At 42.8% G+C, this 50973-nt stretch carries 48 protein-coding genes and 3 riboswitches; of the genes, 40 read left to right on the forward strand and 8 right to left on the reverse strand.

All coding sequences use genetic code 11. The annotated features are described in order from the left end of the window. Positions 1 to 119 precede the first annotated feature (119 nt). Positions 120 to 1460, forward strand: a complete 1341-nt coding sequence (locus EV207_RS16700) for a nucleobase:cation symporter-2 family protein (protein ID WP_132747290.1) — start codon at positions 120 to 122, stop codon at positions 1458 to 1460. 396 nt (positions 1461 to 1856) lie between these two features. Further along, positions 1857 to 3158 (forward strand): MDR family MFS transporter, encoded by a 1302-nt coding sequence (locus EV207_RS16705; RefSeq protein WP_132747291.1) that lies wholly within the window; start codon positions 1857 to 1859, stop codon positions 3156 to 3158. Positions 3159 to 3786: 628 nt separating this feature from the next. Here the strand turns inward: EV207_RS16705 and EV207_RS16710 are convergent. Continuing rightward, positions 3787 to 4452, reverse strand: coding sequence for a GDSL-type esterase/lipase family protein (locus EV207_RS16710; RefSeq protein ID WP_165886986.1), 666 nt, complete (start codon positions 4450 to 4452; stop codon positions 3787 to 3789). Positions 4453 to 4618: 166 nt separating this feature from the next. Between EV207_RS16710 and proC the strand changes: the two genes are divergently transcribed. Then, on the forward strand, positions 4619 to 5434 hold the full coding sequence (gene proC, locus EV207_RS16715; RefSeq protein WP_132747293.1) for a pyrroline-5-carboxylate reductase: 816 nt from the start codon (positions 4619 to 4621) through the stop codon (positions 5432 to 5434). Here proC and EV207_RS16720 read toward each other — a convergent pair. Both EV207_RS16720 and EV207_RS16725 read right to left on the reverse strand, forming a co-directional pair. Next, positions 5431 to 5880, reverse strand: coding sequence for a hypothetical protein (locus EV207_RS16720; protein ID WP_132747294.1), 450 nt, complete (start codon positions 5878 to 5880; stop codon positions 5431 to 5433). The two genes, proC and EV207_RS16720, sit on opposite strands and share 4 nt — an antisense overlap. Before the next feature lie 264 nt (positions 5881 to 6144). After that, positions 6145 to 6990 carry a CAP domain-containing protein gene (locus tag EV207_RS16725; RefSeq protein ID WP_132747295.1) on the reverse strand — a complete coding sequence of 282 codons (846 nt, stop codon included), beginning with the start codon at positions 6988 to 6990 and terminating at the stop codon, positions 6145 to 6147. Positions 6991 to 7161: 171 nt separating this feature from the next. Between EV207_RS16725 and EV207_RS16730 the strand changes: the two genes are divergently transcribed. Then, positions 7162 to 7524 carry a DUF488 domain-containing protein gene (locus EV207_RS16730; RefSeq protein ID WP_132747296.1) on the forward strand — a complete coding sequence of 121 codons (363 nt, stop codon included), beginning with the start codon at positions 7162 to 7164 and terminating at the stop codon, positions 7522 to 7524. A 21-nt stretch (positions 7525 to 7545) separates the two neighbouring features. Continuing rightward, complete coding sequence (locus EV207_RS16735; protein ID WP_132747297.1) at positions 7546 to 8712, forward strand: TDT family transporter; 1167 nt, start codon at positions 7546 to 7548, stop codon at positions 8710 to 8712. 17 nt (positions 8713 to 8729) lie between these two features. Here EV207_RS16735 and EV207_RS16740 read toward each other — a convergent pair whose 3' ends face one another. From EV207_RS16740 to EV207_RS16750, 3 genes are all read right to left on the reverse strand, one after another. Next, on the reverse strand, positions 8730 to 8984 hold the full coding sequence (locus EV207_RS16740; RefSeq protein ID WP_207902967.1) for an alpha/beta hydrolase family protein: 255 nt from the start codon (positions 8982 to 8984) through the stop codon (positions 8730 to 8732). Between the two features lie 376 nt (positions 8985 to 9360). Then, on the reverse strand, positions 9361 to 9696 hold the full coding sequence (locus tag EV207_RS16745; RefSeq protein ID WP_132747299.1) for a spore coat protein: 336 nt from the start codon (positions 9694 to 9696) through the stop codon (positions 9361 to 9363). Then, positions 9696 to 9974, reverse strand: coding sequence for a hypothetical protein (locus EV207_RS16750; RefSeq protein ID WP_132747300.1), 279 nt, complete (start codon positions 9972 to 9974; stop codon positions 9696 to 9698). Before EV207_RS16750 ends, EV207_RS16745 begins: the two co-directional genes overlap by 1 nt. 213 nt (positions 9975 to 10187) lie before the next feature. Between EV207_RS16750 and EV207_RS16755 the strand changes: the two genes are divergently transcribed. The 10 genes from EV207_RS16755 to EV207_RS16800 all read left to right on the forward strand — a co-directional run bounded on the left by EV207_RS16755 (position 10188) and on the right by EV207_RS16800 (position 19905). Further along, positions 10188 to 12572 carry a 3-hydroxyacyl-CoA dehydrogenase/enoyl-CoA hydratase family protein gene (locus EV207_RS16755; protein WP_132747301.1) on the forward strand — a complete coding sequence of 795 codons (2385 nt, stop codon included), beginning with the start codon at positions 10188 to 10190 and terminating at the stop codon, positions 12570 to 12572. A 17-nt stretch (positions 12573 to 12589) separates the two neighbouring features. Next, positions 12590 to 13762, forward strand: coding sequence for an acetyl-CoA C-acetyltransferase (locus EV207_RS16760; protein WP_132747302.1), 1173 nt, complete (start codon positions 12590 to 12592; stop codon positions 13760 to 13762). Positions 13763 to 13806: 44 nt separating this feature from the next. Further along, a complete protein-coding gene (locus tag EV207_RS16765) occupies positions 13807 to 15591 on the forward strand; it encodes an acyl-CoA dehydrogenase family protein (RefSeq protein ID WP_132747303.1) in 1785 nt (594 codons plus the stop codon). Positions 15592 to 15722: 131 nt separating this feature from the next. Then, a complete protein-coding gene (locus EV207_RS16770) occupies positions 15723 to 16004 on the forward strand; it encodes a hypothetical protein (RefSeq protein WP_132747304.1) in 282 nt (93 codons plus the stop codon). Between the two features lie 88 nt (positions 16005 to 16092). After that, complete coding sequence (locus EV207_RS16775; protein WP_132747305.1) at positions 16093 to 16449, forward strand: arsenate reductase family protein; 357 nt, start codon at positions 16093 to 16095, stop codon at positions 16447 to 16449. A gap of 124 nt (positions 16450 to 16573) precedes the next feature. Then, positions 16574 to 16957, forward strand: coding sequence for a glycine cleavage system protein GcvH (gcvH, locus tag EV207_RS16780; RefSeq protein WP_132747306.1), 384 nt, complete (start codon positions 16574 to 16576; stop codon positions 16955 to 16957). An 88-nt stretch (positions 16958 to 17045) separates the two neighbouring features. Further along, a complete protein-coding gene (locus tag EV207_RS16785) occupies positions 17046 to 17354 on the forward strand; it encodes a thioredoxin family protein (RefSeq protein WP_132747307.1) in 309 nt (102 codons plus the stop codon). A gap of 233 nt (positions 17355 to 17587) precedes the next feature. After that, on the forward strand, positions 17588 to 18346 hold the full coding sequence (gene sigI / locus EV207_RS16790) for an RNA polymerase sigma-I factor (RefSeq protein WP_243647120.1): 759 nt from the start codon (positions 17588 to 17590) through the stop codon (positions 18344 to 18346). A gap of 35 nt (positions 18347 to 18381) precedes the next feature. After that, positions 18382 to 19500 carry an anti-sigma-I factor RsgI family protein gene (locus tag EV207_RS16795; protein WP_424511379.1) on the forward strand — a complete coding sequence of 373 codons (1119 nt, stop codon included), beginning with the start codon at positions 18382 to 18384 and terminating at the stop codon, positions 19498 to 19500. A gap of 48 nt (positions 19501 to 19548) precedes the next feature. Beyond that, on the forward strand, positions 19549 to 19905 hold the full coding sequence (locus EV207_RS16800; RefSeq protein ID WP_132747309.1) for an SCP2 sterol-binding domain-containing protein: 357 nt from the start codon (positions 19549 to 19551) through the stop codon (positions 19903 to 19905). On the opposite strand, the gene EV207_RS16805 is transcribed toward EV207_RS16800, so the two are convergent. Further along, positions 19885 to 20304, reverse strand: coding sequence for a TlpA disulfide reductase family protein (locus EV207_RS16805; RefSeq protein ID WP_132747310.1), 420 nt, complete (start codon positions 20302 to 20304; stop codon positions 19885 to 19887). The two genes, EV207_RS16800 and EV207_RS16805, sit on opposite strands and share 21 nt — an antisense overlap. Positions 20305 to 20423: 119 nt before the next feature. Further along, a riboswitch (SAM riboswitch) is annotated at positions 20424 to 20539 on the forward strand. A 72-nt stretch (positions 20540 to 20611) separates the two neighbouring features. On the opposite strand from EV207_RS16805, the gene EV207_RS16810 reads away from it, so the two are divergent. The 11 genes from EV207_RS16810 (at position 20612) to sufB (ending at position 32053) form a co-directional block, all read left to right on the forward strand. Next, entirely contained in the window at positions 20612 to 21916 is a 1305-nt protein-coding gene (locus EV207_RS16810) for an O-acetylhomoserine aminocarboxypropyltransferase/cysteine synthase family protein (protein WP_132747311.1), read from the forward strand. A gap of 11 nt (positions 21917 to 21927) precedes the next feature. Next, entirely contained in the window at positions 21928 to 22923 is a 996-nt protein-coding gene (locus tag EV207_RS16815) for a homoserine dehydrogenase (protein ID WP_132747312.1), read from the forward strand. Positions 22924 to 23010: 87 nt separating this feature from the next. Beyond that, positions 23011 to 23120, forward strand: a riboswitch (SAM riboswitch). A 100-nt stretch (positions 23121 to 23220) separates the two neighbouring features. Then, a riboswitch (SAM riboswitch) is annotated at positions 23221 to 23326 on the forward strand. Positions 23327 to 23422: 96 nt separating this feature from the next. Next, on the forward strand, positions 23423 to 24463 hold the full coding sequence (locus EV207_RS16820) for a methionine ABC transporter ATP-binding protein (RefSeq protein ID WP_132747313.1): 1041 nt from the start codon (positions 23423 to 23425) through the stop codon (positions 24461 to 24463). Continuing rightward, a complete protein-coding gene (locus EV207_RS16825; protein ID WP_132747314.1) occupies positions 24441 to 25109 on the forward strand; it encodes a methionine ABC transporter permease in 669 nt (222 codons plus the stop codon). The genes EV207_RS16820 and EV207_RS16825 overlap by 23 nt, the downstream gene beginning before the upstream one ends. A 15-nt stretch (positions 25110 to 25124) precedes the next feature. Then, positions 25125 to 25961 carry a MetQ/NlpA family ABC transporter substrate-binding protein gene (locus EV207_RS16830; RefSeq protein ID WP_132747315.1) on the forward strand — a complete coding sequence of 279 codons (837 nt, stop codon included), beginning with the start codon at positions 25125 to 25127 and terminating at the stop codon, positions 25959 to 25961. Between the two features lie 392 nt (positions 25962 to 26353). Next, positions 26354 to 26497, forward strand: a complete 144-nt coding sequence (locus tag EV207_RS23165) for a YuzK family famiily protein (protein ID WP_165886985.1) — start codon at positions 26354 to 26356, stop codon at positions 26495 to 26497. A 240-nt stretch (positions 26498 to 26737) separates the two neighbouring features. Then, on the forward strand, positions 26738 to 27517 hold the full coding sequence (gene sufC / locus EV207_RS16835) for a Fe-S cluster assembly ATPase SufC (RefSeq protein ID WP_132747316.1): 780 nt from the start codon (positions 26738 to 26740) through the stop codon (positions 27515 to 27517). Positions 27518 to 27578: 61 nt separating this feature from the next. Further along, positions 27579 to 28889: a Fe-S cluster assembly protein SufD gene (sufD, locus tag EV207_RS16840; RefSeq protein WP_132747317.1), complete on the forward strand. Its 1311-nt coding sequence runs from the start codon at positions 27579 to 27581 to the stop codon at positions 28887 to 28889. Next, the gene (locus EV207_RS16845) at positions 28889 to 30109 is read left to right on the forward strand and encodes a cysteine desulfurase (protein ID WP_132747318.1); all 1221 of its coding nucleotides are present in this window, start codon (positions 28889 to 28891) and stop codon (positions 30107 to 30109) included. The genes sufD and EV207_RS16845 overlap by 1 nt, the downstream gene beginning before the upstream one ends. After that, the gene (gene sufU, locus EV207_RS16850) at positions 30099 to 30551 is read left to right on the forward strand and encodes a Fe-S cluster assembly sulfur transfer protein SufU (RefSeq protein ID WP_132747319.1); all 453 of its coding nucleotides are present in this window, start codon (positions 30099 to 30101) and stop codon (positions 30549 to 30551) included. The genes EV207_RS16845 and sufU overlap by 11 nt, the downstream gene beginning before the upstream one ends. A gap of 104 nt (positions 30552 to 30655) precedes the next feature. After that, positions 30656 to 32053, forward strand: coding sequence for a Fe-S cluster assembly protein SufB (sufB, locus tag EV207_RS16855; protein WP_132747320.1), 1398 nt, complete (start codon positions 30656 to 30658; stop codon positions 32051 to 32053). Between the two features lie 49 nt (positions 32054 to 32102). Here sufB and EV207_RS16860 read toward each other — a convergent pair whose 3' ends face one another. Beyond that, a complete protein-coding gene (locus tag EV207_RS16860) occupies positions 32103 to 32774 on the reverse strand; it encodes a GntR family transcriptional regulator (protein WP_132747321.1) in 672 nt (223 codons plus the stop codon). A gap of 107 nt (positions 32775 to 32881) precedes the next feature. On the opposite strand from EV207_RS16860, the gene EV207_RS16865 reads away from it, so the two are divergent. From EV207_RS16865 to EV207_RS16930, 14 genes are all read left to right on the forward strand, one after another. Further along, on the forward strand, positions 32882 to 34060 hold the full coding sequence (locus tag EV207_RS16865; protein WP_132747322.1) for a Gfo/Idh/MocA family protein: 1179 nt from the start codon (positions 32882 to 32884) through the stop codon (positions 34058 to 34060). After that, entirely contained in the window at positions 34053 to 35216 is a 1164-nt protein-coding gene (locus EV207_RS16870) for a dihydrodipicolinate synthase family protein (protein WP_132747323.1), read from the forward strand. Before EV207_RS16865 ends, EV207_RS16870 begins: the two co-directional genes overlap by 8 nt. A gap of 1 nt (position 35217) precedes the next feature. Then, complete coding sequence (locus EV207_RS16875) at positions 35218 to 36027, forward strand: sugar phosphate isomerase/epimerase family protein (RefSeq protein ID WP_132747324.1); 810 nt, start codon at positions 35218 to 35220, stop codon at positions 36025 to 36027. Between the two features lie 43 nt (positions 36028 to 36070). Next, entirely contained in the window at positions 36071 to 37069 is a 999-nt protein-coding gene (locus EV207_RS16880; protein ID WP_132747325.1) for a hydroxyacid dehydrogenase, read from the forward strand. 12 nt (positions 37070 to 37081) lie between these two features. Next, positions 37082 to 37864, forward strand: a complete 783-nt coding sequence (locus EV207_RS16885; RefSeq protein WP_132747326.1) for a sugar phosphate isomerase/epimerase family protein — start codon at positions 37082 to 37084, stop codon at positions 37862 to 37864. Between the two features lie 34 nt (positions 37865 to 37898). Next, entirely contained in the window at positions 37899 to 39770 is a 1872-nt protein-coding gene (locus EV207_RS16890) for a DUF2264 domain-containing protein (RefSeq protein WP_165886987.1), read from the forward strand. A gap of 83 nt (positions 39771 to 39853) precedes the next feature. Further along, on the forward strand, positions 39854 to 41443 hold the full coding sequence (locus EV207_RS16895) for an extracellular solute-binding protein (protein WP_132747328.1): 1590 nt from the start codon (positions 39854 to 39856) through the stop codon (positions 41441 to 41443). Positions 41444 to 41534: 91 nt separating this feature from the next. Beyond that, on the forward strand, positions 41535 to 42503 hold the full coding sequence (locus tag EV207_RS16900) for an ABC transporter permease (RefSeq protein ID WP_132747329.1): 969 nt from the start codon (positions 41535 to 41537) through the stop codon (positions 42501 to 42503). Further along, positions 42497 to 43399, forward strand: a complete 903-nt coding sequence (locus EV207_RS16905; protein WP_132747330.1) for a carbohydrate ABC transporter permease — start codon at positions 42497 to 42499, stop codon at positions 43397 to 43399. Before EV207_RS16900 ends, EV207_RS16905 begins: the two co-directional genes overlap by 7 nt. A gap of 44 nt (positions 43400 to 43443) precedes the next feature. Next, the gene (locus EV207_RS16910) at positions 43444 to 45168 is read left to right on the forward strand and encodes an alpha-L-fucosidase (protein WP_132747331.1); all 1725 of its coding nucleotides are present in this window, start codon (positions 43444 to 43446) and stop codon (positions 45166 to 45168) included. Between the two features lie 157 nt (positions 45169 to 45325). Beyond that, complete coding sequence (locus EV207_RS16915) at positions 45326 to 47962, forward strand: polysaccharide lyase 8 family protein (RefSeq protein WP_132747332.1); 2637 nt, start codon at positions 45326 to 45328, stop codon at positions 47960 to 47962. Positions 47963 to 48069: 107 nt separating this feature from the next. Continuing rightward, on the forward strand, positions 48070 to 48591 hold the full coding sequence (locus EV207_RS16920) for a GNAT family N-acetyltransferase (protein ID WP_243647121.1): 522 nt from the start codon (positions 48070 to 48072) through the stop codon (positions 48589 to 48591). A 52-nt stretch (positions 48592 to 48643) separates the two neighbouring features. Further along, a complete protein-coding gene (locus tag EV207_RS16925) occupies positions 48644 to 49279 on the forward strand; it encodes a YesL family protein (RefSeq protein ID WP_132747333.1) in 636 nt (211 codons plus the stop codon). A 146-nt stretch (positions 49280 to 49425) separates the two neighbouring features. After that, positions 49426 to 50787: an aspartate kinase gene (locus tag EV207_RS16930; protein ID WP_132747334.1), complete on the forward strand. Its 1362-nt coding sequence runs from the start codon at positions 49426 to 49428 to the stop codon at positions 50785 to 50787. Positions 50788 to 50973 lie beyond the last annotated feature (186 nt).

Consider the following 50973-nt stretch of genomic DNA (forward strand, 5'->3'; position numbering starts at 1 on the left):
ATCTCTAGAATTTAGGGGGTGGCAAGTTTTTTGCTTAAAAAGCCCTTTATTATAGGATTTTATAACTTATTTCTATATAAAGTTTTGACAATACGAAGATAAGCAAGGAGGGAAATGATATGGAAACTGGCAAACAGCCCGGTAAAGTATTATCACTTGGTTTTCAGCATGTCCTTGCTATGTACGCCGGCGCGGTGATTGTGCCATTAATTATCGGCGGTGCGATGGGATTGAGCGCACAAGAATTAGCTTATTTGGTCTCGATTGATTTGGCAGCCAGTGGACTCGCCACGCTGCTTCAGGTTTGGAAAAATAAATTCTTTGGCATCGGCCTTCCCGTGGTCCTGGGGTGTTCTTTCACTGGAGTCGCTCCAATGATTGCCATAGGAAAAGAGTATGGTTTATCTGGGATATACGGTGCCATTATTGCATCTGGGATAATCATTTTAGTTCTTTCAACATTTTTCAGTAAAATAATTAAGCTTTTTCCTCCAGTTGTTATTGGAACAGTTGTCACTGTTATTGGTGTGACGCTTATTCCTGTCGCTATCAATAATATGGCCGGCGGGCAAGGCGCCTCCGATTTCGGCAGTCCAAAAAACTTAATTTTATCGTTCAGCGTCTTGCTTTTAATTATCTTAATGAACCGCTTCTTTAAGGGATTTATCCGTGCCATTTCGATATTAATTGGACTTATAGCTGGAACGGTTGCCGCATATTTTATGGGAATGATTGACTTGGGATCCGTTCAGGATTCGGCGTGGTATCGGATCATTGAACCGCTGCATTTCAGCACACCCTCATTTCATATTAGTGCGATTATAACCATGACGATTGTTGCCATTGTCAGCCTAATTGAATCAACAGGTGTTTTCTTCGCTCTAAGTGAAATTTGCGATCAGCCGCTCGATGAAAAATCACTTGAACGTGGGTACCGATCAGAAGGATTAGCCGTTATTATTGGCGGATTATTCAATGCTTTTCCCTACACGACTTTTTCCCAAAATGTCGGTCTTATTCAATTGACCAAAGTCAAATCACGCACAGTTATTGCCGTTTGCGGTATCTTCCTTATTGTCTTAGGCTTTATACCAAAAATCAGCACGCTGACAACATTGATCCCAAACGCGGTATTGGGCGGTGCGATGATTGCGATGTTTGGCATGGTTGTGGCCTCGGGTGTCAGGATGCTGAGCAAGGTGGATTTCAACCGGCAAGATAATTTATTAATCATTGCCTGTTCGATTGGACTTGGTTTGGGTGTTACTGTTCAGCCTGATTTATTTGCAAAACTCCCAATCGGCGTTCAAATCATTACAAATAACGGCATTGTTGCCGGGAGCATGACAGCAATCATTTTGAATCTTATTTTCAATACAGGCCGAAAAGTAAAAACTTCAAAAGCTAAATCTAAGGTGCAATCACAGGTTCATATTGAAAAGCAAGTCCAGATCAGATAAAATAGCGGTCTTTAAACAAAAAGAAAAAAATGGCTAAAAAGAGATTGAATGTTTGGGAAGAATGTGATAATTTAGTATTAACAATATGAATTGGAGTTGTGAACTATGGTTATCAGTGTCCATGATGTGGTGTTTGCAGGGTAACAAAATAAAAGTCACATTTAATGTGCTTTATTTTGTGCTGTCTTCCATCATCATGCGGCAGGGTGACCGTGATCCTTCTTAAGACTCATAAATTGAGGTCTATAGATGGGCATGGTGTGTACTGTGCTTATTTATAGGCCTTTTTTGTTTTGATTTTAAAGGTCTCTTTAAAAGCCTTAACCCTTCTTTTCTTTGATGATGAAGACATGTGATGAAAGGCAAGTCAACAAGGAGAATTGGGGTGTAATTGTAATGAAGTGGAGTGACTGGGATACCAACCTTAAAGTTCGTTTATTAGGCGAAGGGGTCATGAACCTCCTTTTTTGGATGTTCTTCCCGTTCATGGCAATATATTTTTCGGATTCATTCGGTAAGGAAATGGCTGGGATGCTGCTGATTGCATCACAGGTTGTAAGTGTTATGGTCGGATTAATTGGCGGCTATTGTGCTGATCATTTTGGCAGAAAGCGGATGATGATCATCGCGAGTATTGGTGAAGCGGTTTGTTTTGTATTCTTTGCATTGTCTAATTCACCCTTTCTCACATCGCCGATGCTAACATTTATCAGCTTTTCGGCATTGGGAATGTTCGGTGCTTTATACTGGCCTGCCAGCCATGCGATGGTTGCCGATGTCGTTCCTGAAAAGCACCGTTCATCAGTATTTGCGGTATTTTATACATCTATCAATATTTCGGTTGTCATTGGGCCGATTCTTGGCGGCATCTTCTTCTTTGATTACCGTTTTCCGTTCTTAATTGTTTGTCTTGGAATAAGTGTCATCTTAACTTTTGTGCTGCAGAAGTTTATTCGCGAGACAGCTCCTGAGAGGGAGAAAAGGGAGAAGCAGGCTGATGAGAAGGATGTGAAATGGACACATTACCTCATCCAACAGCTTGAAGATTACCGCGTTATTGTCAAAGATAAAATCTTTCTCTTGTTCGTTTTGGCAGGCATTCTTGTTGCCCAAACGTTCATGCAGCTTGATTTGCTGATGGCTGTCTACACGACGGAATTTGTACCAAAACAGACGTTGTTTTCCCTTGGGGATTGGTCACTTTCGATCGATGGGAAACAGGCATTCAGCTGGATCATTTCCGAAAATGGTTTATTGGTTGCCCTCTTCACAGTATTTATGAATAGGTGGATGCTGAAGTATCCCGAGAAGCGGGTTTTCATTCTGTCTGCTTTGTTTTATGGGGTGGGCATTATCATCTTCGGTCACACGATCAGCATTTGGGTGATGTTCGCCGCAATGGTCATCTTTACAGCGGCTGAATTAATGGTCGTCGGGATTCAAGAAAGCTTTGTTTCGAAGCTTGCCCCGTCCCATATGAGGGGCCAATATTTCGCCGCTTCAAGCCTGCGTTTTACGATTGGGAGGACGATCGCACCTTTGGCGATTCCGATGACAGTTTGGTTTGGCTATTCAACAACTTTCATTATATTAGGCATACTTGCTGCTCTAAGTGCAGCCCTCTATGGCATCATGTTCAAAATGATCGAACAGCAAAGGACGGCAAAGAAAAAACCGGCTGCTGCCGTAGTAAAATAAGCTATACTAATGGAAAACTCTCGTTCTTGTAAATGAGAGTTTTCTTACATAGTCACAGCAAATGGAAAGAGCGCTGACGAACGTACAAATTGCACTAAAAGCTTCGCTCATTCTTTATAGGACTCAGAATCCGCTATTTGTATAAAAGAGTCCCTTTTTTTGAAGTTAAAGGACTCAGATTCCGTTATATGCTCATATTCCACTCAAATGACCTCTTGAATGACCGAATAACGGAATCACAGTTAATCACAGTCCTATACGCTTATAAAATATAGTGTTTTGTCACAGATAGCGGAATTACGGTCCGATAAAAATCGGTAAAAGTAAAAGTTACGGACAAACATCCAAAAATTACGGGAAAATCAATATTCTTGCGGACGAACATACGATTCTTTCGGATGCTCTTCCGAATTTTACGTGGCCCGGATAAAAAGGCCCGTAACAGAATACTTCCATCCCCGAATAATTGACTTTTATAAAATTAACTCTAAATTCGTCTAAGAATCATCGTTATTATACAAAAAATTGATGATTTATCTGAAAGACACAAAAGATTATGCACGAGGCGAGCATTTTATAGTACGCTAAACAATAGAAAAACCCCCGTTTTTTGCAAAACGAGAGTTTTTTAATTACGTAAATGATCATAACCAAGCTCTGCAGTCACTTTTGCCATGAGATTATAGCCTTCAGCATTCGGGTGGATGTGGTCAGAGGATAATAGGGCATTTTGCCGGCCGGCGAAGGCATGATAAATATCTGCGACAGCGATATGGGGCTCTTGCCCAAAGAGTGTAAGGTGCCGATTAAATCGCTCGATCCAAGGATCAGCAGCCGGGATGTTAGGAAAAGGATTATATAGGTTCAAGAGCCGGATGATATAATTATTATTCTTAGGATTATGAACGGCATGGATCCGATTAATGATGCGGGATATATTCGCCATGCTCGTCTTCAATGCCTTTTCAAGAATGCCGGCATCTTTAGTTATTAAATATTGTTGTCCGGCATCTATCAAATCATTAGCCCCTGCTGTAATTGTAATAATTTTTGACGTGCGAATACTAGCCGTCACTTCCGGCAAATCGAGAATTTGTAAGATCTCACCGCTCGTTGCGCCGATTTTAGCATAAACATTTTGATAGATGGATGTATTTAAAGCTTGTTCCGACAGCTCGCGATAGCGGCCCGTAAACCCTGGTGTGAAGATAGCCGTCCCGACGCCGACTGTGAGCGAATCACCTAGGGCGGTATAGAGAAGCGGCTGCTGCGGGTAGATGTGGCGAATAGCCAATATGTTCACCTCTATCATTTGAAAGGTTATGTGATATTCTATGGCGGCCTAAGCGGCTGAGTGAGGGCGTAATTTAGATTTCGCTTGACAGCGGCAGATAAACTCAGGATAATAAGAAAAATATATTAAGATTCAGAGTTTTTTAGCGATATGGGAGGAACAGGACATGATGAAGCAAGCCACAACATTTATTGGCGCGGGCCATATGGCCGAGGCCATTATCGCCGGGCTGCTCTCCAATGGGTGTTCGAAGGAACAGATTTTTTCCAAGAACCGAAGCAATATGGAGCGTTTGGCATATATGAAACAGACATACGGGATTTGCTGTGACCCGCCAATCGAAGAGATGATCGCCCGTTCCGATATTATCGTGCTGGCCATGAAGCCAAAGGATGTTTCAGGGGCGCTGGAAACGTTAAAACAATACATCCGAGAGGATCAGCTGGTCATTTCAGTTCTTGCGGGCATTTCCTCTGCGGATATTTCAGAAAAGCTAGGCAACAAAGCCCCGATTGTCAGAGCGATGCCTAATACGTCGGCGGCGGTTGGGGAATCTGCAACAAGCATCGCACCGGGAATGTATGCTACTACAGAACATGTTAGCATCGCGGAGGAAATGTTCTCAGTGATTGGGACGACAACAATCGTCGAGGAGAAGGATCTTCATCTTGTTACAGGGCTTGCAGGCAGCGGCCCGGCTTATTTTTACCGCATTATTGAATCATTCGAACAGGCGGCAGTGTCACTCGGGTTGGACAAGCGTGCGGCAAGATCGCTGATCCGTCAGGTGCTGATCGGTGCCGCTGAAATGTTGAAGGATGAAACCGTTGATCCTGCTGAACTGCGGCGGAGGGTAACAAGCCCAGGTGGAACAACGGCAGCGGGCCTAGAGGTGCTTGAAGCCAATCATTTGTCAGAAATGTTATACGACGTTCTGGTTCAGGCAATGAAACGTTCTGAGGAGCTTGGAAAGTCACATTAGTATTTCCAAAGAATTTTCCAATCCCCCTTTTCCATACTTAAGTAGACATCTTGTTCAATTGAAAAGATCCCAAAAACACTGTGAAAGGTTTGTGTGACAGGTACTTTATAGACGCTCTTCAAAACCTTGGCCCCGCCTCCCGGGTGCCAGTTTTTGATGTGCGTGAGTTTTCCTATCTTAAAGGTAAACGTTTTTGTATCAAAATCTTGCATTAAAACATGTGTGCGTTTTTGTATATAGTCTGCTTTTTTGAAGTGTTTTTTCATTTGGCTGTGAAACAGCTCCCATGAACTCCCGAAATCCCCTTTTTTTTCATACTTATAAAAATCCTTCACTGTAGCAATCACTTGATTTTCACGGGAATTTTTAAAATAAATGTAACCGCCGCCTGCCGCACCTGCAAGCAAAATAAAAATGATGACCGTTAAAATTAATTTCCCCTTCATAGCCCGGCCCCCTCATTACCATCCTATGCTTGGGTGGGGCAGGGGTATAACAGACGATTATGGGGTTACTTTTGAAGGCATTTCTTTAATGCTAACATTTGGGCTATTTATTTTCGGTCAGTTGCCTTATATAAATAACCACAAAAATAGACCCCATTGCTCTTTAACATAGCTTTTCCTATCCATTTCAGAGGTTAAAAGCTTCGTAAACTTAAAAAACCCTGGATGAGCTACTAGCCTCCCAGGGTTTCGTTGTTTCATAGTTTATTTTTTGATGAATTCTTGAGTCCAATAGCTTCCGTAAGAACCGCCTTTAACGTAACCAACACCGATGTATGTGTAGTCTTTGTTAAGGATGTTTGCGCGGTGACCTGGGCTCTTCATCCAAGCGTCAACAACGTCTTGTGGCGTTTTTTGGCCGGCAGCGATGTTTTCACCTGCAGCTGTGTAGTCAATGCCATAAGACTTCATCATGTCAAATGGTGAACCGTAAGTCGGTGATTGGTGATCAAAGTAACCTTTGTCACGCATGTCAGCAGACTTGTCACGAGCCATTTTCGCAAGTTCATTATCAACCTTTAGTGGTTGAAGACCGCGATTAGTACGCTCTTTGTTCGTTAACTCGACAACTTTTTGTTCATAAGCGTTAAGCTGGCTGTTTGATTGCTTTGCTTGATCTTGGCTAGGTTGTTTTGCATTGTTTTGGCTCGCTTGATTTGCAGAGTTGTCCTGCTTTTGCGGAGCCGGTGCAGCCTGTTCGCTCTTTTGGGAATCATTATTTTGTGCTTGCTTATCGGCTGAATCTTGCTTTTTAGCTGAGTCCTTTTTAGGCTGTTCAGCCTTGCTAGAATCATTGCCTTGATCCCCTTTGTTGCTGTTATATTTTATATAAATCTTGCTCCCATTTTCCTTGTACTTCTTAATAAGACTATTAATATCTATATTATACCGTTCTGAGAGCTCTTTGATCCCATGGCTTTGGTCGACGTTCACCTGTTGCTTGGCGTCAGAGTTGCACGGTTGTTTGCTAGTTTGTGCATGAGCTTCTGTTGACGCGAATGCTGGTACAGCTAGAAAACCTGTTAGCGCGATGGCTAAGAATTTTTTCATAGTAAAATCTCTCCCTTCACCAAACATGATTCGGGGTTATTTTAAAAAATTAGGGGTTGAAATAAATTTACCTGTCTTACCATTTTTTACATCTATGGGGTTAATAGGGATATGCGTGCAGTTCAACTAAGCCTGTAACTTCGCTATAATAGAGGAAGGAGGAGGTTTTATATGTATCCGCTAAAGAAAAAAAGAGCTTATGATACAGTCGCCAAAAATGATGGCTTCCGAATTTTGGTAGATCGAATCTGGCCAAGAGGCGTTAAGAAGGAGGATGCCAAAATTGATTTTTGGCTAAAGGATGTGGCGCCAAGCACACCTTTAAGAAAGTGGTTTTCTCATGATCCAGAAAAATTTGCTGAATTTAAACGCCGCTATACCGGGGAATTGAATAATGATACCGAAAAACAGGCGGCTGTTCAGGAGATTAAAGACCGGCTCCACGAAAAGACGGTTACATTGATTTATGGAGCTAAAGATGAAACAAATAATCATGTTAATGTGTTGATTGATTATATAGAGGAGAAAAATTAAATATGGGGGTGCGAAAGCGTTTTGCGGTTACTTAAGACCTTTGGCAATTGGCTTTTTTTATTTGTAGGCATGGGGCTTGCCTACAGCTGTATCGGCTGGTTAAAGCCGGTCGTGCTTGCTGATATTATCGCCTTTTTTATCCTATTTACCGTCTTTTATTATTTTCGCAGACTCATGTTTAAACCGGCGCATGCCGCGACAGCTGCCGGAGCTATTGTTATGTCTATGGGTGTCTTTGTCAGCGATGCATTAAAGACATTTCCGGATTATATCGAGTCCCTTGGTAAAGTGACGGTCATGATGATCTTTATCATTTGGTTATTTTTAATTACCGATTATACCGTGACATTGTTCCGCAGGAAATTTTTCGACTGGCACTGGTCCGGATCATTGAACAGCTTTGCTATGGGAACATGGCTTGCCGGTTCATCCGTCTGTTCCATGGGACTGCTCATGTATTTGAAAGACTGGTATTGGGTGGCAGTTATGATTATCACAGTCAATTCCTGTCTATGGGTTATCTTTGCAAGCCTATGCGTTCGCCGCTTTTTTCAGTTGGTAAAGGAGAAGGGCGCAATGATTCATGGGATTGTGCTGCTTTCCACGGTCAGCACACAATCGCTCGTCGTCGATTATTCGATTCTGCTCGGTCGCCGCTTGCCTATGGCGATCTATTACTTATTAATGATTCTTGCTCTTATTTTCTATGTCTGCTACCTCTTTCTTATTGTCCGGCAGCATATTCGATCATCATGGCAGCTCGCCGAGGATTGGAAGAATACCAATTGCATTATCCATGGGGCGCTTTCTATAACGGGCTTGGCAGGTATTTTATCAGGCGTCATTCAGCAGCCGTATATTTACGGGCTGTGGTGGCTGGTATTATGTTTGATTATAGCTGTTGAGACGATTGAAATTGTCAGAGCTGTTCTTCGTGTCAAGGCAAAAGGTTTTCGGGAAGGGCTGGGGCAATATGATGTCTCGCAATGGGCAAGAAATTTTACCATTAGCATGTTTTTAGCCTTTACCCTGAATCTGCCGGCCAAAGAACTGACGGCCTTTTGGCAGAAGAGTTATGAGGTTTTTCTTGATGGATTTAGCATCATCGTCGTCCTGCTGTTTGCCTATGAAGCTGTTTTGCTATTTAGGGCTCGGCTTAAAAAGAGAAGCAGAAGCGCCCTAAATTAATAGGGCGCTTTTCGACTTCATTGACGATACCGATTAAACCAACCAATGATTTCCTCTAGCCTTGTCAAACGATTTTTCGGTTTTCCGCTTCTTGATAACTCATGATTTTCGCCTTTAAAGCGGACAAATTTTGTATCGACACCAAGCCGCGTTAATGCAACGTACCACTGCTCGGCCTGTTCAATTGGACAGCGGTAATCCTCCTCACTGTGGATAATGCATGTCGGCGTTTTGACATTTTTGGCATTTTCTATTTTCGGATAATGCTGCAAACAATAGTCTAACCCCTTCATAATATCGGTACGGTCTTTGTTGCCCCAATCTCCAAAGTTAGCTGCGGTAAATGCTTTGCCGTATCCTTGGCTGCCGCGCCGCCATGAATTTCCAATACAACGGGCATTCTTTCATCCCCCGAGTCAGGTGGGAGCATGACCCAGCCTTCAATATCCCAACCATCGGGTGATGTATCAAGAATTGAAACACTATGAAGGATTATATGTAAGATAGAATGAGTGAGGCTTATTTCGAAGTTTGTAAGGTCGTCCAAACTCTTTTAAGATAAACAATCGCCCTCATTTAATAAAATTAGCTGGTAACACCCCTCAGGTGTTAACCAGCTATTGCTCTTGCTTATTTCCTAACCTAAATTTATTGCATCGTCCCTTGATTAGGGAATTGCTGTGTTTGATACTGTGAAAATTGCTGATAGGTCTGCTGCAATTTTTGGCCGCTTTCAGCTTCAAAACCGTACCAGCCTTTTTTAAACATGAGATTGAAGAGGTCACGCTGACACTGTTCCGTTTCGTTAAAGATTTTCGAAACATCCTGGTAAAGGGCTTGGTGGCTCATCTCATGAAGCGCGACACTGTAAGCGTTTGTCAGATACTTTTCGGTAGTCAGGCAATCATTAATAAAATCCCGGTCATTCATTTCTGGTGTTGTCGGGACTTGTGTTGAAGGGTTTTGTACTTTGTTATTCGGCATTATTGCATGCCTCCTGTTGTTGGATTCGTATTGTTCTGAACATGCTGCTGAATATGATTTAATAGCATTTGGTAATGTGTCTGATGCATTTGACAGGCACTCAGCAATGCTTGTTTTATTTCAGTATCCTGGCATTGGCTTGCAAAAAAATGACTTTTTTTAACAGCATTCAAGTTCCAGGAAAGCATATCCTCTAAATAGAGATGATCTTTCGTACTGACTACAAAAGGCGGCTGCTCCATAACGTTTTGATTTTGCGGCTGTTGCTGTGGATTCATTTTATTTCCTCCTATTGTGAATTTGGCCCTCTTAGTGTTAGTTATTCCTTTTGATGTTATTCTTTTAATTGGCTCTGCAAGTTTAATCAATTAATCGCCAATTTAAATATTGCGAAACTTCCTAAAATGCATTATATTGAATATAGGAAAGAAATTTTTTTGCATCAAAAATGAATGATTATTCATTCAAACTTGCGCTAAGGAGGTTCCTGAATGGTCACGATTCGTAAGGCAGCGGTGCTGGGGTCCGGGGTTATGGGCTCATCTATCGCTGCACATCTAGCAAATGTAGGAATACCGAGCCTGCTATTGGATATTGTTCCTAAGGATTTGACACCTGAAGAACAAGCAAAGGGACTGACATTGGAAGATAAGGCCGTCCGTAACCGGCTCAGTGGGCAGGCTTTAAAGAAATTACTGAGGCAAAAGCCTGCTCCTTTGACCAAAAAAGAAAATGTCCAGCTTATTGAACCCGGGAATTTATCAGACGATCTTGAGCGTCTGTCTGAAGTCGATTGGATTATTGAAGTCGTTGTGGAAAATCTGGATATCAAAAAGCATTTATTTGAACAAGTGGATCAATATAGGAAAAAGGGCACGATTGTCAGCTCGAATACATCCGGCATTTCAGTTAATGCCATGGCGGAAGGCCGATCCGAAGATTTTAGAAAGCATTTTCTCGGTACACACTTCTTTAATCCGCCGCGATACTTAAAATTGCTTGAAGTCATTCCAACCGAAGCAACCGATGATCACGTCACTTCATTTATGAAATCCTTTGGTGAGGAACGGTTAGGCAAAGGTGTCGTCATTACAAAGGATACACCCAACTTTATCGCCAACCGGATCGGCACATACGGTCTTCAAATAACATTGAAAGAAATGCTTAATAGGGGCTACAGCGTTGGAGAAGTGGACTCTATTACCGGTCCATTAATCGGCCGGCCAAAAAGCGCTACCTTCCGTACCTTGGATGTCGTTGGTCTCGATACTTTTGTCCATGTGGCAAATAACGTCCACGATCACGTTGATGATCAGGCAGAAAAAGATGTCTTTATTGTTCCTGATTTAATGAAAAACATGCTTGAACGCGGATGGATCGGCAGTAAATCAGGTCAGGGCTTCTTTCTGAAAAAGGATGGCAGCATTCTCCAGCTTAACCCAAAAACAATGGACTATGAACCGCGCGAAAAACTCAAAGCGCCATCGATCCAAGCCGCCAAACAATTGAAGTCCACTCGCCAAAAAATTAAAGCGCTTGCATATGCTGATGACCGCGCTGGCGAGCTGCTTTGGCCAATCTTTAAGCAGACCCTTCTTTATACCGCAGATAAGGCTTACAACATCGCCGATAGCCTTCATGCCATTGATTTGGCTATGACATGGGGATTTGGCTGGAAGTTCGGTCCGTTTGAAACCTGGGATGCCTTAGGTTTGGAAGAATCCTTGCAAAGGATGAAGGAAGAAGGCGAGAAGATTCCTGAGTGGCTCGAGGAAATGACAGAGAATGGTTTTAGTCACTTTTATAAAGAAGAAGATGGTGTGCGGTCTTATTACCATAAAGGTGAATATGTTAAGGTCCCGTATCATCCAAAAGACATTCACCTAAAGCTGCTTAAAAAGCAAAATAAAGTGATCAAGAAAAATGCCGGGGCAAGTCTGATAGATCTAGGTGACGATGTTGCTGGCCTCGAATTCCATTCACCAAATAATGCGCTCGGCTTAGACACACTGCAAATGATCCAGCAGGCAATGGATGAAGTGGAGAAGAATTACAAAGGGCTTGTCCTTGGCAATCAGGGCAATAACTTCTGTGTCGGCGCTAACATTGCCCTTATGCTGATGGAAGCACAAGATGATAATTTCTTTGAGCTGGATATGGTCGTCCGTCAATTCCATAAGGCGATGCTGCGGATGAAATATGGTACGAAACCAGTTGTTGCAGCACCTTTTGCCATGACATTAGGCGGCGGGGCGGAGGTCGGCCTTGCAACTGATGCGATCCAAGCCTCAATGGAAACGTATTTGGGTCTTGTTGAAGTCGGCGTTGGTCTGATCCCTGGCGGAGGGGGTAACAAAGAGCTTTATTTGCGGCATCTGGAGAATCTCCCTAAGGGTGTCAACGTCGATCTTACCGCTGTCACCAATCGAGTGTTTGAACTTATTGCAACAGCCAAGGTATCCACGTCTGCTGAAGAGGCAAAGGAAAACGGCTATTTGCGAGGTTCTGATAAAATCAGCGTAAATAATGATCATTTGCTTCACGACGCCAAACAAAGAGTCATTGGACTTTATAATCAAGGTTACCAGCCGCCGCTTAGCAAAAAGTTTCCAGTCTCGGGTGAAGCGGGATACGCTGCAATGGTCATGGGTGCTGAATCAATGAAAATGTCAGGCTATGCCTCTGACCATGATTTTAAAATCGCAAAGAAACTGGCCTATGTCCTTGCAGGCGGTCTTGTGCCACAAGGGACAGAGGTCACTGAACAGTACATGTTGGATCTTGAGCGGGAAGCGTTTCTAAGCTTGCTTGGTGAGCCAAAGACACAACAGCGGATGCAGCACATGCTTGTAAAAGGAAAACCGCTAAGAAATTAGGAGGAGGGGAGATAAGCATGAATGATGCAGTAATTGTAGATGGCGCGCGGACGCCTGTCGGGAAAGCAAATAAAGGGAGCTTTGCCCATACTCGCCCTGATGACTTAGGGGCCGCAGCCGTCACTGAAACATTAAAGAGATCAGGTTATGAAGGTCAAGTCGATGATATTATTTTCGGCTGTGCCATTCCTGAGGCCGAACAGGGGTTGAATGTCGCAAGAATGATCGGTGCTTTGAGCGGTCTGCCTGAGGAAACGCCAGCCATTACAATCAATAGATATTGTTCGTCAGGATTACAGGCTATCGCCTACGCTTCTGAACGGATTATGGTCGGCGGTTCTGAGACAATCATTGCGGGCGGAACAGAATCCATGTCACTCGTACCTATGGGTGGCCACGTTCTGAAGCCGAACCGAGTGCTCGTTGAGAAAGCACCTGAGTATTATATGGGAATGGGTCAAACGGCGGAGGAAGTGGCTAATAAATACGGTGTGACAAGAGAAGAGCAAGATCAATTTGCGCTTCGCAGCCATGAGCGTGCGGCAAAGGCCATTGAAGAGGGCAAATTTGACGAAGAAATCGTCCCTGTTGAGGTCGTTAATAGGTGGGTGGATTCGGATAATAAATTGCAAGAAAAGAAGATTGTAGTGAAGAAGGATGAAGGCATAAGAAGAGATACGTCGCTCAGTGCCCTAGGCAAGCTAAAACCCGCTTTTCACAGGAAGGGTTCGGTCACGGCCGGTAACTCCTCACAAACAAGCGATGGCGCCGCATCCGTTCTTGTTATGAATAGTGAAAAGGCAAAAAGCGAGGGATTAAAACCCCTCGCAAAATTCCGTTCCTTTGCAGTAGCGGGCGTCCCGCCGGAAATTATGGGGATCGGCCCCATCGCAGCAGTTCCAAAAGCGTTAAAGCAAGCCGGTTTGTCGCTCAAAGATATCGGTGTGATCGAACTGAATGAGGCTTTTGCATCACAATCCATACAGGTTATCAGGGAGCTTGGACTAAATGAAGAGATTGTCAACATTAACGGCGGTGCCATCGCTTTAGGGCACCCGATGGGCTGTACGGGGACAAAGCTGACCTTGTCATGCATTCATGAGATGAAACGGCGCGGTGCCGAATTTGGTCTTGTAACAATGTGTATCGGCGGCGGAATGGGCGCTGCCGGCATTTTCGAATTATTGTAACAGGTTTTAACACTAGTTTTATATCCAAGAAAGGAGCGATTATTATGGGAAGCACAACCGATAAACTGATTAAAGGCGGAGCATTCGTTATCGATGATCTTGATTTGAATCGAATGTTCGTCCCAGAGGATATTACGGATGAACAGAAAATGATGGCTAAGACAACGGAGGATTATATAAGAAAAGAAGTGTTGCCACATAAGGAAGAATTAGAAAAGCAGGATTTGGAGCTGACTAAGAAGCTGTTGAAGAAAGCCGGAGATCTTGGCCTTCTCGGTGCGGATGTACCCGAAGCATATGGCGGGATCGGGCTTGATAAGATCAGTTCATCCCTCATTACCGAAAAGTTTGCTCCGGCGGGATCATTTTCACTAAGCTACGGAGCACATGTCGGAATTGGCTCTTTGCCGATTGTTTTGTTTGGAACCGAGGAACAAAAGAAAAAGTATTTGCCCGGCCTTGCCACAGGGACAAAATTTGCCGCATATGCACTGACTGAGCCGGGATCTGGTTCTGATGCCCGCGGTGCTAAAGCCACGGCGAAATTAAATGATGAAGGCACACACTATATCTTAAATGGTGAGAAGCAATGGATCACCAACTCCGGTTTTGCCGATGTCTTTGTAGTCTATGCCAAAATCGATGGCGAGCAATTTTCGGCGTTTATCGTTGAGAAAGAGTTTGTCGGGGTGTCAACCGGTGCTGAGGAAAAGAAAATGGGGATTAAAGCATCCTCCACGAGGACACTTATTCTGGAAGATGTTAAAGTGCCAAAAGAGAATTTACTTGGTGAGGCTGGAAGGGGCCATATCATTGCTTTTAATATTTTAAATATTGGCAGGTATAAGCTTGCCGTCGGTGTTGTCGGCGCATGTAAGAGGGGATTGGAGCTTGCTGCCAAGTATGCCAATGAGCGCAAGCAATTTAAACAGCCGATCGCTAAATTTTCTTTGATTCAGAACAAACTGGCCAATATGGCTGTGAGAACATATGCGACGGAAACATCCGTCTACCGGACCGTCGGTTTATTTGCCGATCGGCTTGACACATTTACTGAGGAAGATGAAAGAGATGGCAAAAAGGTGGCTGATGCTATTGCTGAATATGCTATCGAATGTTCGTTAAACAAAGTTTTCGCATCAGAAGCACTGGACTTTGTCGCCGATGAAGCTGTACAAATTCATGGCGGATACGGCTACATGTCTGAATACGAAGTGGAAACGATTTACCGTGACTCCCGGATTAACCGGATCTTTGAAGGGACTAACGAAATCAATCGCTTGATCGTGCCTGGAACACTGCTGAAAAAGGCTATGAAAGGTGAATTGCCTTTGTTGCAAAAAGCCCAGACACTTCAGGAAGAACTCATGATGCTTATGCCTGAGCAGCCAGGTGTTGCTCCCCTTGATAAGGAAAAATATTTGCTCAAAAACGCGAAAAAGATCTTCTTAATGGTTGCTGGACTTGGAGCACAAAAGTTCGGTAAGGATCTGGAAAATGAACAAGAATTGCTTTCAAATGTTGCCGATATTGTGGGGGATATCTATACGATGGAATCCGTGATCGCCCGTGCCGAAAAATCACTGGAAAAAGCAGGGGAAGCAAAATCTGAACATAAATTGCTCATGACGGAAGTCTTTACTCAGGAGGCATTCCAAAATATTGAGAAGCTTGCTAAAGAGTCTTTGGCGGCCATTGAGGAAGGCGACAGCCTGCGCATGATGCTGTCAGCTTTGAAAAAAATGACCCGCTTTGAACCTGCCAATCTTATTGAGAAAAAACGCCGTATTGCAGCAAGTGTCCTTGCTGAAGAACGATACACTGTTTAATTATTAACAACCGCACCTTCAATAACATATTCCGCTATTTGCTCCCCGCCGCTGGGGAGTTTTTTTTTGATAAAAACATATCAGATTTTTTGGTATAATGAATGTGACACCATATAAAGGAGGCGTTGTAATTGGCAAAAATCGTCCAAGAAATAGAAATGGGTGATTACACTATATCTTTGAAAGATCATGGTGATGGAAAATATGAAGCAAGACTTTCCTCGGGGAGATACGGGGGCTTGCTGGAAATAGAAAAGTCAGATTACGGTCTTCGCATCCGTCAGATCGATATTGGCAGCGCTGACGTTTCGCTTGAACATCTTGCACTAATGACAATTTTGGTAGGTGCTGATCAGGAATTGATCAGTGAAATTAACAGGATCAACAAAGCGAGAAATCAATCTTGGAAATAAACGATCCTGCTTTAACCGGCCCAGCGCTTGGGTCCATTTCTTTGGATCGTTTTTTATGGGTCAAACCATTTATGAAAGGGGCGAATGAGTGTTGTTGACTGTTTATAGTTATCCAACATGCGGAACATGCCGAAAGGCAAAAAAATGGCTTGATGAACATGCACTTGCCTATCAAGACATACATATTGTCGAATCACCCCCAACGAAAGCTGATCTCACCGGCCTCTATGAGAAAAGCGGTTTGCCGCTGAAGAAATTTTTTAACACAAGCGGCCGCCGATATCGGGAGCTGGGAATAAGAGATAAAATAAAAACGGCAACGGATGATGAACTTCTCAATTGGTTAGCGTCCGACGGTATGTTGATAAAGCGTCCGATCATTACCGACGGACAGCATGTCACCGTCGGTTTTAACGAAGCTTTATTTACAGAGACTTGGAAATAGCAGATAAGAAAGTTTGGAAAATGTGAAATCTGGCATATTAATTGATACAAACAGCTTGCCCGCAAACGATGTTTTATAATAAGATGAATGAAGATATGAAATTGGTTAAAACGGAGGGAACTGAATGAACACACCAAAAGAATTGCGTTATTCTGAAGAACACGAATGGGTAAAAACCGAAGATGGGAAAGTCTGCATTGGTATTACTGATTTCGCCCAAGATGAATTAGGAGATATCGTCTTCGTTGAACTCCCAGAAGTAGGCGAAGACATTGAAGCAGATGAGCCATTCGGCAGCGTCGAATCGGTTAAAACAGTTTCAGAACTTTATGCACCAATCAGCGGCAAGGTCGTTGAGATTAATGAAGAATTGGAAGATTCGCCGGAGTTTGTCAATGAGTCACCTTATGAAAAGGCCTGGATGATTGTCATTGAAGCAAGCGATGAATCAGAAATTGAAAAACTTATGGACGCGGAAAGCTACGAGAAAATGATCAGCGAAGAATAAGTAAAGCAAAGCTGGAAGCCTGTGGGACAAGCATGACAGGCTTCCTTTTTATATCTATTTTAAGTCAAACAACAGCAGGGTATTAAATATGAAAGAATTAAGTGAACATCATTTTGAAGCAAGTAAGGCGGACCGAGATGCGGCATTGTTTTTCATTAGTCCTTTTTGCGGCACTTGCCAATTAGCGGAAAAAATGCTTAAAGTTGCAGTCATGACAATCAATCCCGACCTCAATGTGTACAAGTGCCGGGTTTCAGAATGGCAAAGGAAAGTTAAGGACTTAAGAATTCATAGTGTGCCATGTCTTGTCATCCTTCAGCATGGAGAAGTGAAGGATATCCTTTATGCATTTGAATCGGTGCCAAAACTATGCAAAGTACTGGGTAATTTTACATAAGTAAGACTATACACATATATTTTCACCATAAAATACCACTTTCGTTACAAATGTTAAGAAACGCAATCCCATTGTTATAGAATTGTATACTAATTAACGGTTAAAGAATGGTATAAAAGAGTACGAGGTGTTTTTTAGCCTCTAACCAAATGCAATGAACAACGTTAATTAAAAAATACGAACTTGATTGGATAATATAGCGTTTTAAAAAGTAGAAAGTGAGAGGTGAAAATGTGAGAGCTACTAGTTTACAACCAATAACAGCAGAGGCAGCACCAGCTTTCACCCTTGAAGGCAAAGTGTATGAGGTACAAAAAGGTGATGAAAGTTTAAGAAACTTTATAATAAATTCCTATCAACCTTTTATAAAAAAAGTAGTTTCCAAGGTTTGCAATCGATTTATTGACCATTCAATGGATGAATACAGCATTGGTCTTGTTGCTTTTAATGAAGCCATGGATCAATATCAAACAGGACAAGGCAGCAAATTTCTAACTTTCGCGGATATGGTTATTCGCAGGCGGATCATTGACTTCATCAGAAAAGAATCCAGGCAAGCGAAGACCATTTATCTTGACCAAACCGAACTTGATGATGAAGGCGGACAGGATGAAAGCTATATTCAGCAAAAGGCAGCCATTCATTTCTATGATGAACAATGTCAAATTGAAGAACGTGTTGAACAAATTGAAACATATGAGCAGCTTTTATTAGATTACGGCATTACGTTTAAGGTCTTAAGCAAAAATTGTCCAAAGCATATTGATGCAAGAGAAAATGCCAAACAGGTGGCTAAAATCTTAGTTGATAATAGCGGTTTAGCCCAGCATTTGACTGAAAAAAGACAGCTGCCAATAAAAGATTTACTGCAATTTGTTTCATGCAGTCGTAAAACCATTGAAAGGAACCGAAAGTATATAATAGCAGTTGCTCTAATCTATATTGGAGGTTTTAGTGCGCTGCAATCTTATATAGAGCCGGAAGCCCTATAAAGAAAGGAGGGAGAAGCCTGAGCCAAGGAATACTCGTGTCCAAAAATGGGCGGCGCGCTGTGTTGTTGACGAAGGACGGAAACTTTAGATCCGTTAGATTAAAGAAGTCCGTCGATGTGATGATAGGACAAACTGTCCTTGATATGCACCTGTCCCAGCAGCCGGTTTTCCGAAATAATTTTTGGCTCCCCGCCTTTGCAGCATGTTTATCAATTGTTTTAATACTTGGATTGCCTGACGGTGCTTACCAAAATCACGCTGTCGCGGCTTATGTCAGTTTTGATATCAATCCCAGCATTGAGGCAAGCGTTGATAACAACATGCATATTGTGCAAGTTAAGCCGATGAATAACGACGCCCGGGAGATATTAAAATCGGGTCATCAATATAAAGGCATGTCTTTAAGAAAATTTACGTCCCTCGTTATTACAAAGTTGAAAAATAACGGTTATTTTGAGGATCATCCGGAAGTTCTTGTTACAACCGCAGTGACAAGTGAAATAAAGGCTGACAGTCAGGCTGCATTTCAGGAGAAAGTCGAAAAAGCAGTGAATGAATTTGAGGATAGACCGGCTTTCCAAAATGGAAAGGGGTCTGTTAACATTGTTAAAACTACTGTGGAAAAGCATAATCAAGCACGAAAAAAGGGCCTTTCTACAGGTAAATATCTGATCTATTTAAATGCATCAGATCGTGATAAGCATTTAACAGTGGACCATGCAAAAAAGCTTTCGATCAAGGAATTACAGCAGCAATATGTTAATAATACGACGAGAAAAAAGACACCCGCCAACCATGACAGACCTGACAAGTCTGACAGAGGCGAGGGAAAAGTTTCCAAACAATCAAATAGTGATCAGGCGAGCCAAAAACACAACGTCCGGAATCATGCTCACAAGGTAAAGACCCATGGCAATGGAAAATCGCCGAAAATTAACAGCCATATCCCACACAATGGAAAAAGCATGGCAAATCAAGGCAATCATTCTAATCATACATTTCAAAAGCCTTCAATCCATTCTGAGAAGAAGAAACACGCCGTCCCCAAGAAAGATAAACCTCATCATGGCGGGAAAATAAAAGAGAGAAATTATAAACAAAAAGATAAACAAGAAAATAAACATGGTTATAAAAAGCCTCCTAAGCCTGAGTAAGGTTAGGGGGCTCCTATATATAATTTTAGTTATTGGAGGTAATGTGATTTGCTTAGATCGCAATCAGAGCGGTTTGTCCAAACATTGGCTGAAAAATCTGCCCTTCAGCCTTTGTATAAAAATAAAGATATCATTTTACAGTTAAAAAGTGAAAAGGAGAGTGTGCTTATGTCGTTTCATAATGGGGTATGCTCCCTAATTTCTGAACCATCTGGCAATATTGATGTTAATATTACCGGGAAATATGACAGTCTGGTATTATTAATTGACGGTTCCGAACGGCTCATGATGCTTGAACAAGAAGGGAATTTAGAAGTTGAAGGAAAACAGTGCAACCTTCTTACTCTAGAGTCCCTATTTATCCTGGCTGGTGAGTCATCATATTTATTTCGTCACATGACTTAAGGCCTCAAGAACATCATAAAATGATGCCTTATCGCCAAACTGGTGTGTGATCCGGTGGTCTTTATCCATGATAATTGTTGTTGGGACACCCGAGCATTCATAAGCATCATAGACCTCTGTGCCGTTATCAATTAAAATCGGAAAGGGAAGATCGTGTTCCTCTGCAAACCGGGGACCGTCCTTCTCCGCATGCTCTCTGCCGGTCACATTAATGGTTAAGAAGCCCAATTCTGATTTGTCCAAAGATTGATAGAACTGGGTCTTTAAAGGCAAGTCTCTTTGACAGTCGGGGCACCATGACACCCAAAACGTTATCATAACAGGCAGTCCCCTAAAATCGGTTAGCTTGACCTCTTGGTGTGATTTAAGATCAAAGAGTTCGAAATTCGGTGCATTCATATTTATTTACTCCTTTCAGTTTGGACTTAATTTTTAGATGATTGAAAAAAGCTATTGACACATTATTTTAGCAATGATAACATTCTTATTAATCATTTTAAATGCTAACTAAATAAATTCTCTTATCCAGAGAGGCGGAGGGACTGGCCCTATGATGCCCGGCAACCTCCAGATGCATTTATGCGTTTGGAAAGGTGCTAATTCCTGCAGGAGGTAAACTCCTGATAGATAAGAGCGGTTAATATAACCCCTCTTATTTAAGAGGGGTTTTTAGTTTTGACAAACAATTCATAAGGAGTGTTGAAAGATGACTGAAACAACAACGCATCATGATTTGGAAACGATTTTGCTTCATGGCGGACAGGAGCCCGATCCTGTTACAGGCTCAAGGGCTGTGCCGATTCACCAAACAACTTCATATGTCTTTAATGATACGGAACATGCCAGACAATTATTTGCATTAGAGGAACCTGGAAATATTTATACGAGAATTATGAACCCAACCACGGATGTACTGGAAAAAAGGATAGCATTATTAGAAGGAGGTGTCGGTGCTCTGGCGACTTCTTCAGGCATGGCGGCTATCAGCTTTTCAATTTTAAATATCGCCAGCGCAGGCGACCATATTGTCGCTGCAACAAACCTTTACGGCGGCACCTACAATCTTTTTGCTGCCACCTTGCCGAAATATGGCATTGATGTGTCATTTGTTGACCCGACGGATCCGGAGAATTTCCGGGGGGCGATCAAGGATAATACCAAAGCGGTATTCGCCGAAATCATTGGTAATCCGAGCCTCCACGTCCTAGATGTTGAAAATGTGGCAGCGGTCGCACATGAATCGGGGATTCCGCTAATCGTTGACAATACTTTTGCCACACCATATGTGGCTAGACCGATTGAATGGGGGGCAGACATTGTTGTTCACTCAGCAACAAAGTGGATCGGGGGACACGGCAATTCAATTGGGGGGCTGATTATTGACAGCGGCAAATTTGATTGGAACAGCGAAAAGTTCCCTGGCTTTACTGAACCTGATGAAACCTATCACGGTCTTCGATACGGCATCGATGTTGGGAATGCCGGTTACATTACAAAAGCCCGTGTACAGCTGCTAAGAGACTTGGGTTCCTGCCTAAGCCCTTTCAATGCTTTTCTGCTCCTGCAAGGACTTGAAACCCTTCATCTCCGTGTTAAAGCGCATGGTGAAAATGCAGAAAAAATCGCAGCTTACCTGGATCATCATCCCGATGTTGCATGGGTTTCCTATCCTGGATTGCAAAGTCATCCGGCTCATAAGCTTGCGGAAAAGTATTTGAAAAATAGCTGCGGCTCCATCGTTAACTTTGGCATTAAAGGCGGCCTCGAAGCTGGAAAAGAATTTATCAATGCCCTATCTCTTTGGTCCCATTTGGCCAATGTAGGTGATGCAAAGTCGCTTGTCATCCACCCGGCTTCAACGACACATCAGCAATTGAATGCTGACGAATTAAAGACCACTGGTGTAACGGAAGATCTGGTCCGTTTGTCAGTTGGGATCGAATCAGCTGAAGATCTGACTCAGGATCTTGACCAAGCGTTAAGACAATCAAAAGAAAAGACATTTGCTTAGGGAGTGGTTAAATGACGATTAATGTTGCTTTGCTGGGATTTGGTACTGTTGGCCAAGGTGTGTATGAGACAGTCCAAACTCATCAGCATGAGCTGTCCCAAAAAATTGGCGAGGAAATCCGTATTGTTTCTATATTAATAAAAAGTCAGGACAAAGACCGGCGCATAGAGGAAAACGTTCAAGTCACAACAAGCTTTGCCGACATCTTCAAACAAAATCGAATTGATATTGTGATAGAGGCTATTGTAGGCTGTGATCCGACATACAATTATGTCAAAGAGGTATTAAGCCAAGCCATACCGGTTGTCACAGCGAACAAGGAGCTGATGGCGAAGAAGGGTTCACATTTGCGAAAAGTGGCTCGTGAGAATAAAACAACGATCGCATTTGAAGCATCTGTTGCCGGGGGCATTCCTATCATTCGTGTGATAAACGAATGCCTCCAAATAAATAGAATTGAAAAGGTTGAAGCGATATTAAATGGAACATCCAATTATATCCTGTCATCAATGAGAGAAAATGGTTTATCCTTTAAGACAGCCCTAGCAGATGCTCAGAAGCTCGGTTACGCTGAAGCAGACCCGGCAAATGATATATTGGGATGGGATGCTTTTTATAAAACAATGATTCTCAGCGATCTCATTTACGGCTCCCAGCCCGATTGGGAACAGGCATATCGCAAAGGGATTGACAATGTTACTGAAAAGGAAATCAAAGCGGCGGAGAACGAAGGCAAAAAGGTTAAATTGATAGCAACCTTGTCTAAGGCAGGCGGCCGAGTGGTCCATGCGGAAGTTAAACCAGTAAAAATTGGTCCTGATCACCCGCTCTATAGTGTTGAAGGAGTGGATAATGCTGTCAGTATCCAAACTGATTTGGCGGAGAACTTAGTTTTCCAGGGGCCGGGTGCCGGGGCCTTGCCGACAGCAAGTTCAATATTGCAAGATGTTATTAAGGCGGCTCTTAGAAACAGAAGTGTGGATTCTAAAGTGGCACAAGTTTTATAATCTAGTGAATTCTCCCTCTTTTCTATTGACAGCAACTTTGTCCCATGATAAGATATAATCTGTCTTAAAAAATTGAATCAATCGTTGCTCTTATCAAGAGAGGTGGAGGGAACGGCCCGATGAAGCCCGGCAACCGCCAACAAATCGTTGGAAAGGTGCCAATTCCTGCAGGGGTATTTTGCCTTGGCAGATAAGAGAGAAGTTAGGTAACCCTACGTCTCTTTATCTGTCATGATAAAGGGATTTTTTTGGTAAAAGCACGATTATCATATTATTGCTCAAATTAAATATTCAAGACTCTTATCAAGAGAGGTGGAGGGACTGGCCCGATGAAACCCGGCAACCGCCAGCAACAGTTGGAAAGGTGCCAATTCCCGCGAGAGCTATGCTTGGCAGATGAGAGGGACTAATAATGAAAAGGCCCTTCTGTACATCTGTGTAGAAGGGCTTAATTTTGGGCAAATAAAGAGATAGAGCTGCACGCCAGAGGAGGGACACCATGATTAAACTGAAGGGTATTAAGAAATTTTATAAAACCAAAACAGGTCTTGTTAACGCTCTTAATGGCATTGACTTAGAGGTTAATAAAGGGGATATTTTTGGTGTTATTGGCTACAGCGGTGCAGGGAAAAGCACATTGATCAGGTTGATTAACATGCTTGAGAAGCCGTCAGAAGGCAGGATTAATGTTGATGGCAGCGAAATGTCGACCTTATCAAAGAAAGCATTGCGCGATGCGAGAAAACAAATCGGGATGATCTTTCAGCATTTCAACTTATTATGGTCCAGGAATGTTAAAGATAATATTGCCTTTCCTTTAGAAATAGCAGGAGTTCCAAAGAGGGAACGGGAGCGGAAGGTTAAGGAATTAATCCATCTTGTTGGTCTTGAAGGCCGGGAATCTGCCTATCCGTCGCAATTAAGCGGTGGTCAAAAGCAGCGGGTCGGCATCGCCCGTGCATTGGCGAATGATCCAAAAGTCTTGCTTTGCGATGAGGCAACAAGTGCGCTTGATCCAAAGACAACCGAGGCCATTTTGGATTTGCTCGTTGATATTAACCAAAAGCTTGGTTTGACAATTATTCTAATTACACACGAAATGCATGTGATCAAGAAAATTTGTCACCAGGTTGCTGTCATCGATAATGGCATTATTGTCGAGGAAGGCGAAGTGCTTGATGTGTTCCGCAGCCCTCAAATGGCAATTACCAAGGATTTTGTCAAACAAGTTACAAGCGACTCAGAGTCCGAAGAAGCCGTCAAGCTAATTAAGCAAACCTACCCATCAGCGACGATTGCCAGGCTGACCTTTGCAGGTGAAGCGGCCAATCGCCCGGTTATCAGCGAACTGTTAAAGCAAGAAGCTATTGACGTAAATTTATTAGAAGGCAACCTTTCGCAAACACAGCGCGGTGCTTTGGGGACATTGACATTGCTTTTGGATGGCGAGGCACCCAAGGTTAAGGATGCTATCACTTTTGTAGAAAATCAAGGTGTTGTTGTGGAGGTGATCCAACATGCTTCAGAACCTGTTTCCTAATGCGGATTGGGCTGAAATCTGGAAAGCGATTATAGATACGCTGTATATGACCGCCATCTCTGTCGTCGCAACATTCATCCTGGGGATCATTCTAGGTCTACTGCTGTTCGTAACAGCAAAGGGCAACATGTTTGAAAATGTTGTGATTTATAAATGTGTATCGGCCATTGTTAACATATTTCGTTCTATTCCATTTATCATTCTAATTATTTTATTGATCCCTTTTACCATGATTATAGTGGGGACAATGCTTGGTTCAACTGCAGCGCTGCCAGCTCTGATTATTGGCTCAGCGCCTTTCTATGCCAGGCTTGTTGAGATAGCTTTACGGGAAATTGATAAAGGTGTCATTGAAGCTGCCCAGGCCATGGGTGCTAACAAGTGGCAAATTATATGGAAGGTTTTATTGCCTGAATCCATGCCGGCCTTAGTATCGGGAATTACAGTGACTTCCATAGCCCTCGTTGGCTTTACCGCGATGGCAGGAGCCATTGGTGCTGGTGGACTTGGCACACTGGCTTATATGGATGGATACCAGCGGGGCAACCGAGATGTGACATTGCTCTCAACCATTTTTATTTTGATTATTGTTTTCATTTTGCAAATCATTGGTGATTATATGACTAAACGCTTAGATAAAAGATAGAGGAGAGAGACAACGATGAAAAAACTCACAGCAATCGTTTTAGGATTAGCCTTAGTATTTACTCTTGCGGCCTGCGGCAATAACGGCGGCAAAGATTCTGGCAGCAAGGATAAGCTGACAAAGCTAAAGGTCGGCGCATCGCCGGTTCCCCATGCTGAAATCCTTGAGAAGGCAAAACCCATTTTAAAAAAGAAGGGCATTGACCTTGAAATTGTTAAATTCCAAGATTATGTCACGCCAAACAAAGCATTGGCAAGCGGTGAAATAGACGCTAACTATTTTCAAACGCTTCCATACCTGAAACTGCAAGAAAAGAAATTTGGCTATGACTTTGCTGTTGCCGGAAAAATTCATATTGAACCAATCGGCATCTATTCGAAAAAGTATAAGAGCTTAAAGGATCTTCCTAAAGGCGCAACAATTATTATGAGTAATTCAGTTTCCGATCAGCCAAGAATGCTTTTGTTATTGCAAGAAGCTGGGTTAATTAAGCTGAAAAAAGGCGTCGGCTATAATGCGACAAAGGATGATATCGTCAAAAATCCGAAACACATCAAAATTAAGGATGACTATGATCCAGGCATGCTGTCACGCATTTACAAAAATGGCGAAGGTGACGCCGTGCTAATTAATACCAATTATGCTTTAGATGCTGGACTTAAACCAAAGAAAGACGCCATTGCTTTGGAGAGCAGCGATTCTCCTTATGCCAATTTGATTGTCGTGAATAAAAAGGATAAGGATAATAAGGCTGTCAAAAAACTTGTCGACGTTCTGCAATCTAAAGAAATACAAGATTTTATTAATAAAAAATATAAAGGCGCCGTAGTGCCTGTAAAACCAAATAAGTAAGTTTAAAAAGAGCGGCGAGGGCCGCTCTTTTTTCTTTTTTGCACCTGTAAAAAAGTGACTTTATACCTAATTTAGCGGGGTAAAGCAAATGTAAGCGGTTACCAAAAAATAATAATATAAGACAACATTGAAAAACGGAGGAACAGGGAGTTATTTTCATTTTCTTACCCGCTGGTTAGCAACCAGAACGGTTCAGCATAATGAATCATTCATCAGGCCGCTATTTGCCGTTTGTGAGGATATGGCACGCGTGTTATCCTATGTTTTGTACTGATCAAGGTAAACCTTAAGCATAAGCGTAACTGACTTATGCAAAAAATTGAAAGGAATGGTTTATTATTCAGAGCCAACAGAAAATCCGTATTCCTCACACCAGTGAAATGGAGAAAGCAATGCACCAGGCACATGGTATTGGTTACGCTGAATATGAGAACAGTCTAGAGAAACGGATTGAGGTTGAAAAGGCACGTGAAAAAGACCATCACAAATGCACGCAAATCACAGCAACACACGACAACAAGACCGTAAAGTCATAAATAATATTTAGAAAAAAACCAGTTTTCGAACTGGTTTTTTCTCATTTATATAGTTTATTTATTAGCTTGTGTAAACACTGTATTTTATGTAAAAATAGTTGCATATTAATAGGAAATCTTTGATTAACCGTCATGAGTTGATATGTTATTGGATTTGATATAAGATTAGAATGAGAATAGATTGAGAATTACTTTTCCTAAAAGGAATCATAAAAGAAACGTACTATGGAGGTATTTTATATGTCCGCACCAAATCTTAAGATTGATAATCTTCATGTTTCCATTGAGGACAAAAAGATTGTAAAAGGCTTTGATTTAGAGATCAACGGCGGTGAAATTCACGCTGTTATGGGACCCAACGGCACTGGGAAATCAACACTTGCTTCGGCGTTGATGGGCCATCCCAAATATGAGATCACTGAAGGCAACGTTGCTTTCAATGGTGAAGACCTGCTTGAAATGGAAGTTGACGAAAGAGCACGTGCTGGCTTGTTCTTAGCCATGCAATATCCAAGTGAAGTCAGCGGTGTGACCAATGCCGACTTCCTAAGAACGGCAATCAACGGCCGCCGCGGTGAGGGAAATGAAATTCCTCTTATGAAATTCATTAAGCAATTGGACAAGAAAATGGACTTGCTTGATATAGATCAGGAATTTGCCCAACGTTATTTGAACGAAGGATTCTCAGGCGGGGAGAAGAAACGGAATGAAATTCTTCAGCTTATGATGATTGAGCCCAAGATTGCGATCTTAGATGAAATCGACTCCGGTCTTGATATTGACGCTCTTAAAGTCGTGGCTAAAGGTGTTAATGAAATGCGTTCGGAAGATTTTGGATGTCTCATCATCACACACTATCAGCGACTCTTGAACTACATCACTCCTGATAAAGTTCATGTTATGATGCAAGGACGAATCGTTAAATCCGGAGGACCTGAGCTTGCTGAACGTCTGGAAGCTGAAGGCTATGACTGGATTAAAGAAGAACTTGGCATTGAAGACGAAACCATCGAGGCATAACATCAAATAACAAGTGCCCCGCGTGTGGCTCAGGTGATTTAACGAGGTAGGAGGAATAAGCATGTCAACTGAAACAAAGGATCTTCAGTATGATTCAAATGATATAACAGGCTTTTCAAAAGAGCGGCAAGAACCCCAATGGTTTACAGATATTCGGCTTAAAGGGCTTGAACTGACGGGTCAGCTTCCAATGCCCAAACCGGAAAAAACAAGAATTATTGGTTGGAATTTTACACAGTTTGAACACAAAGCGGATTCAAGAACATTTGACTCCCTTGAAGATTTACCAGTTCATATCAAACAGCTAGTCGGACAGGATGATGAGTCAGGCAATGTGCTTATCCAGCATAACGGCCATGGGGCTTACCAGGTATTGTCAGAGGAGCTAAAGGCAAAAGGGGTTATTTTTACCGACCTGCAAACCGCTTTGAAAGAACACGGGGATTTAGTTGAAAAATATTATTTCTCCAAGGCGGGTAAAATTGATAAGCATCGTTTGACTGCACTGCATGCAGCACTGGTCAACAGCGGAACGTTTTTGTATATACCAAAAAATGTTGTGATTGATGTCCCACTGCAAACCGTCTATTGGCAGGAAAACCCTAAGGTTGGATTCATTAACCATGTGATTGTTGTCGCTGAAGAGGGCAGTTCAGTTACCTACGTTGAGAACTACTTATCCGAGGAAGCGGATGGGGAAGGCGTTGCCAATATTATCAGTGAGGTCTATGTCGGCGACAATGCCCAAGTTCAATTTGGTGCAGTTGACAATTTTTCAAAAAATGTCACTGTCTACGTTAACCGGCAAGGCCATGTTGGCAGAAATGGCAAGCTTGAATGGGCTCTTGGCCAAATGAATGACGGCAACACGATTTCAGAAAACTTGACAGAATTAGTAGGAGAGGCTTCAATTGCCGATACTAAGGCTGTCAGTGTTGGTCGCGGCGACCAAAAACAAAGCTTCGTCAACAACAATCAACACTATGGCAAACATTCCGAAAGCATGATGCTGATTCATGGTGTTCAAAAAGACAGCGCCAATTCGATTTTTAACGGAATTACCAAAATTGAACATGGCGGAACAAAATCAAGCGGCGATCAAACACAGCGTGTGCTAATGTTAAGTGATAAAGCGCGCGGTGACGCCAATCCGATTTTGCTTATTGACGAAGATGACGTTATTGCCGGTCATGCGGCATCCGTTGGACGAATCGATCCAGTACAACTTTATTACCTGATGAGCCGCGGTATCTCCAAAAAAGAAGCTGAACGCCTCGTTATCCACGGGTTCCTGGCACCAGTTGTTAATCAATTGCCGATTGAAGGCGTTAAGAAGCAGCTCGTCGAGGTTATTGAAAGGAAAGTTCAGTAATGAACATATCAGACATTCGCAAGCACTTTCCCATATTAGATCAGGAAGTTAACGGACATCCGCTTGTATACTTGGACAGTGCAGCGACATCGCAGAAACCGATATCTGTCATTGAAGCGATCGATCGTTATTACCGCGAATATAATTCCAATGTTCACCGAGGTGTACATACCTTGGGAACGAAAGCTACAGACGGTTACGAGGGTGCCAGAGAAAAGGTCAGACGATTTATTGGTGCGGCGAGCACTGAGGAAGTCATCTTTACCCGGGGGACGACAACAGCCATTAATATGGTTGCACACAGCTACGGCCGGGCCAATTTAAGTGAGGGGGATGAAATCCTCCTCACGCCAATGGAGCATCATGCGAACTTGATCCCTTGGCAGCAGGCCGCCAAGGCAACAGGAGCAGTGTTGAAATATGTTCCAATGCAGCCGGACGGCACAATTTGTCTAGAAGATGTTAAAGAAATGATCACACCGCAAACAAAGATTGTCGCGATGGCTCATGTCTCAAATGTCCTTGGCACCATCAATCCAATTAAAGAAGTTGCTGAAGTCGTCCATCAACAGGATGCCATTCTGCTAGTTGATGGGGCGCAAAGCACACCGCACTTATCTGTTAATGTTACGGATCTTGGTGCTGATTTCTACGCTTTTTCAGGCCATAAAATGGTTGGTCCTACAGGAATCGGCGTCTTGTATGGCAAAAAGGAACTATTGGAAAATATGGAGCCTTTTGAGACTGGCGGAGAAATGATCGATTTTGTTGATTATTATGATGCATCTTGGAAAGAGCTGCCATGGAAGCTTGAAGCTGGTACACCTGTGATTGCCGGCGCCATAGGTTTGGGGGCGGCGATCGACTTCTTGAACGACATTGGCATGGAAAACATCCATGCTCATGAAGAAGAACTGGCGGATTACGCCCAGCAGGCACTGTCTGAAATCGGCGACCTCACTATTTATGGTCCCAAAGAACGTGCCGGACTTGTTACCTTTAACATGGGTGATGTCCATCCTCATGACGTGGCAACGGTTCTTGATGCTGAAGGGATTGCTGTCAGGGCGGGACATCATTGTGCCCAGCCGCTTATGAAATGGCTTGGTGTTTCAGCCACAGCCAGAGCGAGCTTCTACCTTTACAATACAAAGGAAGAGATCGATGCTCTCGCGGCCGGATTAAAGAAAACAAAGGAGTATTTCGGTCATGTCTTTTAATAATTTGGATCAGCTTTATCGGCAGGTTATCATGGATCACTACAAGAATCCACGCAACCGCGGTGAGCTTGATCAAGAGGATAAATTAATTGTCAACATGAACAATCCCACATGCGGTGACCGGATTCAATTGCAACTGCAAGTTGAAGATGAAAAAATAACGGATGCCAAGTTTACCGGAGAAGGCTGTTCAATCAGTATGTCATCCGCTTCAATGATGACCGATGCGATCAAAGGGCTTTCCGTTGATGAGGCGGTCCGCATGTCCCATATCTTTTCCGAGATGATGCAAGGGGACGATTACGATGAGGATAACCTTGAACTTGGTGACATTGAAGCTTTGCAAGGTGTCTCCAAATTTCCTGCCAGGATCAAATGTGCGACACTTGCTTGGAAGGCAATGGAAAAGGGATTGAAGGAAGAGGACCAAACGAAACATTAGGATCATGTCCTATAGTGTCTAAGAGTATGTTACAATGACACAAGAATAGGATGTGTCTTAGGCTGTTGGATGTTATGTGCCATTAGATTAAAGGAGGGTTATCAATGGCCAAGAAAATGCCTGAAATCGGCGATTACAAGTATGGCTTTAGAGATAAAGACGTCTCTGTGTATAGAGCGGAACGCGGGTTGACAAAAGAGGTTGTTGAGGATATTTCCAAAAGAAAAGATGAACCTCAGTGGATGCTCGATTACCGTTTGAAAGCACTGGAGCATTTTTATAAAAGACCAATGCCTCAATGGGGCGGTAATTTGAACGATCTTAATTTTGATGACATAACTTATTATGTTAAGCCATCGGAAAAATCGGGCCGTTCATGGGATGAAGTGCCTGAAGAAATCAAGCGGACTTTTGATAAGCTTGGTATTCCGGAAGCTGAGCAAAAATACCTTGCCGGTGTTTCTGCTCAATATGAATCGGAAGTTGTCTATCACAACATGAAGAAAGACCTTGAAGATATGGGGATTGTCTTCAAAGATACGGATACTGCGCTGAAGGAAAATGAGGATCTTTTTAAAGAATATTTTGGTTCGGTTATTCCTTATGCGGATAACAAATTTTCTGCATTGAACTCTGCGGTTTGGTCCGGCGGCTCTTTCATTTATGTGCCAAAAGGCGTCAAGTGTGAAACACCACTGCAGGCTTATTTCCGAATTAACTCGGAAAACATGGGACAGTTTGAACGGACATTGATTATCGTTGATGAAGGGGCATCTGTACACTATGTTGAAGGCTGTACAGCACCTGTTTATACAACGAATTCACTTCACAGTGCTGTTGTTGAAATCATTGTTAAGAAAGATGCCTATTGCCGTTATACAACGATCCAAAACTGGGCGAACAACGTCTACAATCTCGTTACAAAACGTGCTGTAGCGCATGAAAATGCCACGATGGAATGGATCGACGGCAACATCGGTTCTAAGCTGACGATGAAATACCCTTCTGTTATATTAAAAGGAGAAGGTGCCCGCGGCAACACGCTTTCTATCGCGATTGCCGGTAAAGGTCAGCATCAGGATGCGGGTGCTAAGATGATGCATCTAGCGCCTAACACATCGTCAACGATTGTGTCCAAATCCATCTCGAAGCACGGCGGTAAAGTCACATACAGGGGGATTGTCCATTTTGGCCGCAATGCATCCAATTCCCGCTCAAACGTGGAATGTGACACATTGATCATGGATAATGAGTCGACATCAGATACGATTCCATTCAATGAAATTCTTAATGAAAACATTTCATTGGAACACGAAGCCAAGGTTTCGAAGGTATCTGAAGAACAACTCTTCTACCTTATGAGCCGCGGTGTATCTGAGCAAGAAGCAACAGAAATGATCGTTATGGGCTTCATCGAGCCGTTTACAAAAGAACTGCCAATGGAATATGCTGTTGAAATGAACCGTCTGATCAAATTCGAAATGGAAGGTTCAATTGGTTAAAAGCTGTAAAAAAACGCCCTATCATTAGGGCGTTTTTTTTATGCTCATTTCACCCGATATGTCTCATATAATCATGGAGAGCATTAAGGTTATGTTTTCTTATCCACTGTTCAGCTTCCTTGCTTTTTTCACTTGCCATCGCGTCCACGATGGCATAGTGCTCCTTTTGTGATTGAACATGCCTATGGGCTAATACTTCATGGAAATAGTATCGCCGGATCCGATCCCATTTGTTCAGAACCTTTACATGCATTTCTTTTAGCATAGACATTGATGTGATGTCGGTTATGGCGAGATGGAATTGTCTATTTAAACCTCCCCAATCCTCGTGATTTTTCTTTTCAAGAAAGTCATCCATTGCTTCCAATTGTTTCTTTAGTTTCGCTAAGTCTTCCTTTGTTGCCTTCTCTACAGCAATACGGACTGCAGCCGTCTCCAAGCCTTCCTTTACTGTAAAAGCTTCAATAATGTCTGATTTGGAGATTGGTGTGACGATGGTTCCCACATGAGGGCTGTAATTTACCAATTCTTCAGTGTGCAACAACTGGAGCGCCTCTCGGACCGGAATCGTACTGACCGAAAGCTGATCCGCTATGTTTTTGATTACCAGTTTCTCACCGGGCATCAATTCACAGTGCATGATGGCATCCCGCAATGTTTGATAGACATATTCTTGTTTGGTTTTATAGATTTGTTTAGAAGATTGTAGTAGTTTTCCCATTTTTCTCTCCTTGGCTATTGACCTGAAAATTCAAACAATATATGATATATGATAACGGCGAAAGTCAAATTTGTAAAGTTATTATTCTTTTGGAGGGAGTTTAGTCAATGCAAACAATCGGAATCATAATGAACGGTGTCACTGGGAGGATGGGAACCCGTCAACATTTGGAACGGTCAATTATCGCAATACGCGAACAAGGTGGGGTCCTGCTCCCGAGCGGGGACAAAGTGATGCCTGATCCTATTTTGGTCGGACGCGATGAAAGCAAGCTGCGATCCCTAGCACAGAAGTATAGCATAAAACGGTGGAGTACCGACCTGGAAGAATGTCTGGCTGATCCTTATAATGACATCTACTTTGATTCCCAAACGACGATTCGCAGAGCCAAAAGCGTTCGGAAAGCTATTGAGGCAGACAAGCACGTCTATTGTGAAAAGCCAACGGGAGTGAGTCTGGAAGAAGCAATGGCATTGGCCCAATTTGCCCACGAAAAAGGCGTGAAAAACGGGGTGGTTCAGGATAAGCTTTTCCTGCCTGGTTTACTTAAATTGAAACGGCTTGTGGAGAGCGGCTATTTTGGACGCATTCTTTCGGTGCGTGGTGAGTTCGGTTATTGGGTGTTTGAAGGAGACGTGCAAGAGAGCCAGCGTCCATCCTGGAACTATCGAAGGGAGGAAGGCGGCGGAATTATCGTCGATATGTTGTGTCACTGGCGCTACGTTCTCGATAACCTATTCGGGGGAGTGAAAGCTGTTTCTTGTCATGGGGCGACTCATATCCCTGAACGGTGGGATGAGGCGGATAAACCTTATAAAGCTACCGCGGATGATTCGGCCTACTCTACGTTTGAACTGGAGGGAGGGATTGTTGCACATATCAATTCTTCGTGGTGTGTGCGTGTGAAACGGGATGAACTGTTTGAACTTCAGGTGGACGGGACGGAAGGTAGCGCGGTTGCAGGACTTCGTCAATGCAAAATCCAGCCCCGGGCAAGTACGCCTAAAGCGATTTGGAATCCTGACATTTCGGATAAAAATAACTACCGTGAACAATGGCTGGATGTGCCACTGAACAAAGAGCCTGACAATGCCTTTAAAATTCAATGGGAAATGTTTCTTAAGCATGTCGCAATCGGCACACCATTTCCGTACGATCTGCTTCAGGGGGCAAAAGGGGTTCAATTGGCCGGCCTTGGGAAAAGATCGTGGCAACAACGGCGCTGGATTGACGTTCCGGAATTGAAGCTTGAACAGCTAACAGGAAAGGGCGTGGATCATGTCTAGGCCATTGCTTTTGCCGCGCGCTAACGGAAAAATTGAGGCATATATTCCCGAAAGGAAACCCCTTCCTCCGGGACTTACAGGACCCCCGAAAAGCCGGCATGTCTACGCAGCGGCTCATGTTGTAGCTGATCCGCTTGCTGACTGTGATTCATCGCTATCAGCGACCTTAGATTGGGAAGCCACACTTGCTTATCGGCGCCATCTTTGGTCGCTCGGATTTTCTGTCGCTGAAGCTATGGATACCGCCCAACGAGGAATGGGACTTTGTTGGGAGACGTCCCGGGAACTGATCCGGCGTTCGGTTGCCGAAGCAAAAACTTTGAATAAAGAGATTGCCTGTGGTGCAGGGACAGATCAGCTGGCATTATCATCTGATACAGATTTGCAAGATGTTTGCCAAGCCTACGTGGAGCAGTGTGAGTTTATAGAGAAAACAGGCGGTCAGATTATTTTGATGTCAAGCCGTGCTCTTGCAGCTGTGGCTAGAGGGCCTAATGATTATGTGAAGGTATACGAGAAGATTCTAACGCAGGTTTCGGAACCCGTTATTATACATTGGCTCGGCGATATGTTCGATCCGGAGCTTAAAGGGTATTGGGGAGAAGTCGATCCGGATAAAGCGATGGAATGGTGTTTGCAAATTGCAAAAGAACATGCTTCAAAGGTGAAAGGCATTAAAATCTCCCTTTTAGATGCTGACCGTGAAGTTGGCATGCGCCGCCAGTTGCCGGATGGGGTGAAAATGTATACCGGGGATGACTTTAATTATCCGGAATTGATTCTGGGGGAAGGGGATCATTACAGCCATGCACTTCTTGGAATATTCGACGCCATTGCACCGATTGCATCCGCTGCCCTGAAATCCCTTGATGAAGGAGACACGCAACGTTTCAATGAGATCCTAGCTCCAACTGTCCCGTTAAGCCGGCACATCTTCAAGGAACCGACTCGTTTTTATAAGACAGGTGTCGTATTTCTAGCTTGGCTTAACGGACATCAATCCCATTTTCGGATGGTCGGCGGTCTTGAAAGCATGCGTTCAATCGTTCACCTTTCCGAACTGTTTGTACTGGCCGATCAAGCCGGTCTATTGACGGATCCCGATCATGCTATGGAACGAATGGGAAAGATTCTTGAATTAGCGGGGGTGGTGTAACATGGAGCTTTCTCGTCTGAGTATGAATCAAATAACTGCCGATAATTATAGCTTGCGTGAAGTCGCCGAGGCTTGTGAAAGTGAGGGAATCAAATGGATCGGTCCATGGCGCCATAAAGTAGCTGAAACAGGTCTTAAAGAAAGTGTAAAGATCATTCAGCAGGCGGGGCTCAAGGTATCAGGTCTTTGCCGGGGAGGAATGTTTCCGGCAGCAAGCAAAGCTGAGCGCATGGCGAATATTGATGACAACCGCCGGGCGATCGATGAAGCTGCAGAACTCGGAACGGATGTCCTTGTTCTCGTGTGCGGATCCAGTCCAAACCGTGATATAGACGCTGCACGCGGCATGGTAGAAGAAGGCATTGAAACCCTTATTCCTTATGCTGAACAGGCCAATGTTAAATTGGCGATTGAGCCGCTTCATCCGATGTTTGCGGCCGATCGTTCGGTTATCGTCACGCTCGGCCAGGCAAATGACATGGTGGAACGTCTCGTCTCTTCGCAGGTGGGCGTTGTGATTGACGTTTACCATGTTTGGTGGGACCCGCGACTTTACGATGAGATCAAGCGAGCGGCAGGTCATATTTACGGTTTTCACGTCAACGACTGGTCCGTCCCAATTGAAAATACGCTGACTTCACGCGGGATGATGGGTGATGGGGTTATCGAACTAACCCGAATCCGCCATGCGGTAGAATCGGCTGGGTATAATGGCCCTGTTGAAGTTGAAATCCTTAACAGCGATTTGTGGAAGATGCCCTATAAGGAAATTCTAAAACGAACGAAACAAACGTTTTTGGAACATGTTTAACCTTAAAGCGAAGATATTTTTAACGAGATGAGGGAAAGAAGTGATGATAAAGGGACTTTATGTGATGAACAGAGGTTGGTTTGATAAGGTTTATCCGCAGGAAGTACGAAAAGAAATTGAAAAGTCGGCAATGATTGATGTTCCGCTGCAGACCAAAGAATCGATCACTGAAAACCTATCGATTTTACGTGACGCTGAGGTGATGTTTTCCGGTTGGGGCGCACCGAAGCTAGATGAACGTTTTTTGGAAGCAGCGCCTCATTTAAAAGCGTTATTTTACGCTGCCGGTTCCGTTAAAGGAGTTGTGACAGATGCTTGCTGGGAGAGAAATATCATGGTTTCTAGTGCTTACGCGGCTAATAGCATCCCGGTCGCTGAATATACATTGTCGCAAATCTTATTTTCTTTAAAGCATGGTTGGCATTACAGCATGGCAATCAAGCGAAAAGAAAAGTTTGTGGATAAAAGTTCTGATTGTGCTCCGGGAGGTTATGGCAGCACGGTGGGCCTTATATCGCTTGGTATGGTTGGGCGCAAAGTGTGCGAACTTCTCAAAAACTACGATATCCATGTGATTGCTTATGATCCCTATGTTTCCAAAGAAAAGGCTGCTGAGCTTGGCGTTGAACTTTGCTCATTGGATGAAGCGTTTGAGCGATCAGATATCGTTTCCTTGCATGCACCGTGGCTCAAGGAAACAGAAGGCATGATCACGGCTGCCCATTTCGAAAGGATGAAACCTTATGCAACCTTCATCAATACCGCAAGGGGGGCAATCGTTCGGGAGCCGGAGATGATCAGAGTTTTACAAAGACGAACAGACTTAATGGCCATTTTGGATGTCACTTATCCGGAACCACCAAAACCCGGCTCACCGTTGTACACCTTATCCAATGTCATTTTGACGCCACATATTGCCGGGAGCGGGGTGAACGAAGCCCAGAGAATGGGAGCCTATATGTTGGATGAATTCAAGCGCTATCTAAAGGGGGAACCCCTAAATTGGCAAATCACAAAGGGAAATGTCGCAACTTTGGCTTAAGGGGATGATTCAGTGATTAAAACAGGATTATGCTCCGTGACATTTAGGGAGTTCAGTGTTGAACGGATCATTGATTTAGCAAAAAAGGCAGGGGTGGGGGGAATAGAATGGGGAGGTGATGTTCATGTACCGCCTGGTAATTTGGCGCGAGCTCTAGACGTCGCTGATCTGACAGCAAAAGCAGGATTAAGCATCGTATCCTACGGTTCGTACTATCGGTCTGGGTGTGAAAATGACGTGCCTTTTGATCAAATTTTGAAAACGGCGATAACATTAGGAGCTCCGTCTATACGGGTCTGGGCCGGTAATCGCGGATCGATAAAAGCTGATGAACAATATTGGAAAAAAGTGATATGGGACACCGAAAGGATTGCGGCTTTGGCAGAAGAGTCTTGCATCACGATTCATATTGAATATCATGGCGGGACACTTACGGATACACGAACGTCGGCATCGCGGCTGATGAAGGCGATAACTCAAGAAAATGTAAAAGCATATTGGCAACCCCCTGTTGGGGAAGACGTTGATACCCGCTTGAGAGGCATGAAAGAAATCGAACCTTGGCTGAGCCATGTCCATGTTTTTCATTGGGATAACAGGGACCGCCGTCCCTTGAACGAAGGGAAGGCAGAGTGGAAGCGTTATTTAGGAATTTTAGCAGGATTACAGCATGACCACTATGCCATGCTTGAATTCGTGAAAGAGAATGACCCCGAACAGTTTCTCCGGGATGCGGATACATTACAAATTCTTATTGACCAATGTGAATGGGTTGATGGGTTCCCGTTTTTATGATGGATATCAAAAAAGAGCGAAAGGGGATAGCAATATGGAACAAGCTGTCAGCAGTCCTGTTTTGGAAATTAAAAATAATCCAATCAAAACGAAAAGTGATTTGCAGGCATTAGTGAAACAGCTCGTTAAACCATTGGAAGACTATTTCAGCGAAGATCATACGCATTTGTTTCTTGGACAAACAGCAGCGCATTATAGTAAGCAAGTCGCCGGGTTTGAAGCTTTTTCCCGTCCATTGTGGGGAATGGCTCCACTGATTGCTGGAGGTGGTTCGACTTCCATTTGGGAAAAATATATTGATGGCATCAAACACGGGACAAACCCTGAACATCAAGGGTTTTGGGGGTTTCCAGGTGACTATGATCAGCGGGTTGTTGAAACCGCGGCGTTCGGTTTAACACTTGCGCTGTGCGGACCGACACTTTTGCATCGGTTCACTGCGCCAGAAAAGGATCGTTTATTTAACTGGTTGTCTGTCGTTAGCAAAAGAAAAACCGGCGATAATAATTGGAATCTTTTTAAGGTCATGGTCAATACAGGACTTGCAAGATCAGGCATGGCGTATGACCAAGGTGCAAACGATGAAGCATTTGCGAGAATTGAGCGTTATTACCTTGGTAATGGTTGGTATTCTGATGGATTAACGCGTCAAAAAGATTATTATGTTTCCTTTGCGATCCATTTTTATTGTCTCATCTATGCCACTTTGATGGAAGAACAAGATCCGGAGAGAGCCCGGTTGTTCAAAGATCGAGCAGCCAAATTTGCAAATGATTTTATTTATTGGTTTTCTGCAGACGGATCATCATTCCCATTTGGAAGAAGTATGACATACAGATTTGCACAAACTGCTTTTTGGAGTGCTTTGGCTTTTGCAAAGGTTGAATCGGTCTCGTGGGGTGAGGTGAAGGGGGTTGTTTTGCGTCATTTGCGTTGGTGGATGAAACAGCCAATTTTCACCCATGACGGTGTGTTAACGATCGGTTACGGTTATCCGAATTTGATCATGGCGGAAAATTATAATGCACCGGGATCACCGTATTGGGCCTTTAAGGCATTTCTCGTTCTGACATTGAGCGAAGACCATCCTTTTTGGAAAGAGGAGGAACAAGACCTTCCGAAATTACAGGAAATTAAGGTGCAGAAGCACCCGCAAATGATCGTGTGCCGTGATCGCATCAATCAACATGTTTTTGCATTGACATCAGGACAATATGCAAACTTTGAACCTGCTCATACAGCAGAGAAATATGCGAAGTTTGTGTATTCCAATCAATTTGGGTTTAGTGTGTCGAAAGAGTCACACGGATTAACTCATGGGGCATTTGATTCAATGCTGGCACTTTCCGAAAAAGACAATCATTGGCGTGTTCGCCGTACATGTGAAAAGGTCGAAATAAATGATGACTATATTTACTCACTGTGGAAGCCGTGGGGAAACGTGGATATAAAAACGTGGCTCATTCCACTTAATCTCTGGCATATCCGCATTCATCATATTAAAAGTGAAAGGATGCTGGATACTGCAGAAGGGGGCTTTGCCATTCCGGTGGACGATCCTTACAAAGGGAGGGGCGAACAACAGCGCGAATTTGCAAAATCGTCGACAGGATTAAGTGGCATCATTGACTTATTTGAGGAACGAGAATTTAAAATAGTTCGTTCAGCTCCAAATACTAATATGCTGTATCCTAACGTTTCGGATATCCCAACGCTAGTAAGCTCTCTCGACACAGGAAGTCACTGGCTGGCAGCGGCAGTCCTTGCACACAAAAATGAACCGTTCTTTTCGGAGTATTGGCATAATCCTCCCCGGCTGATAAAGTGTGATACTGGATTTCGTGTGATCTCCCAAGAGGGTGAGCGGTTCATAAAAACAAAGGTGAAGGCAGATTCATGTAATTGAAATCAAAACGTTAACTTGGTAGAAATCCGATGGTGAGTGTGAATGTTTTAATAATCATTTATGTATCGAGGAGGAAATAAATAATGAAGCCAAGAAAATGCTTTGTATTTGTTACGATGATTTGTATGTTCTTTTTGACGGCGCTTACGGGATGCACTGACTCAAAAGAGACTTCCAAAAACGTTAAGCAAACAGATGAAAACGGTAAACTGGTAGAGTTGAGTTATTTTGTCCCAAACTATGGTCCGACTACTGTGATAAAAGATTACAATGATATCGCTGCTTACCAAGTATTGGAGAGGGAAACCGGTATCCATGTTGACTTTCAACATCCAGCCTCTGATTCAGATGAGGTAACTCAACAATTTAACTTAATGATGGCTTCAGGAGATTTGCCAGATGTGATTGAATACATTTGGACAAATGCATCGGGAGGCCCCAGCAAGTACCTTGAGGGTGGGCAGATAATTAAATTAAACAAGTACATTAAAAAGTATGCTCCGAATCTTAGTAGGGTGTTAAAAGAACATCCGGACTGGAAAAAGCAAATTTCAACCGATGATGGTTCAATTTATGGTTTTCCTTTTTTACGCAGTGACCCGGAATTACTTACATCTTATGGGCCGATTATTCGCAAAGATTGGCTGGATAAACTAAACCTCAAGATTCCGACCACGATAGACGAATGGCATAATGTATTGAAAGCGTTTAAAGAAAAAGATCCAAATGGAAACGGCAAGGCTGATGAAATTCCCTTATTGCCTGCATTAACATCTAATGCTTTTATCGGCGCCTGGGGGATTACACCTGACTTTTACCAGGTAAACGGCAAGGTAAAATATGGGCCGACAGAGCCAGAGTTTAAAGCGTTTTTGAAGGTCATGCATCAATGGTACAAAGAAGGCCTTATTGACAAAGGCTATGTTGCCACTGACGGCAAACTGCAAGATGCGAAGGTTACGGGGAATAAGTTAGGTGCCTTTATGGGTTATAACGGGGGGAGTCTAGGCAGGTATATGGGACTGATGAAAGAAAAGAATCCCGATTTTAGATTGGAAGGTATACCTTATCCCACACTTCAAAAAGGCGAGAAACCAATCGTCGGTCAAAAAGATTCGAATTTCAATGGTGTTGCCGCAGCTATTTCGGGTGATAATGACCATGTTAAACAAACCATGAAATGGCTTGATAGGGCTTACAGTGACAAAGGGCACCTGCTATTTAATTTTGGTGTCGAAGGTAAAAGTTATAAAATGGTTGATGGCAAGCCTAAATATACAAAAAAAATTACGGATAATCCAGATGGATTGCCAATGCAGGAGGCGCTCGCAAAATATGTTCGTGTCGCGTGGAGCGGACCTTTTGTACAGGATAAAGGTTATGTCGAACAATATTACCAGTTACCAGAACAGAAAACAGCGCTAAAAAACTGGTCGAATGCCAAAAACGACATTTTACTTCCGCCAATAACAGCAACACCGGAAGAAAGCAAACAATTATCATCAATTATGAACGATATCAATACTTATCGGGAAACAATGGTTAATAAATTCGTCATGGGGAAAGAACCCCTATCCAAGTTTGACAGTTTTGTTAAGACGTTGAAAGGTATGGGCATCGAAAAGGCCGTCAAAATGAAACAGGCTGCACTTGATCGCTATAATAAACGCTAATCATCTTAGTTTTTGCATGTACGCAGTTTTGCGTACATGCAAATTTCCCATTAATGGAATGAGACAAATCTGACAGATTGGAGTTTTGTAAATGGCGTCTATTCAACTTGGTACGAGAAAGGAAAAAGCCACTAGATTGATTAGAAAGGCAACTTTCAGGGAAAGAGTTGTAAAAGATTTTAAGCGAAACAAATACGTCTACGCCATGCTTTTACCGGTTGTTGCTTACTTCTTGATATTTCATTATGGCCCAATGTATGGTGTTCAGATTGCCTTTAAAAATTATGATGTCACAAAAGGATTTTTAGGGAGCCCTTGGGTCGGTTTTGAACACTTCGTCGAGTTTTTCAAAAGTTACTATTTTTGGAGATTGATCCGAAATACCCTTCTGCTTAGCTTGTATTCATTGATTTTTGTATTTCCTGCACCGATCATATTTGCCTTGCTGTTAAATGAAATACGCAACATGAAGTTCAAACGGCTTACTCAAACGATTACCTATTTGCCGCATTTTATTTCACTTGTAGTCGTTGTGGGTATATTGGTAGATTTCCTGTCACCCCAAGGATTGATCAACCAAATCTTATCGGTATTTGGCGTTGATGTTACGAATTATTTGCAAGAAGCCGGATGGTTTCGAACGATCTTTATCAGTTCTGAAGTTTGGCAAACGGTAGGCTGGGGCTCAATCATCTATCTTGCTGCCATTACCAACGTCAATCCACAGTTATATGAAGCGGCAAAGATAGATGGGGCCGGGCGCTTTCGGCAGATCATACATGTCACAATTCCGGGCATTCTTCCAACGATAACAATTTTATTTATTTTGCAATTGGGATCTTTGATGACCGTGGGCTATCAGAAAATAATTTTATTGTACAACCCGCTTACTTACGAAACGGCCGATGTTATTTCCACTTACATTTATCGTAAAGGTATCCTGGATGCTAGTTATAGCTATAGTGCAGCGATCGGTTTATTTGATGCCGTGATTAATTTTGGCATTTTGGTATTGGCTAATCGGATCAGCAAAAAGGTTGGTGAAACGAGCCTATGGTAAGAAAAAAGAAGAAAAATCACATTCGTTCCGGTCTAGGAGATATGACATTTAACACCATAAATGTTTTGATCATGATTGTCTTGATGCTCGTTACCCTCTACCCATTTCTATATGTGCTGTTTTCATCTTTTAGTGATGCAGGTCTGTTGTCACAGCACAGGGGAATCTTGTGGAAACCACTTGGTTTTTCTTTAGAAGCATATAAAGCTGTGTTTGACAATCCAATGGTCTTAATTGGATATGCGAATACTATTTTCTATGTCGTTGTCGGGACTGTCATCAACCTGGCGCTGACGATACTAGGTGCGTATGCTTTGTCACGGCGCCAATTGATGTGGAAAAAGCCGATTATGCTTGGTATTGTTTTTACAATGTTTTTTAGCGGCGGGTTGGTTCCTAGATATTTACTTGTTCATGACCTTGGATTACTCGATACGCGGTGGTCCTTGATTTTGCCTACAGCGATCAGTGTCTTTAATCTCATCGTTATGCGGACGTCCTTTCAGGCGATTCCCGTCAGTCTGGAAGAATCAGCACGCATTGATGGAGCAAATGATTTTACTATTCTTTTTCGCATTGTGTTGCCGTTGTCTTTACCAGTAATAGCTGTTATGACGCTATTTTACGGTGTTTCCCATTGGAATTCGTATTTTGACGCCATGATTTTCTTGCGAGACCGGGATTTATTCCCTCTTCAACTCGTTTTACGTACCATTCTTATAACCAATGACACGTCTAGCATGACAGTAGGCAGTCTTGGCGGAGATACTTATCGCATTAGTGAAACGATAAAATATGCCGTTATTATTGTTGCAACGGTCCCGATATTGTTTTTGTATCCGTTTTTGCAGAAATATTTTGTGAAAGGGGTTATGATCGGGTCATTAAAGGAGTAGTTGGCAAGCTTGATCATATGTAGTAGGAGGGATATACAAATATTATGGAAGTAATGAACTGCAAACACAAAATGAAGTGGTGGAAGGATGCCAAATTCGGAATGTTTATTCATTGGGGGTTATATGCTGTTTTAAAAAAAGGCGAGTGGGTTATGTACAGCTCGAAAATCCCCGTTCATAAATACGAAAAACTTGCAAGGAAGTTTAACCCAATTAAATTTGATGCTAAACAATGGGTTCGGATCGCTAAAAATGCCGGAATGAAATATATCGTAATTACGGCAAAGCATCATGAAGGTTTTGCTATGTTTCAATCTAAAACGAGTCCTTATAATATAGTTGATGCAACACCATTTAATAGTGACCCATTGAAAGAACTAGCGGAAGAATGTCAGAAAGAAGGGATCAAGCTTTGTTTTTACTACTCTCATGTCATTGACTGGCACCATCCCGATTCCTTACATGATCGTGCCAATAATACATGGGATTATGAATTGGATAAAAAAGACTTCTATAAATATTGGAATGGGCTTGCTAAGCCTCAAATCAAAGAATTACTGACGGAATATGGACCAATCGGATTAATGTGGTTCGATACAGCGGGTGGCCTTTCAAAAGAAGACAGTGAAGAAATGGTTCAATTGGTTCGGTCTCTTCAGCCTGATTGTCTTATTAATAGTCGCGTGAGTCACTGTCCAGGTATGGGAGATTATCAATCTAAAGGTGATAATGAAATTCCTATGCTAGGACAAGATGCCCGTGAATTCGAGACACCGATGACAATGAATCAATCCTGGGGCTACAGTGATAAGGACCAAGTCTGGAAAACGACAGCATCATTACTTCGAAAGCTTGTTAACATTGTGAGCAAAGGTGGCAATTTACTGTTAAATGTTGGTCCAACACCCGACGGAGAAATTCCGGGGCAATCAGTTGAGAGGCTCGCGGAAATAGGAGAGTGGCTTGACATAAATGGAGAAGCGTTCTATGGAACAAGTCCTTGTCCTTATCCATATGAACTGGAATGGGGAAGTATCACAATGAAATCGGGGTATTTATATTTGCATGTGTATAGCGAATATTGGCCCCAAGCCAACCTGCAACTTTATGGTCTAAGAAACAAAATACTAAAAGCCTATATATTGAGCGATCCAAACAAAGCCTCTTTGGAATTTATTCAAACTTATGATTCAGAAACTAATCATTATTCGTTGTCTATAGAAGTACCTAACATCGCTCCTGATAAAAATATTGCAGTCATTGCACTTAAGATTGATGGAGAAATTGATGTTGATGAGTCATTAACACAACAACCTTCTGGTTCTATAAGACTGGCTGCATTTCAATCAGAAATTCAGCCTGTAGAAGCCAGTGGTGAAAAATCTGAAGGTTCGGAGCGGAGAAAGACTGCATTATGGCATTTTAAAGTTGTCAATCCAGGTACGTTTGAGGTTGTAATCGTAAACTTTAAAAAATCAGGTGCGATTTGGGAAGAGGCATATCAGAACCCTGTTGTGATCAGTCTAGCGGGAAAGAAGATTGTTGGCAAAGCGCGAGAAGATGTTATTCTTGAGGATTCTCCAAACTGTCAATATCCGTACCGAGAAGTACACTCGAATATTGGGGAATTGACTATTAACAGGCCAGGAGTCTACGCGCTAGAGCTTATCTCGGACATGATCAGTCCAAAACCGAAGGGAACAGAGATTTGGCAGGCGGAGGCTGTAAAGTTTCGTAATATTAAGTTAATGCGCAAAAAAGACATCTAACTAGTTGAGGCTGGAAACGTACACCTTAAACAATGCCGAATCCCGGTATGTTCTTAGTTTGGGGTATGGAAATATTAGTAGCCATTGGAAGGGCGTCACTGAAGTATGATTACGGTGAATTATTTCAGGATGACATCTATGACCGGGGAGGATTTATATGTTTTTTAAAATAAGTGCTAGATTGGGTTTTATCGTTTTAGTTACTGTGCTGATGATACCGACTTTGACCATATACTCCATGAATACCCAAAATAAGGTTTATGCCGCTGATGAATTTGATAGTTTGCGGATGAAGTGGAAAGATTATTTGACCGGAGGGAGCGAATATGATTCTGGTGATCCCGATATTTCCGCCTATATTGAAAGCCTCGTTACAAGTGTTACGAATAAGAAAGGAACAGGTTTTTGGGATACGATGAACCGTTCCAAAGAAAGATCCTATTTATGGAGTGATTTAGCCAGTAAAACGGATCCGGCAGACTTTACGGTCAGTTATAAACGGTTAGGGAAAATGGCGCTCGCTTATTCAATGAAGGATTGCTCACTCTATCAAAATCAAAAATTAAAAAAAGATATTGTGGACGGAATGGATTGGTTGTATAAGAACCGCTACAATGAAACGATGTCTGAATACGGAAACTGGTGGGATTGGGAAATCGGAACTCCGATGGCTCTCAAGGATTTGTTGGTGTTAATGTACAATGATTTAACCGACACACAAATAGAAAATAATATTGCAGTCATCGACAGATTTGTTCCCGATCCAACCCATAGAACAAGAAAAATCTGGAGTACATTAGTAGAAACAGGGGCGAATCGGGTCGATAAAGCTTTAATCGTAGCCGTTCGGGGGATCGTAGGCAAAGATTCCGAGAAAATCGCGATAGCACGGAATGCATTAAGTGATGTTTTTCAGTATGTAAAGGACGGAGACGGTTTTTATCGGGACGGTTCCTTTATTCAACATGTGGATGTCCCCTATAACGGGAGTTACGGTATTGTATTGATGAACCACCTCGTGGATGTGTTATATGCTTTGTCGGGATCTTCTTGGAAGGTGACGGATCCTAACCTAAATAATGTGTATCGATGGGTGTTTGATTCCTTCGAGCCCTTGATCTATAAAGGGGCTATGATGGATATGGTTCGCGGAAGGGCGATTTCAAGACAGGAGTCTTCGGACCATAGTGCCGGAAGAACGATCATTACGGCGTTATTGAAGTTGGCCGAGGCGGCCCCTTCCGATGTAGAGAATAGAATCAAAAGCATGTGTAAGTATTGGATTCAGAAAGATACCACTTTTGAAAACTATACAAAAGGCTTAACCATCAATGAAATGATTCTGATCAAGTCACTGATGAATGATACCAAGATCAAGCCAAGAGATGAACTGGTGACAAGTCACGTGTTTTCTTCGATGGATCGCGTGATCCATTATCGACCGAATTGGGCTCTAGGGCTCAGTATGTATTCGAATCGTATCTCCAGTTTTGAAGGACTGAACAAAGAAAATCTGAAAGGCTGGTACACCGGAAGTGGCATGACCTATTTATACAACAATGATCTCACTCAATTCAGCAACGGATTCTGGCCGACTGTGGATTCGGTTCGGCTGCCCGGAACGACTACTGACGGAGAATCGAAAGGTGTTACCCGAAGCCCCGAAAGCTGGGTTGGAGGCACGTCCATAGACGGGCTTTACAGCGTGGCCGGAATGTCTTTTGATTATCCTGACAGTAATCTGCGTGGGGAAAAATCCTGGTTTATGTTTGACGATGAAATTGTTGCTTTGGGTACCGGTATTACCGATGCCGAAAATCGAAAGGTGGAAACGATTGTTGAAAACCGTAAGTTAGATAAAGACGGGGATAATGCACTAATTGTAAACGGCAAGAAGAAACCGAGTCAACTCGGATGGTCGGAAAAGATGAATCATGTCAAATGGGCCCATTTGGAAGGGAATGTTTCTAATTCTGATATCGGCTATTATTTTCCGGGATCCGCAAACTTGTATGGACTTCGTGAAGCAAGAACCGGATCCTGGAAAGAGATCAACGATGGAGGATCTTCGGATCCAGTTACAAGAAACTATCTGAGCCTAGCATTTGAACATGGGGTTAAACCTGAGAATGCTTCATATGCGTACGTATTGTTACCAAATAAAGACGCGCCTGCAACAAAAAAATACAGTAAAAATCCAGGCGTCCGAATTCTCAATAATACATCAACCATTCAGGCAGTGAAAGAAAAAACGCTCGGGATAACAGCCGCAAACTTTTTCAAACCAGGAAAAGTGAGTTTCATTACGGCTGATAATCCCGCTTCCGTGACAGTAAGAAAAGAAGGAGGGGTGTTGACCCTTGCCGTAGCCGATCCGACACAAAAGCAAGATAACCTAACCATTGAACTCGACAAGCCGGAGCTGGCGGTTCTTAGTAAGGACAGCACGGTCAAAGTGAAGCAAACCTCACCTACGATTGAGGTGAAAGTTGATGTTTCCGGCTCTTTGGGAAAGACACAAGTTATTCGGTTTGCCATTGACGTTGACCATCTGGATGAATCCGTAAATTTCGGTTGGGAAAAAGGTTGGATCACGAACCAGGGAATATTCAATAGTTTGATGGCAAAGGTGGCACATATTCAGGATGAACAAAACAATGATAAAAAGATGCTTAATGGATTGACAGCTTTAGAAAATCAAGTACGAGCACAATCTGGAAAACATATTGATGAACAATTTTCAAAATCGCTGCTTGATGATATCACTTATTTAAAAAACCAGATAATATCCTAACAGATGGGCATGGAAGAGGAACCTTCTGAATTTAAAGGTTCCTCTCCGTACTGTACGGTAAGTTAATAAACTTCCAATTAAGATTATGAGAGAAGGAAGGAAACAACATGGATCAAAAAATAAGTATCAGAAGAATGGAAAAGGAAGACATTGGCTTGTTAGAACGGGCCTTTACTGCGCAAGGTATTGTCAAACAAGAAGGCTATTTTTCAAAATGCTTTCATGAAACGGTCACGGGAGAGCGGGTGACACTGTTGGGGTTTTATAACGACCATTTGGCTGGGTGTTGTCACTTGATTATAAAACCGAAGTATGCGTTTTTCCGAGACCATCATATTCCAGAAATTAACGATTTAAATGTGTTTGTGGAATATAGGAAAAAAGGAATTGCCAGCCTTCTGATCGATCGATTCGAAAAAATTGCTGCAGAGACTTTTGACGCAATCGGCATCGGGGTCGGGCTGTATGAAGATTACGGAACAGCCCAAAGATTATATTGTAAAAAAGGCTATATCCCCGATGGTAGAGGGGTGCAGTATAAGGACGAAACGGTCCCTGCAGGGGAATATGTTCATTTGGATGACGATCTCGTCCTTCGTTTTACAAAGAGTCTGGGTGATCGAAAATAATTATATGGCTGATCAAGGGCCTTGATCAATCAGCCTTAATAAGGGGGATAAGATGGAATACAAAGGATGGCTAGGATCTTTTTATCGTATTGCTGAATGGATTATGCTTTTGGCTTATGTAAATATACTTTGGATTTTGTTTACGGCTATGGGCCTCATTGTAATGGGGGTGTTCCCATCAACGGTCGGTGTTTATACGGTTGTTCGCAAGTGGATTATAGGAGATGACGATGTACCTATTTGGAAAACCTTTTGGAATGCCTATCGGACTGAATTTGTTAAAGCGAATGCAGCCGGATATCTTTTTGTATTAATCGGTTTGATTATTTTTATTGACCTTAGATTTTTTGAATCTCTCAGCGGTCTGATCTCATTGATTTTGTCCTATGCTTTTTTGGTTTTCTTTATTTTCCATTTGATGATGTGGTTGTTTTTCTTTCCGGTATTTGTTCATTATGACTTAACAATCCCTCAATACATTAAGCAAATATTTTTGGTTGTGATACTCCGTCCATTGGAGGCAATTTTAGCAGCCGCGGGCGGTATAGCGGTTTATTACCTCATGCTTCTTGTCCCGGGCTTAATTCCGTTTTTTGCCATGAGTGTGATGGCGTTTGCTTTAATGTGGATAGCATGTCGTGCTTTTAGCAAACTAAAAATAAAAGTCGAAGAGCAAAATCAAGGTTAAGACCTCTAAGTCAACTTTAGTACATCTATAAAAGACATTTGTCCACATAAAGTGGAATTTCCTCTTGCATCTTGCCCAAAAACGAGTGATAATAATAAGAATATTCCGTTTAGCGGGTTGTACAGCATAGGGAGTTGAGAGCTAAAATGAAAATTGTTAAATTTGGTGGAACATCGTTAGCAACTGGAAATCAAGTCAGAAAGGTCTTTGATATTGTCATGTCCGACCCAGAAAGGCGGATTGTGGTTGTATCAGCACCAGGGAAGCGTTACCCTGAGGATATAAAAGTAACCGATTTGTTAATTGCTTGCGCTGAACATTATTTGCGCTTTGGTGAAGGAAGAGAACAGTTTGAAGCAGTTATTGGCAGATATGCAAGCATTGCAGATGATTTGGGACTAGCCGAGGAAATCGTCAATACCATTCATGATGATTTACTGAAAAGGTTGAATGGCAACCGCAAGAATCCACAGAAATATATGGATGCTGTAAAGGCTAGCGGGGAGGACAACCATGCCAAGCTAGTCGCTGCCTACTTCCAAAGCCAAGATATTGAAGCACACTATGTTAATCCAAAGGAGGCAGGTTTATGGGTCAGCGATGAACCGGGGGGCGCCCAAGTCTTATCCGAGTCGTATGATGCTTTATACAAGCTGCGTGATCGGTCTGGTATTTTAATCTTTCCCGGCTTTTTTGGTTATAACAAAGCTGATGAAATTGTAACGTTCTCCCGAAGCGGGTCAGATATCACTGGCTCAATTTTAGCCAATGCTGTTAAGGCGGACCTATATGAGAATTTTACGGATGTAGATGCGGTCTTTTCCGTCAATCCAACCATTGTTAACAATCCGAAGGAAGTTCATGAGCTAACCTATCGGGAAATGCGTGAACTTGCCTACGCCGGTTTTACCGTATTGCATGATGAAGCACTCATTCCCGCCTTTCGTGCCAGAATCCCGGTGAATATCAAAAATACCAATCATCCGTACAAACCGGGGACAAGGATTGTCTATGAGCGTGAGCATACCAATGGTCCTGTTAATGGCATTGCTAGTGATAACGGTTTTTGCAGCATTTATATCGAAAAATATTTGCTTAACAAAGAAGTTGGCTTTGGCCGCAGATTGCTAAGTATTTTAGAGGAATTCGGCTTATCCTTTGAACACATGCCATCTGGAATCGATGATATATCTGTTATTTTAAGGCAAGATCAAATTCCTGATCATTTGGAAAAAAGAATAGTCAGTCGGATTAAAGAAGATCTTGATGCTGATCATGTCATGGTTCGCCATGATCTGTCCCTCATCATGTTAGTTGGAGAAGGCATGCGAAATAATGTCGGGACAGCAGCACGGGCGTCTAATGCCCTTGCACAGGCCGAGGTGAACATTGAAATGATTAACCAAGGGTCATCTGAAGTGAGCATGATGTTTGGCGTAAAAGAAAAGGACGAAAAAAGGGCCGTTCAAGCGCTGTATGAGGAATTTTTCGCCGGTGTGGTGGTGTAAATATATAGCAGTTAAAAAAAACGTGCAGTTTTTGCACGTTTTTTTAGTTAATCAGAAAGTATAACTTTCTGACGCACATAAGTGCAACTAAGCCTCTGTCTTCACCAAAGGCTCGCCAATCGGCGAGTTTTCTTTATAGTATCAGAATTTATAAATTTAGGGTTCCTTTTTTGTAGTATCAGAATT

Source organism: Scopulibacillus darangshiensis, assembly GCF_004341035.1.
In the GTDB taxonomy this organism is placed as follows: Bacteria; Bacillota; Bacilli; order Bacillales; family Sporolactobacillaceae; genus Scopulibacillus; species Scopulibacillus darangshiensis.

Coding starts and splice junctions, on each gene's coding strand:
- EV207_RS16785 (WP_132747307.1), top strand. CDS start 17,046: ATGAAAGAATTAAGTGAACATCATTTTGAAGCAAGTAAGGCGGACCGA.
- sufB (WP_132747320.1), top strand. CDS start 30,656: ATGGCCAAGAAAATGCCTGAAATCGGCGATTACAAGTATGGCTTTAGA.
- EV207_RS16880 (WP_132747325.1), top strand. CDS start 36,071: ATGATAAAGGGACTTTATGTGATGAACAGAGGTTGGTTTGATAAGGTT.
- EV207_RS16925 (WP_132747333.1), top strand. CDS start 48,644: ATGGAATACAAAGGATGGCTAGGATCTTTTTATCGTATTGCTGAATGG.
- EV207_RS16700 (WP_132747290.1), top strand. CDS start 120: ATGGAAACTGGCAAACAGCCCGGTAAAGTATTATCACTTGGTTTTCAG.
- EV207_RS16845 (WP_132747318.1), top strand. CDS start 28,889: ATGAACATATCAGACATTCGCAAGCACTTTCCCATATTAGATCAGGAA.
- EV207_RS23165 (WP_165886985.1), top strand. CDS start 26,354: ATGCACCAGGCACATGGTATTGGTTACGCTGAATATGAGAACAGTCTA.
- EV207_RS16920 (WP_243647121.1), top strand. CDS start 48,070: ATGGATCAAAAAATAAGTATCAGAAGAATGGAAAAGGAAGACATTGGC.
- sufU (WP_132747319.1), top strand. CDS start 30,099: ATGTCTTTTAATAATTTGGATCAGCTTTATCGGCAGGTTATCATGGAT.
- EV207_RS16930 (WP_132747334.1), top strand. CDS start 49,426: ATGAAAATTGTTAAATTTGGTGGAACATCGTTAGCAACTGGAAATCAA.
- EV207_RS16915 (WP_132747332.1), top strand. CDS start 45,326: ATGTTTTTTAAAATAAGTGCTAGATTGGGTTTTATCGTTTTAGTTACT.
- EV207_RS16760 (WP_132747302.1), top strand. CDS start 12,590: ATGAATGATGCAGTAATTGTAGATGGCGCGCGGACGCCTGTCGGGAAA.
- EV207_RS16750 (WP_132747300.1), bottom strand. CDS start 9,974: ATGAATCCACAGCAACAGCCGCAAAATCAAAACGTTATGGAGCAGCCG.
- EV207_RS16720 (WP_132747294.1), bottom strand. CDS start 5,880: ATGAAGGGGAAATTAATTTTAACGGTCATCATTTTTATTTTGCTTGCA.
- EV207_RS16820 (WP_132747313.1), top strand. CDS start 23,423: ATGATTAAACTGAAGGGTATTAAGAAATTTTATAAAACCAAAACAGGT.
- EV207_RS16900 (WP_132747329.1), top strand. CDS start 41,535: ATGGCGTCTATTCAACTTGGTACGAGAAAGGAAAAAGCCACTAGATTG.
- EV207_RS16895 (WP_132747328.1), top strand. CDS start 39,854: ATGAAGCCAAGAAAATGCTTTGTATTTGTTACGATGATTTGTATGTTC.
- EV207_RS16905 (WP_132747330.1), top strand. CDS start 42,497: ATGGTAAGAAAAAAGAAGAAAAATCACATTCGTTCCGGTCTAGGAGAT.
- EV207_RS16755 (WP_132747301.1), top strand. CDS start 10,188: ATGGTCACGATTCGTAAGGCAGCGGTGCTGGGGTCCGGGGTTATGGGC.
- EV207_RS16725 (WP_132747295.1), bottom strand. CDS start 6,990: ATGAAAAAATTCTTAGCCATCGCGCTAACAGGTTTTCTAGCTGTACCA.
- sufD (WP_132747317.1), top strand. CDS start 27,579: ATGTCAACTGAAACAAAGGATCTTCAGTATGATTCAAATGATATAACA.
- EV207_RS16705 (WP_132747291.1), top strand. CDS start 1,857: ATGAAGTGGAGTGACTGGGATACCAACCTTAAAGTTCGTTTATTAGGC.
- EV207_RS16870 (WP_132747323.1), top strand. CDS start 34,053: ATGTCTAGGCCATTGCTTTTGCCGCGCGCTAACGGAAAAATTGAGGCA.
- EV207_RS16875 (WP_132747324.1), top strand. CDS start 35,218: ATGGAGCTTTCTCGTCTGAGTATGAATCAAATAACTGCCGATAATTAT.
- EV207_RS16830 (WP_132747315.1), top strand. CDS start 25,125: ATGAAAAAACTCACAGCAATCGTTTTAGGATTAGCCTTAGTATTTACT.
- EV207_RS16730 (WP_132747296.1), top strand. CDS start 7,162: ATGTATCCGCTAAAGAAAAAAAGAGCTTATGATACAGTCGCCAAAAAT.
- EV207_RS16805 (WP_132747310.1), bottom strand. CDS start 20,304: ATGAATGCACCGAATTTCGAACTCTTTGATCTTAAATCACACCAAGAG.
- EV207_RS16890 (WP_165886987.1), top strand. CDS start 37,899: ATGGAACAAGCTGTCAGCAGTCCTGTTTTGGAAATTAAAAATAATCCA.
- proC (WP_132747293.1), top strand. CDS start 4,619: ATGATGAAGCAAGCCACAACATTTATTGGCGCGGGCCATATGGCCGAG.
- EV207_RS16810 (WP_132747311.1), top strand. CDS start 20,612: ATGACTGAAACAACAACGCATCATGATTTGGAAACGATTTTGCTTCAT.
- EV207_RS16765 (WP_132747303.1), top strand. CDS start 13,807: ATGGGAAGCACAACCGATAAACTGATTAAAGGCGGAGCATTCGTTATC.
- EV207_RS16910 (WP_132747331.1), top strand. CDS start 43,444: ATGGAAGTAATGAACTGCAAACACAAAATGAAGTGGTGGAAGGATGCC.
- EV207_RS16860 (WP_132747321.1), bottom strand. CDS start 32,774: ATGGGAAAACTACTACAATCTTCTAAACAAATCTATAAAACCAAACAA.
- EV207_RS16815 (WP_132747312.1), top strand. CDS start 21,928: ATGACGATTAATGTTGCTTTGCTGGGATTTGGTACTGTTGGCCAAGGT.
- EV207_RS16865 (WP_132747322.1), top strand. CDS start 32,882: ATGCAAACAATCGGAATCATAATGAACGGTGTCACTGGGAGGATGGGA.
- sufC (WP_132747316.1), top strand. CDS start 26,738: ATGTCCGCACCAAATCTTAAGATTGATAATCTTCATGTTTCCATTGAG.
- EV207_RS16825 (WP_132747314.1), top strand. CDS start 24,441: ATGCTTCAGAACCTGTTTCCTAATGCGGATTGGGCTGAAATCTGGAAA.
- gcvH (WP_132747306.1), top strand. CDS start 16,574: ATGAACACACCAAAAGAATTGCGTTATTCTGAAGAACACGAATGGGTA.
- EV207_RS16745 (WP_132747299.1), bottom strand. CDS start 9,696: ATGCCGAATAACAAAGTACAAAACCCTTCAACACAAGTCCCGACAACA.